At 66.9% G+C, this 56535-nt stretch carries 54 protein-coding genes and 5 pseudogenes (1 of these 59 cut by a window edge); 43 read left to right on the top strand and 16 right to left on the bottom strand.

The genetic code is table 11. The annotated features are described in order from the left end of the window. The first annotated feature begins 25 nt into the window (after nucleotides 1-25). Nucleotides 26-268 (top strand): DUF2188 domain-containing protein, encoded by a 243-nt coding sequence (locus AC07FN_RS23130; protein WP_478397486.1) that lies wholly within the window; start codon nucleotides 26-28, stop codon nucleotides 266-268. A gap of 40 nt (nucleotides 269-308) precedes the next feature. Continuing rightward, nucleotides 309-707: a ChaB family protein gene (locus AC07FN_RS23125; RefSeq protein ID WP_478397485.1), complete on the top strand. Its 399-nt coding sequence runs from the start codon at nucleotides 309-311 to the stop codon at nucleotides 705-707. A gap of 190 nt (nucleotides 708-897) precedes the next feature. Here the strand turns inward: AC07FN_RS23125 and AC07FN_RS23120 are convergent, their stop codons facing one another. Next, nucleotides 898-1398, bottom strand: a complete 501-nt coding sequence (locus AC07FN_RS23120) for a class I SAM-dependent methyltransferase (protein WP_478397484.1) — start codon at nucleotides 1396-1398, stop codon at nucleotides 898-900. Between the two features lie 636 nt (nucleotides 1399-2034). Here AC07FN_RS23120 and AC07FN_RS23115 point away from each other — a divergent pair. The 6 genes from AC07FN_RS23115 (at nucleotide 2035) to AC07FN_RS23090 (ending at nucleotide 6382) form a co-directional block, all read left to right on the top strand. Next, nucleotides 2035-2484, top strand: coding sequence for an SPW repeat protein (locus tag AC07FN_RS23115; protein WP_478397483.1), 450 nt, complete (start codon nucleotides 2035-2037; stop codon nucleotides 2482-2484). A gap of 191 nt (nucleotides 2485-2675) precedes the next feature. Beyond that, nucleotides 2676-3062: a MarR family transcriptional regulator gene (locus AC07FN_RS23110; RefSeq protein WP_478397482.1), complete on the top strand. Its 387-nt coding sequence runs from the start codon at nucleotides 2676-2678 to the stop codon at nucleotides 3060-3062. Between the two features lie 172 nt (nucleotides 3063-3234). Then, nucleotides 3235-3648 carry an STAS domain-containing protein gene (locus AC07FN_RS23105; RefSeq protein WP_478397481.1) on the top strand — a complete coding sequence of 138 codons (414 nt, stop codon included), beginning with the start codon at nucleotides 3235-3237 and terminating at the stop codon, nucleotides 3646-3648. A gap of 633 nt (nucleotides 3649-4281) precedes the next feature. Continuing rightward, on the top strand, nucleotides 4282-4530 hold the full coding sequence (locus tag AC07FN_RS23100; protein WP_478397480.1) for a DUF6480 family protein: 249 nt from the start codon (nucleotides 4282-4284) through the stop codon (nucleotides 4528-4530). Nucleotides 4531-4609: 79 nt separating this feature from the next. Further along, nucleotides 4610-4783, top strand: a complete 174-nt coding sequence (locus AC07FN_RS23095; RefSeq protein WP_478397479.1) for a hypothetical protein — start codon at nucleotides 4610-4612, stop codon at nucleotides 4781-4783. 582 nt (nucleotides 4784-5365) lie between these two features. Next, entirely contained in the window at nucleotides 5366-6382 is a 1017-nt protein-coding gene (locus AC07FN_RS23090) for a lysylphosphatidylglycerol synthase transmembrane domain-containing protein (RefSeq protein ID WP_478397478.1), read from the top strand. 206 nt (nucleotides 6383-6588) lie between these two features. Here AC07FN_RS23090 and AC07FN_RS23085 read toward each other — a convergent pair. Further along, a pseudogene (locus tag AC07FN_RS23085) lies at nucleotides 6589-6876 on the bottom strand (integrase core domain-containing protein); the annotation flags it as partial. A 119-nt stretch (nucleotides 6877-6995) separates the two neighbouring features. After that, nucleotides 6996-7352, bottom strand: a pseudogene (locus AC07FN_RS23080) (helix-turn-helix domain-containing protein); the annotation flags it as partial. Between the two features lie 302 nt (nucleotides 7353-7654). On the opposite strand from AC07FN_RS23080, the gene AC07FN_RS23075 reads away from it, so the two are divergent. Continuing rightward, nucleotides 7655-8806, top strand: coding sequence for a glycoside hydrolase family 27 protein (locus tag AC07FN_RS23075; protein WP_478397477.1), 1152 nt, complete (start codon nucleotides 7655-7657; stop codon nucleotides 8804-8806). Between the two features lie 240 nt (nucleotides 8807-9046). On the opposite strand, the gene AC07FN_RS23070 is transcribed toward AC07FN_RS23075, so the two are convergent. From AC07FN_RS23070 to tal, 5 genes are all read right to left on the bottom strand, one after another. Next, the gene (locus AC07FN_RS23070) at nucleotides 9047-9454 is read right to left on the bottom strand and encodes a hypothetical protein (protein WP_478397476.1); all 408 of its coding nucleotides are present in this window, start codon (nucleotides 9452-9454) and stop codon (nucleotides 9047-9049) included. Nucleotides 9455-9592: 138 nt separating this feature from the next. Next, nucleotides 9593-10285 (bottom strand): GTP cyclohydrolase I, encoded by a 693-nt coding sequence (folE, locus tag AC07FN_RS23065; protein ID WP_478397475.1) that lies wholly within the window; start codon nucleotides 10283-10285, stop codon nucleotides 9593-9595. 64 nt (nucleotides 10286-10349) lie between these two features. Further along, nucleotides 10350-10715, bottom strand: a complete 366-nt coding sequence (locus AC07FN_RS23060) for a DUF488 domain-containing protein (RefSeq protein ID WP_478397474.1) — start codon at nucleotides 10713-10715, stop codon at nucleotides 10350-10352. A gap of 75 nt (nucleotides 10716-10790) precedes the next feature. Next, nucleotides 10791-11009 carry a hypothetical protein gene (locus tag AC07FN_RS23055; RefSeq protein WP_478397473.1) on the bottom strand — a complete coding sequence of 73 codons (219 nt, stop codon included), beginning with the start codon at nucleotides 11007-11009 and terminating at the stop codon, nucleotides 10791-10793. 38 nt (nucleotides 11010-11047) lie between these two features. Continuing rightward, nucleotides 11048-12160 (bottom strand): transaldolase, encoded by a 1113-nt coding sequence (gene tal, locus AC07FN_RS23050; protein ID WP_478397472.1) that lies wholly within the window; start codon nucleotides 12158-12160, stop codon nucleotides 11048-11050. Between the two features lie 373 nt (nucleotides 12161-12533). Here tal and AC07FN_RS23045 point away from each other — a divergent pair, with 373 nt between their 5' ends. The 5 genes from AC07FN_RS23045 to ctaD all read left to right on the top strand — a co-directional run bounded on the left by AC07FN_RS23045 (nucleotide 12534) and on the right by ctaD (nucleotide 16574). After that, nucleotides 12534-12734: a CBS domain-containing protein gene (locus AC07FN_RS23045; RefSeq protein ID WP_478397471.1), complete on the top strand. Its 201-nt coding sequence runs from the start codon at nucleotides 12534-12536 to the stop codon at nucleotides 12732-12734. Next, entirely contained in the window at nucleotides 12718-13056 is a 339-nt protein-coding gene (locus AC07FN_RS23040; protein ID WP_478397470.1) for a CBS domain-containing protein, read from the top strand. Before AC07FN_RS23045 ends, AC07FN_RS23040 begins: the two co-directional genes overlap by 17 nt. 425 nt (nucleotides 13057-13481) lie before the next feature. Beyond that, a complete protein-coding gene (locus tag AC07FN_RS23035) occupies nucleotides 13482-13865 on the top strand; it encodes a carboxymuconolactone decarboxylase family protein (RefSeq protein ID WP_478397469.1) in 384 nt (127 codons plus the stop codon). Between the two features lie 138 nt (nucleotides 13866-14003). Next, nucleotides 14004-14342: a hypothetical protein gene (locus AC07FN_RS23030; RefSeq protein ID WP_478397468.1), complete on the top strand. Its 339-nt coding sequence runs from the start codon at nucleotides 14004-14006 to the stop codon at nucleotides 14340-14342. 528 nt (nucleotides 14343-14870) lie between these two features. Next, nucleotides 14871-16574 carry an aa3-type cytochrome oxidase subunit I gene (ctaD, locus tag AC07FN_RS23025; protein ID WP_478397467.1) on the top strand — a complete coding sequence of 568 codons (1704 nt, stop codon included), beginning with the start codon at nucleotides 14871-14873 and terminating at the stop codon, nucleotides 16572-16574. 56 nt (nucleotides 16575-16630) lie between these two features. Here the strand turns inward: ctaD and AC07FN_RS23020 are convergent, their stop codons facing one another. Next, on the bottom strand, nucleotides 16631-17029 hold the full coding sequence (locus AC07FN_RS23020; protein ID WP_478397466.1) for a carboxymuconolactone decarboxylase family protein: 399 nt from the start codon (nucleotides 17027-17029) through the stop codon (nucleotides 16631-16633). A gap of 259 nt (nucleotides 17030-17288) precedes the next feature. Between AC07FN_RS23020 and AC07FN_RS23015 the strand changes: the two genes are divergently transcribed. From AC07FN_RS23015 to AC07FN_RS23005, 3 genes and pseudogenes are all read left to right on the top strand, one after another. Beyond that, nucleotides 17289-18455, top strand: coding sequence for an ISL3 family transposase (locus tag AC07FN_RS23015; protein ID WP_478397465.1), 1167 nt, complete (start codon nucleotides 17289-17291; stop codon nucleotides 18453-18455). Between the two features lie 108 nt (nucleotides 18456-18563). Next, nucleotides 18564-18821, top strand: a pseudogene (locus tag AC07FN_RS23010) (ISL3 family transposase); the annotation flags it as partial. Nucleotides 18822-18942: 121 nt separating this feature from the next. Further along, complete coding sequence (locus AC07FN_RS23005) at nucleotides 18943-19149, top strand: hypothetical protein (RefSeq protein WP_478397490.1); 207 nt, start codon at nucleotides 18943-18945, stop codon at nucleotides 19147-19149. Between the two features lie 14 nt (nucleotides 19150-19163). On the opposite strand, the pseudogene AC07FN_RS23000 reads toward AC07FN_RS23005, so the two are convergent. Next, a pseudogene (locus tag AC07FN_RS23000) lies at nucleotides 19164-20004 on the bottom strand (IS5 family transposase). A gap of 54 nt (nucleotides 20005-20058) precedes the next feature. Continuing rightward, nucleotides 20059-20760, bottom strand: a complete 702-nt coding sequence (locus AC07FN_RS22995; RefSeq protein ID WP_478397464.1) for a GntR family transcriptional regulator — start codon at nucleotides 20758-20760, stop codon at nucleotides 20059-20061. Between the two features lie 176 nt (nucleotides 20761-20936). Between AC07FN_RS22995 and AC07FN_RS22990 the strand changes: the two genes are divergently transcribed. Genes AC07FN_RS22990 through AC07FN_RS22965 form a run of 6 tightly spaced genes read left to right on the top strand, consistent with a single transcriptional unit; the run spans nucleotide 20937 to nucleotide 29636 of the window. Next, a complete protein-coding gene (locus AC07FN_RS22990; protein WP_478397463.1) occupies nucleotides 20937-22331 on the top strand; it encodes an MmgE/PrpD family protein in 1395 nt (464 codons plus the stop codon). A 49-nt stretch (nucleotides 22332-22380) separates the two neighbouring features. Next, nucleotides 22381-23502 carry an ABC transporter ATP-binding protein gene (locus AC07FN_RS22985; protein WP_478397462.1) on the top strand — a complete coding sequence of 374 codons (1122 nt, stop codon included), beginning with the start codon at nucleotides 22381-22383 and terminating at the stop codon, nucleotides 23500-23502. Beyond that, a complete protein-coding gene (locus tag AC07FN_RS22980) occupies nucleotides 23499-25277 on the top strand; it encodes an ABC transporter permease (protein WP_478397461.1) in 1779 nt (592 codons plus the stop codon). The genes AC07FN_RS22985 and AC07FN_RS22980 overlap by 4 nt, the downstream gene beginning before the upstream one ends. Beyond that, complete coding sequence (locus AC07FN_RS22975) at nucleotides 25270-26421, top strand: ABC transporter substrate-binding protein (protein WP_478397460.1); 1152 nt, start codon at nucleotides 25270-25272, stop codon at nucleotides 26419-26421. The genes AC07FN_RS22980 and AC07FN_RS22975 overlap by 8 nt, the downstream gene beginning before the upstream one ends. A gap of 33 nt (nucleotides 26422-26454) precedes the next feature. Further along, nucleotides 26455-27636 carry an acyl-CoA dehydrogenase family protein gene (locus tag AC07FN_RS22970; protein WP_478397459.1) on the top strand — a complete coding sequence of 394 codons (1182 nt, stop codon included), beginning with the start codon at nucleotides 26455-26457 and terminating at the stop codon, nucleotides 27634-27636. Continuing rightward, on the top strand, nucleotides 27633-29636 hold the full coding sequence (locus AC07FN_RS22965; protein ID WP_478397458.1) for a 3-hydroxyacyl-CoA dehydrogenase NAD-binding domain-containing protein: 2004 nt from the start codon (nucleotides 27633-27635) through the stop codon (nucleotides 29634-29636). Before AC07FN_RS22970 ends, AC07FN_RS22965 begins: the two co-directional genes overlap by 4 nt. Before the next feature lie 28 nt (nucleotides 29637-29664). On the opposite strand, the gene AC07FN_RS22960 is transcribed toward AC07FN_RS22965, so the two are convergent. Beyond that, a complete protein-coding gene (locus tag AC07FN_RS22960) occupies nucleotides 29665-30252 on the bottom strand; it encodes an acyl-CoA thioesterase (RefSeq protein WP_478397457.1) in 588 nt (195 codons plus the stop codon). A 74-nt stretch (nucleotides 30253-30326) separates the two neighbouring features. Continuing rightward, nucleotides 30327-30560: pseudogene (locus AC07FN_RS22955) on the bottom strand (hotdog family protein); the annotation flags it as partial. 117 nt (nucleotides 30561-30677) lie between these two features. On the opposite strand from AC07FN_RS22955, the gene AC07FN_RS22950 reads away from it, so the two are divergent. From AC07FN_RS22950 to AC07FN_RS22940, 3 genes are all read left to right on the top strand, one after another. After that, on the top strand, nucleotides 30678-32807 hold the full coding sequence (locus AC07FN_RS22950; protein ID WP_478397456.1) for an acetate--CoA ligase family protein: 2130 nt from the start codon (nucleotides 30678-30680) through the stop codon (nucleotides 32805-32807). 113 nt (nucleotides 32808-32920) lie between these two features. Then, nucleotides 32921-33724: a transposase gene (locus AC07FN_RS22945; RefSeq protein WP_478397455.1), complete on the top strand. Its 804-nt coding sequence runs from the start codon at nucleotides 32921-32923 to the stop codon at nucleotides 33722-33724. 318 nt (nucleotides 33725-34042) lie between these two features. Beyond that, nucleotides 34043-34186: a hypothetical protein gene (locus tag AC07FN_RS22940; protein ID WP_478397454.1), complete on the top strand. Its 144-nt coding sequence runs from the start codon at nucleotides 34043-34045 to the stop codon at nucleotides 34184-34186. 107 nt (nucleotides 34187-34293) lie between these two features. On the opposite strand, the gene AC07FN_RS22935 is transcribed toward AC07FN_RS22940, so the two are convergent. Further along, nucleotides 34294-35736, bottom strand: a complete 1443-nt coding sequence (locus AC07FN_RS22935) for an MFS transporter (protein WP_478397453.1) — start codon at nucleotides 35734-35736, stop codon at nucleotides 34294-34296. A 134-nt stretch (nucleotides 35737-35870) separates the two neighbouring features. Beyond that, entirely contained in the window at nucleotides 35871-36656 is a 786-nt protein-coding gene (locus AC07FN_RS22930) for an IclR family transcriptional regulator (protein WP_478397452.1), read from the bottom strand. Between the two features lie 121 nt (nucleotides 36657-36777). Between AC07FN_RS22930 and AC07FN_RS22925 the strand changes: the two genes are divergently transcribed. The 14 genes from AC07FN_RS22925 (at nucleotide 36778) to folP (ending at nucleotide 53043) form a co-directional block, all read left to right on the top strand. Continuing rightward, nucleotides 36778-37137 (top strand): bifunctional 3-phenylpropionate/cinnamic acid dioxygenase ferredoxin subunit, encoded by a 360-nt coding sequence (locus AC07FN_RS22925; RefSeq protein WP_478397451.1) that lies wholly within the window; start codon nucleotides 36778-36780, stop codon nucleotides 37135-37137. Then, the gene (locus AC07FN_RS22920) at nucleotides 37137-38312 is read left to right on the top strand and encodes an NAD(P)/FAD-dependent oxidoreductase (RefSeq protein ID WP_478397450.1); all 1176 of its coding nucleotides are present in this window, start codon (nucleotides 37137-37139) and stop codon (nucleotides 38310-38312) included. The genes AC07FN_RS22925 and AC07FN_RS22920 overlap by 1 nt, the downstream gene beginning before the upstream one ends. 141 nt (nucleotides 38313-38453) lie before the next feature. Then, nucleotides 38454-39599 (top strand): aromatic ring-hydroxylating oxygenase subunit alpha, encoded by a 1146-nt coding sequence (locus AC07FN_RS22915; RefSeq protein ID WP_478397449.1) that lies wholly within the window; start codon nucleotides 38454-38456, stop codon nucleotides 39597-39599. 218 nt (nucleotides 39600-39817) lie between these two features. Next, a complete protein-coding gene (locus AC07FN_RS22910; RefSeq protein ID WP_478397448.1) occupies nucleotides 39818-40906 on the top strand; it encodes an S-(hydroxymethyl)mycothiol dehydrogenase in 1089 nt (362 codons plus the stop codon). After that, on the top strand, nucleotides 40903-41529 hold the full coding sequence (locus AC07FN_RS22905; RefSeq protein WP_478397447.1) for an MBL fold metallo-hydrolase: 627 nt from the start codon (nucleotides 40903-40905) through the stop codon (nucleotides 41527-41529). The genes AC07FN_RS22910 and AC07FN_RS22905 overlap by 4 nt, the downstream gene beginning before the upstream one ends. A gap of 119 nt (nucleotides 41530-41648) precedes the next feature. Further along, nucleotides 41649-42950, top strand: a complete 1302-nt coding sequence (locus AC07FN_RS22900) for a serine hydroxymethyltransferase (protein ID WP_478397446.1) — start codon at nucleotides 41649-41651, stop codon at nucleotides 42948-42950. Beyond that, nucleotides 42947-44185, top strand: coding sequence for a sarcosine oxidase subunit beta family protein (locus AC07FN_RS22895; RefSeq protein ID WP_478397445.1), 1239 nt, complete (start codon nucleotides 42947-42949; stop codon nucleotides 44183-44185). The genes AC07FN_RS22900 and AC07FN_RS22895 overlap by 4 nt, the downstream gene beginning before the upstream one ends. An 18-nt stretch (nucleotides 44186-44203) precedes the next feature. Beyond that, complete coding sequence (locus AC07FN_RS22890) at nucleotides 44204-44515, top strand: sarcosine oxidase subunit delta (protein ID WP_478397444.1); 312 nt, start codon at nucleotides 44204-44206, stop codon at nucleotides 44513-44515. 136 nt (nucleotides 44516-44651) lie between these two features. Further along, nucleotides 44652-47432, top strand: a complete 2781-nt coding sequence (locus AC07FN_RS22885) for a 2Fe-2S iron-sulfur cluster-binding protein (protein ID WP_478397443.1) — start codon at nucleotides 44652-44654, stop codon at nucleotides 47430-47432. Beyond that, nucleotides 47425-48021, top strand: a complete 597-nt coding sequence (locus AC07FN_RS22880; RefSeq protein WP_478397442.1) for a sarcosine oxidase subunit gamma — start codon at nucleotides 47425-47427, stop codon at nucleotides 48019-48021. The genes AC07FN_RS22885 and AC07FN_RS22880 overlap by 8 nt, the downstream gene beginning before the upstream one ends. A gap of 98 nt (nucleotides 48022-48119) precedes the next feature. Further along, a complete protein-coding gene (locus AC07FN_RS22875) occupies nucleotides 48120-50588 on the top strand; it encodes a GcvT family protein (RefSeq protein WP_478397441.1) in 2469 nt (822 codons plus the stop codon). Between the two features lie 93 nt (nucleotides 50589-50681). Beyond that, nucleotides 50682-51302, top strand: coding sequence for a cyclodeaminase/cyclohydrolase family protein (locus AC07FN_RS22870; protein ID WP_478397440.1), 621 nt, complete (start codon nucleotides 50682-50684; stop codon nucleotides 51300-51302). Continuing rightward, nucleotides 51299-52177: a bifunctional 5,10-methylenetetrahydrofolate dehydrogenase/5,10-methenyltetrahydrofolate cyclohydrolase gene (locus tag AC07FN_RS22865; RefSeq protein ID WP_478397439.1), complete on the top strand. Its 879-nt coding sequence runs from the start codon at nucleotides 51299-51301 to the stop codon at nucleotides 52175-52177. The genes AC07FN_RS22870 and AC07FN_RS22865 overlap by 4 nt, the downstream gene beginning before the upstream one ends. Before the next feature lie 65 nt (nucleotides 52178-52242). Then, nucleotides 52243-53043, top strand: coding sequence for a dihydropteroate synthase (gene folP / locus AC07FN_RS22860; RefSeq protein WP_478397438.1), 801 nt, complete (start codon nucleotides 52243-52245; stop codon nucleotides 53041-53043). 19 nt (nucleotides 53044-53062) lie between these two features. Here the strand turns inward: folP and AC07FN_RS22855 are convergent, their stop codons facing one another. Further along, nucleotides 53063-53737, bottom strand: coding sequence for a GntR family transcriptional regulator (locus tag AC07FN_RS22855; protein ID WP_478397489.1), 675 nt, complete (start codon nucleotides 53735-53737; stop codon nucleotides 53063-53065). Between the two features lie 115 nt (nucleotides 53738-53852). Here AC07FN_RS22855 and AC07FN_RS22850 point away from each other — a divergent pair, with 115 nt between their 5' ends. The 3 genes in view from AC07FN_RS22850 to AC07FN_RS22840 are tightly spaced (at most 10 nt apart) and all read left to right on the top strand, a layout consistent with a single transcriptional unit that may run on beyond the window. Then, the gene (locus AC07FN_RS22850; RefSeq protein ID WP_478397437.1) at nucleotides 53853-55226 is read left to right on the top strand and encodes an L-serine ammonia-lyase; all 1374 of its coding nucleotides are present in this window, start codon (nucleotides 53853-53855) and stop codon (nucleotides 55224-55226) included. Between the two features lie 10 nt (nucleotides 55227-55236). Further along, entirely contained in the window at nucleotides 55237-56085 is an 849-nt protein-coding gene (gene purU, locus AC07FN_RS22845) for a formyltetrahydrofolate deformylase (RefSeq protein ID WP_478397436.1), read from the top strand. Further along, nucleotides 56082-56535: the start of a bifunctional folylpolyglutamate synthase/dihydrofolate synthase gene (locus AC07FN_RS22840; protein WP_478397435.1), read on the top strand. It continues 917 nt past the right edge of the window; the window shows 454 of its 1371 coding nt (coding positions 1-454); the start codon lies at nucleotides 56082-56084; its stop codon lies beyond the right edge, outside the window. The genes purU and AC07FN_RS22840 overlap by 4 nt, the downstream gene beginning before the upstream one ends.

Raw genomic sequence — 56535 nt, 5'->3', positions numbered from 1 at the left:
CCAAGCAGAAGACGGAGCAGCCGGCATGGGCGAGCGCCACATCGTGCCGGACCGGGGTAGCGGTGGCTGGAAGGTCATCGGCGCGAGCACCGGAGCGACCGAATGCCACACCGAATGTCAAGCCGATGCGATCGATGAAGCATGCGCGCAGTTGCGGCGGGCCGGTGGTGGCACCGTGCTGATCCACGGGTTGACCGGTCGGGTTCAGATCAGGAAGACGGTAGCGCCCGGGCCGAGGCGCCACGGGGCGCCGCGGCGGCGCGCTTGATCTGGACCACGCGGACCGAGCAGAACGGAGGCGACCGGTCATGCCTGCTCGCGAAGAACTGCCCTCGACGTTGCGCCGCTCGCCGAAGGGGGCGCAGGAGACCTGGATCAAGGCGCACGACAGCGCGGTCGAGTCCTACGGGGAAGGCCGGCGCGCTCATCAAACCGCCTACTCGGCCTTGAAGCACACCTACGAGAAGGTCGGCGACCGGTGGATGCCGAAGCAGCGGAAGGGCCCGTCGGACGAGCAGGCCGAGCGCGGTGCCGGGCAGCCGGAGAAGCCCACCAGCGGTGGCGTCGACGAGAAGGCGAGCAAGAAGCACCTGTACGACAGGGCCCGGCAACTCGGCGTCTCGGGGCGCTCGAAGATGTCGAAGCGCCAGCTGGTTGATGCGCTGCGCGAGGAGAGCGGGCGCAAGACCAGGCAGGCCCGGTCCTGATGACCACCACCTCCGGCGGAGCGGCAGCAGCGCATCCGGCTCCGGCCGGTCATGGTGGTCGTCTGCGTGCGGTGGCGCCTGATCGGGGAGGGTCTATGCGCTACAGCACCTTCATTGCGGAGGTGACGCGTCGGACCGGGGCTGTGCGAGCACGAGAGCCAAACCGTTGCGCGAGCCACGCCTCCTGCGTTCACTCCGACGGCGAGTTCCGGCAATGATAGGCGCGCAGCGGCGGGAGGTTGGCCCAGTGCAGGTGGTCTTTCCGGGCGTGGGGGAAGTGCTCGCGAAGCACGTCGTCGAAGCGCCGTCCAGACTTGGTCCAGCTGTGGTGGGCGGTCAGCAGGAGAGCGAAGCAGCCGGTGGGTGTCAGCGAGGTGCCGATGCCCTGCAGGGTCCGGCGTTGGTCTGCAACCGGCATGAGCGTCCACGGCAGGGAGCTGATCACGCAGTCGACGGCCGGGAATCGGCGCTCGTCGAGCACGGCGGCCAGGTCGCCCGCGGACGCGCAGACGACTTCAACATCGTCCCCGGCATGGTCGGCCCGCATCCGCGCGGCGAGCACCGGACTGATTTCAACGGACAGCAGCCGCGTGTTCGGCTGCATTCGCCTCGCGAGTGCGTCGGTGATCGCGCCGCTGCCAGCACCGAGTTCCACGACATATCGCGCATCTTCCACACCGAGGCGGTCCACGAACTCCTCGGCGCACCGTCGCGAGGTGCTAACGACGGCGCCGGTTCGCCGTGGGTGGCGAACGTATTCCACGAGCATGGCCGAACAACTCGGGCGCTGACGCATCGTGTCCTCCCGGCGTGGAAATGCACCTCCGGCTACCCGTGGTACTTCGAGCGCAACCGGCGTTTGCGGCGGATTCGAATCGGGTAGCGTCGCACCTTTCGCCGCAATGGGGCGGAGCTCCGCTCGGTTCGATGCACGTACGAGCCTCCTCCTCCGGGCTCCCTGGGCAGCAGGTGGATGCAACGCGAGGCGGGTCGAAAAGCCCCTCACAGTGGGAGCCGAAGCAGCGTCGGTCCACGGCGAGGCATCACGAGATCGGCCCGACCTCGAAGATCATTCGTGTTGTGAAATGCACCGGAATCTTCCGCCAGTGCCCGGATGCAAGTGATCAGCCTCGGACGTGGGCTATAGGCATGATCTTGCCGCGCAGGGGCTGAGGCTGCAGTTGTCTGAGATGCATCTGGTGCGGATATGGAGAAACTGGACGAACAGGCGGTGCGTTGATCGACGTGGACAGACGTTTGCACTGGGCACGGGATGGCAACTCCCGAGAAGTAGGAGCCTTCGCGAGGCAACGAGGAGATGGGTGTCATGGTCGCCCCCGAACAACGCGGTACTCGCGCGATGACATCGGCTGAGGGCCTCAGGGAATACGACGCCGCTTTGGCATCACCTACTACTATGAGCAGCGAATCCGTACTCATGCTCACGGGTGCCTACACTGCCGTCTCGCCATGGGTGGTCGGGTTCGCCGGCGCTCAGCCGTTGCTCAGCATGAACAACCTCATTCTGGGGCTGATCGTCACGGCAATCGGTCTGGGGCTTACGGGAACGCCGGAACGCCGTGGCGGCATCAGCTGGACCGCCGCTCCTATCGGCGTGTGGCTGATCGTGGCGACGTGGGTCACCACCATTGGCCCCCCGACTGCAGGCGTGATTTGGAACAACGTCGTGGTGGGGGCGCTGTCGATCGTGTTGGGCCTGGCCGTCGCGGGCATGGTGGCGGTGCGACGTCCTGGTTTGCAGGGTAGAGCCCGGTGAGGAGATTGCTCCGTATTCAACGCTGAACGCATGATCGGTACGACACAATGGTATTGACACGAACGTGGCCGGACATGTTTGGCAGAAAAGCGGAAGACGCCGCCGGTGTGGACGACATAGGTGTCGTAGCCGAGATGGTCTTGACCGCATCAAGGTTGCTAGTTGCCGTATCAGCACGTTCGGTGGCTGCGGTGGATGAGACGATCACGTTGCCCCAGCTGCGCGTGCTCGTGCTTTTGTCCGCCCGCCGGCGTCTGAACCTCGGCGGGCTCGCCAGTTTGATGGGCGTGAACCCGTCGACCAGTACTCGTATGATCGACCGGCTCGTGGCCGCCGATCTTGTGGAGCGCCGGACCAATCCAGTGTCACGTCGCGAAGTGACGGTAACGCTGAGTCGCGCAGGAGAGGAGATCGTTCGCCTGGTCACCGCGAAGCGGCGGGCAGAGATCGCCCGGATCCTGAGCAGAATGACCGGCGAGACGAGGCGCGGTCTGGTTGAGGCGCTGAAGGCTTTCACGGAGGCCGGAGGGGAAACGCCTGCGAGGACTTCGCCGTATCAGGACCCCGGCATGGCCTGAACGTCAATGCCGGCACGACGAAGGTTCTTTTAAGACCCACAGCAAGAAGGGAGATGTGAGCCGAGGAGTTGGCTTGGCTCCGCACAGCCGCGGCAGTGCCTGTCGGGGATGTGGCTCGTGTCGGAGTAGCGAAGACCTCTCGGCCTTCGACAACAGACCTGTGGGAGGGGCGATGCACGAAGCGAAAAAAGCCAACGAGGTATCGAATCACTTGGCTTGCACGCAATGCACCAAGAAATTCGGTGTCGCGGTGTTTCGCCCGAACCGGGAGACGGTCGTGGTTAGCGTGGCTGGTGAGGTAGACGAATCGGCGGCCAGTCAGCTGCGCGAGTTGCTGAGGCATCGATTAGCTGCCTGCACACGAACAGTGGTCGCCGACCTCACCAGTGTGACGTTCTTCGACAGCGCGGGTCTGGAGGTGCTGGGCGAGGCTCAGCTGCGCGCTTCCGACCGCGGCGTGCGCTTCTTGATCGTCTGCGAACCCAAGTGCCGTATCGATTGGATGATGGCGGTGACCGGCACTACCGAACGGTTCGCACGCCACGACGCCCTTGCCGAGGCGCTCACGCCGTGTCAGCCCACATAGACCGTCGCCGTCTGTTGGCGAGCACCGCGGTATCCCTTCGGTGTTCCTTGGCAGCTATTGCGTGGAAGTTGGGGCCCGTGATGATCGGTTCCCGCAGCGGGGGCAATGGATATTGCCTACTGGCTGTCGTCGCGGCGCGCCCGGTGTTGGTCCGGGGCTTGCTTGCGGGCTCGCTCCCGCTCGAATGCCCGGGTTTGCTCAGGCCTAGCGGTTCCTTCTGCCACGGAGACTTCAGCTTCGATCAGTCGCTGTTCTCGCTCGTCGGCTAGATCGGCCCTGGGCTGCTCGTCGGAGTGCGGACCGGTGTGTGAGTTTCGGCCAGCCAACTCCACGCACGGCGCAGGCCTGCACTTGTCGATCGACGTCACGCCGGCCGACGCCATCGACGTCCACGGCCGGGACCTCACCGAATGATCCGGTGAAGTCCGTTTTCCATGGGCCTGGCGGACGATCGTTGAAGGGGCATGTGCAAGACGAACGCGGATCCGGGGACGAAGAACATTGCCAAGGACGTTCTTCTTTCTGGCCCGCCGCCGAGGTAAGTACCAGGCGATACACGTGCATCCCGAGGCGAACAGCGGAGCACCAGGAGCTTGCGGTTTTTGGCAACGACGGTGCGGGTAGCCGATAGGCATGTCCACACGAGGGTCCCACGAGCCTCCTGATCCCGATCCGGATCGCACGCCAGGCTTGGAGCAGGGCGGCTCGGTACCTCCTGGGGAAACACCACCAGAGTCGGCATCGGCCACCGAAGGCCTCTCGTACAAGACCAAGCCTTCGGCACGTCCGACCAAGTGGATCTGGCTGATCGCTATCGCTGTCGTCGTCGTGCTGGTAGCCGCGTTCTTCATTTCCTTCGGCGCGGGACTGCTCAGCTACTGACCACCAATCCGATTCGGCCTGTGCAGCAGCGGGTGACGAGCAGGGAGGTGGTCCAACATAGTCGAAGCCAGGAGTGAAGATGACCGGACGCGGAACCGGAGCGGGTGAACCCGGCGACGAACCAGACTTCGCTGAGGAACATACGAGCACGACCTTTGAAGAGGAACACACCGATCAGCCTGCTGTGAGCGGAGACGAATCGGCAAAGAGGGGAGCAGTCGAACAGGAGGAGGAACCGAAGAAGCCCTTGTGACATTGCGATGCAAAGGCCGCACGTCTGTCAATAAAGAGCCGTCTCCATAATGGGCTGGAACCAGCACCTGCTCGCGCAGAATCCGGACACCGGGCCGGTTCATTTGCGGAGAGTATCGAGAGTCGCTGGTAGGTCTTTCCGAACTGCAGCTCCTGGTGATCAAGCGGTAGTTGACTCATACGGGCGAGTCATTACCGCGGTCACGGTCGGCCGACGACGAACTTTGTTTTCATGGAGCTCTGTTGTGGGCGTACACGAAACAGCATTGCTCATGGCTGATTCGGCCGGATGGAATGCCAAGGTCAGCTCGTCATATGTCCGCTCCGGCGTTGTCCATTCCGCATGCGTGGCGATGCTTGCGCCGACACTGAATCAACACCGCGCCGAACGAGCTCATCTACGCGAGCTCACCAAGCACTCTGGGCTCGGCGTCGGCATGGGTACTCCCAGGACGTGATCTGCGGTGCAGGACAGCCGACGGCCACCCGGTTGGTTGCGGTGGGAGGGGAGGCCTCAGGTCGGTTGGCGGGTGCGGAGCATGCCGCCGTGGGGCGGGCGGGACTTCGAGCGGAGTGGGCTGCGGTGCGGAAGTTCGTGCGCAGGATAGTTCAATGGTGCGTGCTGGTCGCCGGTGTCGGCGTCCTGGTGTGGCAGCTGCCTGCGCTGGTCGGCGAGGCCGGTCGGTTGCGCACTGCCCTCGCAGGTCTGCGATGGGAGTGGGGCTTCGTCGCGGGCTTGCTCGGTCTCGGCAGCTTGGTGGCGTATGGGGAACTGCACCGGCGTCTGCTGATCGCCGGTGGAGTGCACCTGGGGGTGCGGGCCGTCCAAGCGATTCACTTCGCCGAGAACGCGCTGTCGACCACGTTGCCGGCGCTCGGAGATCCGGCCGGTTTCGCCTATGCGACCTACCAGCTGCGCCAGCGCGACGTGGGTGTCGCCTTGGCCGCGTGGTCAACGGTGCTGAGCGGGGTAGTGGCGACGATCGTGTTGATGGTGCTGGGCGTTCTCGGTTTGGGAACGGCCGGCAGCATTCCGGCGTTTCTCGCAGTCGTCCTCGTCCTGGGAATCGCCTCTGCATCGTGGGCGTGTTGGCGGGTCGTTACGCGTGCAGAACTGTTGCACCGTGGCCTGCGAGCGCTGACCAGGTTTGCTCGACGGATTCCGCTGCTCAAACGAGGAAGCTGGGCGGCGGACCCCGATGCAGCCGCACGCCGCATGTCGGAGCGGGTGCGGCTGCTCCGGCCGAGCTGGCTCCAATGGGCGGTCATTCTGGCGATCGCTGCACTGAGTTGGGTGTGCGACTTCCTGAGCTTGATGGCAGCTGTCGTCGCCCTGGGCGCCCCGGTGCCGTGGTCGGCACTCGTGATGAGTTTCCTCGTTGTGCAAGCGAGTATCGCATTGCAGATCATGCCCGGGGGTGCGGGCCTGGCAGAAGCCGGGCTGCTCGGCGTGCTGATGTCGTCGGGGATACCGGTCGCGCAAGCGATGGCCATCGTCCTGCTGTACCGCGGGATCAACTGGGTCGGCCTGGCGGTGCTGGGTTGGGTGGTCTACGCGGTTCAGATACACGGGTCGCCGCGTCAGCACGACCGGTCGTGAGCACCGCACACGCCGCCGCGTGTTGCATCGGACAAGGGCAGCAGTTGCGCTGGTTTATCCGGGGTTTCCAAGTTTTCGCTGGAGGCGGCTGACGCGCTAGGAGTCTGCGCGGGGGCCTCGATGACATCTACCATCAAGGGTGCGAGGTTCTCGGATTCGGCCTGCAGGGGCTGGGGGCCGTCGATGCGTGTGGGGTCGTTCGGTCGGAACAGGCTGGCCGGGGTCGCCATGTCCAATGATTGGTGCGGGCGCTGATAGTTGTCGCTCTCGACCCAGCCGTGGACTGCGGCCTGCGCGGCGTCGAGGGATTCGAAAGGGGCGACGTGGTCGAGGAATTCGGCCCGTAGCGTCTTGTGAAACCGTTCGATCTTGCCGGTGGTGGTCGGTGAACGGGGTTTGGTCAGGCGCTGGGTGATGCCGTTGTGCCGGCAGATCGTTTCGAACAACACCTCCACCGGCTGCGGACGGTGATGACGACCGGTGAACTGTTTTCCGTTGTCCGACAACACTTCTGAAGGTACGCCGTAGCGGCGCATCGCCGGTGTACGCCTCACACACCGACCGGCCGTTAGCGACTACGACGACCGCGGCGACCACCACGAACCGGGAGTGGTCATCGATCCCGGTCCAGCTTGCATTCCCGGCCGTCAGCCAGCGGGACGCCGCCGACGATGTCGAGTTGCCACAAATGCATCGGGGTCTGGCGTTGCCAACGCTTGTACTTCCGCTTGTGCTGCTGGGCGTGCGGGTCGATCAGCCCGTTTCGAGTCAGGACCCGATGCACCGTGGCCCGAGCTGGAGCAGGGGCAAGACCATGTAACCCGAGCTCGTAACTGATCCGCCGGGCACCCCACCGGGGATGTTCCCGCCGTAACTCGCAGATCAGCGCCTCAACCTCAGCCGTCACCCTGTTCGGGCTGGTGCGTGGTCGGCGAGAGCGATCGGCCAGGCCCGGCATGCCTTCCTGCTGAAACCGTTTCCGCTACGCGTGCAGTGACTGTCGTGTCGTCCCATAGCGAGTCGCGACCTCACCAATCGGCGATCCACCCAGCACCTCGCACACCGCGCGATACCGGAACTCCACCAACGGCTGCTGATCCACTCCGAGACAAGATCACGAACATCCCAGATGGTCAAGCGTGTCCCGAGAACGAATCTGCCTTTCGTCGAGGTCCGCACTGCGCCGTACGGCGGCTTGTCAGCGAGCCGAACCTGAGCGATCGTGTTTATTATCGTTCGAATTGGGGTGATTCTGTGCACTACCGAACAACGATGCTGCTAGTGACCACCCTCCTGCTGACCATGAACGGCACCGCGGGGGCCGCGGACGATCCCGCACCCGCTCCGCCGATGGGCTGGAATTCCTGGAACAAGTTCGGCTGCGACATCAACGAGCAGTTGATCATCGAGACCTCCGACGCGATGGTCGCCTCCGGCATGAAGGACGCCGGGTACCAGTACGTCAACATCGACGACTGCTGGATGGCGCCGGAGCGCGGCGCGGACGGACGCCTGCAACCCGACCCCGTGCGCTTTCCATCCGGCATCAAGGCGGTCGCCGACCACGTCCACGCCAAGGGCCTGAAGCTGGGCATCTACTCCTCCGCGGGAACCAAGACCTGCCAGGGTCTGCCCGCCAGCCTCGATCACGAGGAGGTCGACGCCCGGACCTTCGCCGACTGGGGCGTGGACTACCTCAAGTACGACAACTGCAACAACGAGGGCCGTCCGGCCGTCGAGCGCTACCAGAAGATGGGCGAGGCGCTGCGCGCGACCGGCCGCCCCATCGTCTACAGCATCTGCGAATGGGGCGAGAACGACCCGTGGGAGTGGGGCCGCGAGGTCGGCGGCCACCTGTGGCGCACGACCGGCGACATCAGTGACTCCTGGAACAGCATGACCGGATTGCTCGACCAGCAGGTCGGTATCGAGCAGCACTCCGGCCCGAATGGCTGGAATGACCCGGACATGCTCGAAGTCGGCAACGGCGGCATGACCGACACCGAGTACCGCGCGCACTTCTCCCTCTGGGCGCTGCTGAACGCGCCGCTGCTCGCGGGCAACGACCTGCGCACCATGGATCAATCCACAAAGGACATCCTGCTCACCCCCGAGCTGATCGCGATCAACCAGGACTGGGGCGGGAAACAGGGCTACCGGGTCCGCGACGACGGTGAAACCGAGGTGTGGGCCAAACCCGTCTCGGACGGATCGGTGGCCGTCGTGCTGTTCAACCGCACTGGCGAAGACCAGGACATCCAGGCGAAGGCGGGCGAGGTCGGACTGCCCGATGCCGCCGACTACCGGTCGCGGGACCTGTGGACGGGCGTTGAAGCCAGCATCGGCAGCGAGATCCGGGCGTCGGTTCCGTCGCACGGCGCAGTGGCGTATCGGGTGTGGCCGAACCCGGGGGAGAAGTCGTGACCAGAACGCCTATCCCCGTTCTCACCCCGCACTGCCGCCGCAGACATCTGGTGCGGTCGTTCGGGCGCGTCACGGCGTCCACCCACCGCAGCCTCGCCCACGGTTCGAACCGCTGAGCTCGAACCAGAACCGGTCCGAACCCTGAACCGTCGGCTCGTACTCCTTGAGGTTCGGCGGGGCCTCGACGTGCTCGCCGGAGACGCGGCTGTCCAGCGCACCCGGAACCGCAGCACCGATTGATCACTCCTTCGCACGGTGGGGCTCGTTGTCGAGTTCGTCGGGGGTGTCGTTCGATGTGGCGTGGCCGCGGTGTGTGCGGCGGGTCGCGAGCAGCGCCCAGCCGAGCCCAGCCAGCAACAGCAGCACGACTCCGACCACCACCAGCTGGTCGGAGATGAGCGCCGATACGTGCTGTACCCAGGTTTGCGCGGCGAACTGCGCGTCGATGCCGACGATCCCACCGAGGGATCCGGTGCCGTCGGTGGCGAGGAACAGCGCGCCGAGTGTGATGAAGACCAGCCCGGAGAGCAGCGTGGTGCTGTGCACGCGGAGCGGGCCGAGCTTCAGCTCCCGGCCGCGCAGCCACCGGCGTCGCCCGAGGTCGAAGCGATCCCACAGAGCGGCGATCAGGAACAACGGCACCGCCATGCCCAGTGCGTAGATGGCCAGCAGCAGGCCTCGGCTGGTATCGAGCCCGGCAGCACGACCGCGCCGGGTTCCTGGAACGCCAGGCCAACGCGTCGATGACTCGACCGAGGCCGCCGGTCTACGCGCTTGCGCCATGGTTCAGCCTCGTTGGCTGCACAGGGTGAAAAATTCGCTGCGCAACTGTGCGTCGGTGTCGTAGTTGCCGCGCCAGTAGGTGGTCCGGGTACTGGATTCTCTTTCACGGACGCCGCGCATCTGCATGCACAGGTGCACCGCCTCCAGATGCACGGCGACCCCGTGCGGGGACAGGATCGATTCCAGGGAGTCGGCGAGTTGATGGCCGATGCGTTCCTGGACCGAGAACCTGCGGGCGAACAGCCTGAGCAGTCTGGTCAGTTTGGACAGCCCGAGGATGTGCTCGTGGGCAATGTAACCGACGTAGGCTGTGCCGAAGAACGGCAAGCTGTGGTGCTCGCAGAGGGAAAAGAACGGAATCGGTCCCTCAACCACTTGGCTGATGCGGCAGTCCGGGCCGCCGCGGCACTCGGTGGGGAAAGCGGTGACCAGCTTGTCGTCGCCCTCGTAGCCGCTCGTGGCATCGAAAAGAGCCTGCAAGTACCGGCGTGGCGTCTCGCTTGTGGACGGTGACCTGACCGGCATGCCCAACGCGGTGAAGATCTCTTCCATATAGCCTTCGAACTGCCGCCACTGCTGCGAGGTGATCTGCCTGGGCGAGACGGATGCCCACCGCTCCTCCTCAACTTCAAGGCCCTCGCCGGCCAATCCCGCAACGGGCGGAGGTGCGCCTGGCTGCTGATTCCCGTCGCTCACTGGCATCACCTTCTCGATACGTTCGGCGCGGACACGCGCCTTCACGGCGTGGCAGCAGTGTCGGTCAGCTGCTCAACATCTCGACGAGTACCGCCGCCTCGCTGATGTCGGCGTGTTTGGTGCCGGTGAGCAGGGTGAGCCGTTGGCGTTCGGCCAGATCCCGCAGGTGCTGGACCGCGTCGGCTCGCTCTGGTTCATCGAGTTCGGCTCGGTAGCGGCGGCGGAACTCCTCGAATTTTTCTGGATCGTGGCTGTACCACTTGCGCAGTTCCGTTGACGGCGCGACGTCTTTGCACCATTCGTCAAGGTCGGCTTTGGCTTTGCTCAGGCCACGCGGCCAGATGCGGTCGACGAGTACGCGGGTGCCATCCTGATCAGCTGGCTCGTCGTAAACTCTGCGTACCTGAACATCAAGCTTGTGCTTCGCCATCGTTCATCTCCTTGGTGTCAGCCTGGACGCCGGTCCTGCACGGATGACATTTCGAGTGTCATGACGAAGTCAGCGCTAGGCTCGACTGACCCAATTTTGGTGGCACCTTCTGTTTGCGTCATCGGCCAGGAAAGCACGAACCGGCATGCCGAGATCGGCGGCGTACGTGCTGCTTGCGTTGGCGACCTCGGTGAGCGGGACGTTGAAGTTGGCGAGTCTGGCCGGGTCGACCTGCGTGCCGGATCGGATGAGTTGTTGGATGGTGTCGGTGACGTCCCAGATGTTGACCTTCATTCCCGCCGGCATGCTGACGTCATGGATTGCGCTCCCTTCTACGCCGCGTGCGGTGCGGCGAGAGTTTGGGCTAGTTGCGCACCCAGCTGGTCCCAGCTGGCGTCGAATGCCGCCACGCCCTGGTCTTCCAATTTCGCAACGACGTCGTTGTAGTCGATGCCGAGTTCGGCGAGGCCGTTGAACACGCGTTGGGCGTCGTCGTAGGCATCATGAATGCTGTCAGTCGGCACGTTCGCGTGATTGGCGACGGCGTTGAGGGTGGCCTCGGGCATGGTGTTGACCACCCGGGGCGCTACTAAGTCAGTGACGTACCGGGTGTCGGAGTAGGAAGGGTCTTTCACTCCGGTGGAGGCCCACAGCGGGCGTTGAGGCCGGGCTCCAGCGCGTTGCAAGGCGTTCCATCGGTCACTGGTGAAGGCTGTTTCGTAGTGGTAGTAGGCCAGACGAGCGTTGGCAATCGCGGCCTTGCCTCGCAAGGCGGCGGCTTTCTCGGTGCCGATCTGGTCCAGGCGCTGGTCGATCTCGGTGTCCACTCGGGACACGAAGAACGAGGCGACCGAGCCGATGTGCGACAGGTCGTGCCCGTTGTCGCGAGCGTGTTCGAGACCCGTCATGAACGCATCGACCACCTCGGCGTAACGCGTCAGCGAGAAAATCAGCGTGACGTTGATGCTCAGGCCCTCAGCCAGGCACGCGCTAATCGCCGGAAGGCCCTGCTTGGCCGCCGGGATCTTCACGAACAAGTTGGGTCGGTCCACCAACCACCACAACGCCTTCGCCTCGGCGATGGTGCGGTTGGTGTCGTGCGCGATGCGTGGGTCGACCTCGATCGACACCCGGCCATCCACGCCGCCGGTGGCCGTATACACCGGCCGCAGCACATCACACGCCCACCGCACGTCGTAGGTAGTCAGCTCGCGCAACGCAGCGTCGGGCCCGATTTGCCGCAACGCCAACTGCTGGATTTGTTCAGCATAGGTATCGCTGCCGGTGATGGCCTTGGCGAAGATCGTAGGATTGGTGGTCACGCCGACGACATGCCAGTCGCGGACCAGCGCCTCCAAACCGCCGCTGGCCAGCCGGCCACGACTGAGGTCGTCCAGCCATATTGACACCCCAGCTTCGGTGAGAGTGGTCAACGGGTCGGTCATCGGAACCCTCCCGCGTGGTTTCGGCCCGAACGTCAAGCGGAACACCACCAGGTAGATCAGCGGTTCGCGGCCGTGCCACCCAAAGCCTGCGCGATATCCACAAAGGTGGTTCAAGCCACTACGCATGGCCTTTCCCGCTGCGCGGGGTGCTGAAACGCCATCGGCGTGGCAGCACCGACGAACTCGCAGCACGGCCCAGGGCCGTCCGGACCGCGTACCTGGTCGCGTATCTGAACGACCGGTCCGACACTGGGCACACCAGGTCAGGGAGGGACTGACCGACAACGACGAGGGGGCACGTCATGAAAGCCGCCGACATCATGACGCGACCGGTTGTGTCCGTGAGGGACGGGGCACCCTCCGGGAAGCGATCGTGCTGTTGACCGAGAACGGCGTCGGCGCCCTGCCGGTTATCGACACCGACGACCTGGTCGTGGGTGTCGTTGGGGAATCGGACCTGCTGCGCGACCACGTAGCGGGCGCCTCGTCCTCTGCAGACTGGGACTCAACCGCCGCGGTAGGCGAGGTGATGCACCCGCCCGGCTCGAGTGGCGGAAATGAGCACCGGAATTGACCAACTCGCCAGTATGATGCTCTCGCACAATTTGCATAGTGTGCCCATTGTCGACCATGGGAAGCTTGTCGGGATCGTGGCGCGCCGCGATCTGCTTCGGACACTGGTCCGTGACGACGACGTGATCGCCAGCCAGGTCCGTTACTTGCTGGACAGCTATACCGGCGACCCTGGGAGCTGGACCGTGCGGATCGAACAGGGCCAAGCGACTCTCTCCAACGTACGCGCGGATCACACGGGCCGCAGGGTCGCTACAGCACTGGCCCGCACGGTGATCGGCGTCCAGGGGGTGCGGATCGGGGGCATCAACTCCGCAACGTGACTCTTGCCTGCGCTGTCTGATGGGCGCGGCGGAAAAGGCTACCGCGTAAGTCCCTTCCCTGACTGGTTCGCAACCGCGTGCGGTGTCGGAAGCCGGTTTGATCACGATCCAGCGCCTGCAGCCCCGGAAGGGTTGCCGCCAGTAGATCATCACCGCGCCGTTCAGGGAGCAGGTCGCGTCGTGCTCGCGCTGTTCCGGCCGTCGTCCCGGTACGGCGACCGGGCGAATCGTCAGCCATCTTCCCAGCCCATCCCCACAGGTCTCGTCCAATGGAGGCCAGTCGAACATAACCCCGTGAGGATGAACCAGCACGTCGTGCACGGTGCGGGATATCCCTCGCAGCCGGGTACCCCCCACGGTGCCGGACCGCATCCAGCCGTATCCCTCGCTGGGGTACGCGGTAGTCGGCAGAAGGAGGAAGGGCAATGGCGGAGGCTTTCTACCACCCGGCCACACCGGAGTTGGGTGAGCGCCGCAAGGAGCTAGCACCCGAGATCCACGAGGCATTCGATCGCTTCAGTCATGCGGTGTTCGAATCCGGGGCGCTGTCGGAGAAAACCAAGCAACTGCTGGCCGTCGCGGTCGCCCACGTCACCCAGTGCCCGTACTGCATAACGGGTCACACGCAGCTCGCCCGTAGCAAAGGAGCCAGCCCCGAAGAAATCATGGAAGCGATCTGGGTGGCGGCGGAGATGCGCGCAGGCGGTGCCTACGCGCACGCGACGATCGCTCTGCAAGCCATCGGGGAGACAGCGCCGCACGGTGACACGCAAGGCAGCGACACCATCGGACGACCACCCACGGCATGAGTCACGCCGCCGGGCAGGGAGTCGAATGCTCCCATACTCCGCGCACCGCCAGAAGAGTTGTCAGGCTGAACGGTCTATGGCCACTGTCAGTAGCACGACCGAGTCCTCCAGGACACTGACGCTGTGGCGAGAGTCTGGATGATCAACAAATCGCCCGTCCTGCAGTCCCCGGAGGTCTCGCTGCTGGACAACCGAATGCGACCGCACACCACCTGCAACGTGGCCTGGCCGGGGTTCGAGTGTTCGCCGAGTTCGCTACCGTCGGTCAAAGCGATCACCGTGCTGCCGCAGGGTTCGATGGTGCCCGCCATAGACAGCTTTCGCGGCGTGTCGCCCGTGTTCGCGAGCCCGCTCGAGCTGCACGCGTGCCAATGCTGTCAGCGCGACTTTCCCCATAGCTGGAAGCATGCGACCGCAGCAACCGCCGCATCCGGCCATGCGGTGCCGGCGTCCGCCGTCAAGGTGGGAACCCCGTGAAATGAGTAGACCGCCGGGCGCGCAGAACCTGAGCAAGCTGTGTCAATCCCCCCTTTCCATGAACCCAAAACGAACGACCACGATAGCGGTTGCTCTCGTTGAATCCAGGTGTTGCTCGCCCAAACAGGGGCGAGAGGCCATTGGACTCTCCATTCGCCGGCTACCGCGTTGGCATGGTTCATGGCACCCGGCTCGGAATGACCAGCGGCTCGTAGGCCGACGTTCACCGGTGGGCACACCACGCCCAATCGGCCGACACTGCCTTCACAGCCGAACTCAACACGTCTCGCAATCCCGACGACCTCCGACGGCATCGAGGCGATCAGTCCGCCTGAGGTCGCGGGTATCCACGCCCGACAGGACAACCTCGCCGCCGAGTACGAGGATCGAGCTGGGCTTACGTCGGTGCCTGGAGCTGGACGTCCGACCTGAAACCAAGCAACTGGACGATTACCGTGTGGACTTCCCTGGCCGTAGTTCCTGAGGGGCGTGGTGGGGGTCTCCTTCACGGTGGGTCCGGAGGTACGTATGGCACGCGTAGAACGGCGATCCGCCCCGGTTCCGACCAGGGCCTACACCGCCAAGCACCGCCCGAAGGGGCACTACGTGTACTGGCTGCACACCACCGACCCCAAGCAGATCGGGATCCTGTACCTGATCACGTCGTTCGCGTTCTTCATGGCTGGCGGCGTCATGGCGATGCTGCTCCGGGGCGAACTGGCGGCGCCGGGCCTGCAGTTCCTGTCGCAGGAGCAATACAACCAGCTGTTCACCATGCACGGCACGGTGATGCTGCTGCTGTTCGCGACACCGATCCTGTTCGGCTTCGCCAACTGCATCCTGCCGCTGCAGATCGGAGCGCCGGATGTAGCGTTCCCGAGGCTCAACGCCCTCTCGTACTGGCTGTTCCTGTTCGGCGGGCTGATCGTGCTCAGCGGGTTCGTGCTGCCCGGCGGCGCCGCAGACTTCGGTTGGACTGCCTACACGCCGCTGTCCCGGTCGATCTTCAGCCAAGGCCCCGGCGGTGACATGTGGGCGGCCGGGTTGATCGTCAGCGGACTGGGAACCATCCTCGGCGCGGTCAACATGATCACGACCGTCGTGTGCCTGCGGGCACCGGGCATGACGATGTTCCGGATGCCGATCTTCACCTGGAACATCTTCGTCACCAGTATCATGATCTTGATCGCGTTCCCGATCCTGACCGCCGCGCTGTTCGGGTTGCTGATCGACCGGCACCTCGGCGGCCACGCGTTCGACCCGGCCAACGGCGGCGCGATCCTCTACCAGCACCTGTTCTGGTTCTTCGGCCATCCGGAGGTCTACATCGTGGCGTTGCCGTTCTTTGGCATAGTTACCGAGGTCTTCCCGGTGTTCAGCCGCAAACCGCTGTTCGGCTACGCCGGTATGGTGTTCGCCACCTTCACAATCGCCGGACTTTCGGTGATCGTGTGGGCGCACCACATGTTCGCCACCGGCGCGGTGCTGCTGCCGTTCTTCTCGTTTACTTCGTACCTGATCGCGATCCCGACGGGGATTAAGTTCTTCAACTGGATCGGCACCATGTGGCGCGGGCAGCTGACCTTCGAGACCCCGATGCTTTTCTCCGTGGGGTTCGCGGTCACGTTCCTCTTCGGCGGCCTGACCGGGGTCCTGCTGGCCTCACCGCCGCTGGACTTCCAGGTCACCGACACCTACTTCGTGGTGGCGCACTTCCACTACGTGCTGTTCGGCACGATCGTGTTCGCGGTGTTCGGCGGTATTTACTTCTGGTTCCCGAAGATCACCGGGCGGATGATGGACGACCGGCTCGGCCATCTGCACTTCTGGCTCACGTTCATCGGGTTCCACATCACGTTCCTGGTGCAGCACTGGCTGGGTAACGAGGGCATGCCGCGGCGCTACGCCGACTACCTGGAAACTGACGGTTTCACCACGCTCAACATGGTTTCGACGATCGGCGCCTTCCTCCTGGGCGCTTCGATGCTGCCGTTCCTGTACAACGTGTTCACCAGCGCTCGGTATGGGGTGCTGGTCGACATTGACGACCCCTGGGGGTTCGGGAACTCGCTGGAATGGGCCACCTCCTGCCCACCCCCGCGGCACAACTTCACCGAGCTACCGCGCATCCGGTCCGAACGTCCCGCATTCGAACTGCACTACCCCCACATGCGCGAACGCATGAAACTGGAAGCCCACGTACAGGCCACGCACCGCTACGGCCATGACTAGTCCGCGGGGAACACACCGTCCTTACTGCGCAGCAGATTCTCGCTCTCGTGCGAGTCCTATCCGGGCAGCGGCTGATGGGTGGCGACGGCCAGCCGGTTCCACACATTAATCGTGGCGATTGCCATCAGCGGCGCTACCACCTGCCTCTCGTCGAATAGCCGGCTGACCTCGTCCCAGACCGGGTCGGGCACGCCTGCCTCGCCGATGCGGGTGACGGCCTCGGTGAGCGCCAGGACGGCGCGTTCCTGCTCGGTGAACAACTCGGGTGCCTCACGCCACGCTGCGAGCACGTCCAGCCTGCGCTGCTGCTCGCCGGCCGCGCGGGCCTCGTGATTGTGCATGTCGAGGCAGAAGGCGCAGCCGTTGAGTTGCGAGGCGCGGATCTTCACTAGCTCGCCCAGCCGCCGGTCCAGCCCGCTGCGGTCGACGTAGCGTTTCGCGGAGGCCGATGACATCGAAGCGCTCGCGGTCCGCACTCCATCGTTGGTGCTGGAACTGCTTAACGCGGGTGGGAGTCCGCGCGACGTCGTTACGCGGTAGGCTTCCTGAGGTGCGGCACCACCGCAGCCCGGCTCTCGCTGTGCTGACTCTGACAGCACCGCCCCGGGTGTCAACGGCGGCCGAATGTGGGCTCTGGCACGGTTTCCGTGATGGACCCGGGCGCTGCGCGTTCGCCAGGTAGTTGATCACGTGGGCCGGTGTGCTGATCTTGGAGTGCTTGGGGTCCTGTTCCCGCATCTGGCCGAGTTACGGATTGACGATGTGCACGCCGCCGGACCGGTGGTGCGGATCGAGGCGAGCACGCTCACCGGCCGCGTGGCGTGTCCTGGCTGCGGAAGTCTGTCCGATCGGGCGCACAGCCGCTATGAACGGCGGTTGTCCGACACCGCGCTCTCGGGCCGGGAGGTGGTGATTCGGCTGCGAGTCCGCCGGTTGTTCTGCGATAACCCCGAGTGTGCCAAGAAGACCTTCGCTGAAGCGGTGCCGGAGTTGGCGGCTCGCTATGGCCGGCGCACCACGGCGCTGGAGCGGGTGTTGTGCGCAGTCGCGCTGGCGTTGGGTGGTCGCGCCGGGGCGCGGTTGACCCAGCGCCTAGCCGCCGCGGTCAGCCGGATGACGTTGTTGCGCCTGGTTCGTGCCTTGCCCGATCCCGAACGATCGACTCCTCGGGTGCTGGGCGTAGACGACTTCGCTTTACGCCGTGGGCACCACTACGGCACGATCCTGATCGATATCGAGTCCCGCCGCCCAGTCGACGTGCTGACCGACCGCACCGCCGAAACACTGACCGCGTGGTTACAAGACCATCCTGGTGTGGAGATCGTCTGTCGAGACCGCACCGGCGCCTACGCCGAGGGCGCCCGCGCCGGCGCACCGGACGCGCTGCAAGTGGCTGATCGATGGCACGTGTGGAACAACCTCGCTGGCGCCGTCGAGAAAGCCGTGGCCAAACACCAGAAATGCTTGCAGGCAGCGGTTGATGTCTCCACTGACTCCGAAACCGATAATTCTGCCACTGATTCGGATGTTCATGGTCAGCACACCGAGGACGATCCAGCTCTCGTGCCGGGAATGTCGGTGCAGCCCGCTGACAGGACCGATCGGATTGCCTATCGCACGCGGGAGCGCTACGCGGCGGTCCACACACTGCTGGAGCAGGGCGTGGGGATCCGGGCGATCGCTACCCGACTTGGGTTGGCGCGGGGCACGGTGCGCCGCTTCGCCCGCGCCGAGACGGTCGAGGAGCTGCTGACCCGTAACGGGACCGGACGACGCGCCAGCCTGCTGGACGAGTTCAAGCCCTACCTGCACCAGCGCTGGAACGCCGGCTGCACCAACGCCACACGCCTGTTTCACGAGATCAAACAACGCGGGTACTGAGGCGGCCGGAAGATCGTGCTCGAGTACCTGCACCCATTCCGCGCAGCCGGACACGTCCCCGAGCCACCCGGTAAACCCCCGTCGGTCCGGCGAGCCGTGGGCTGGATCATGAGGGATCCCGCCAACCTAGAGCCAGACAACCAACGTCAGCTCGATGCGATTCTGGCCACCAGCCCACCACTCGCGGCGCTGACCAGCCATGTCCGCGCCTTCGCGACCATGATGTGCGGCCTGCGCGGCCACGAACTTGAGAAATGGATGCACTCCGTCGACACCGACGACCAACCGGCGCTGCACTCCTTCGTTCGCGGACTCCGCCGCGACCAGGACGCGGTCACCGCCGGACTGACCCTGCCCTACAACAGCGGCCCGGTCGAAGGACACGTCAACCGAATCAAAACGATCAAGAGACAGATGTTCGGTCGCGCCAAGACCGACCTGCTCGGCCATTCGGCTGGCCGGCACCATCGTCGTCGGCACCGGTGGTGTGGCCGCGTTGCTGCTGGCGGCGCGCCGTCAGCGCACCACCGAGTTGGACCTGTTGCAAAAGGAGCAGGCTCAGCGGTTGCAAGAACTCCGCACGAACGGCCTGGTGATCGTCTACTTCGGTCCGAACTGGACGATCGAACAAGCCCAGCCAACAACCGGCTCAGCAGCGCCGCATCTCAACGGCGCGCAGCTGCCGATCCTCTAAAGAGGGCATCTGATCTAGATTTGGGCGGTGATGTTCGATTTGGGTCGTTCGATTCGCCAGGTTCGGGTGGATTCATCGGCCAGGGTGCGGCTCATTATGTTAGTGGACCATCGTGCGCGAACGCTGGGGCAGTGCCTCGTAGTCGCGTACGAGCCGGCGGTGCAGCATCAGCCAACCTAGCGTGCGCTCTACCACCCATCGACGGGGTAACACGTGGAATCCCTTGGCGGTAGGGCGTTTGACGACTTCAACTTGGACGCCCTGCTGGGCTCCGTGGCGGATGACCGTGTTGTTGTAGCCGCCATCCACCCATGGCATGGACACGCTCGGATGTGCAATGGCGATTTGATCCAGGACCGCCTGCCTGCCAACGGAATCCTGTACCGATGCCGCAGTTACCACCAGCAGCAGACCCAACGCATCGGTAGCGATGTGCCGCTTACGGCCCTTGATTTTCTTGCCCGCATCGATTCCTTGACTGGATTCACTGACATTGCACGAGGTTTTCACGCTCTGCGAGTCGATAATCGCTGCTGTCGGAGCCGCCGCACGACCTCTTGCCACGCGGACCCGATCACGCGGCAAGTCATGCAACGCCTCGGTCGTGCCATCGGCCTCCCACTTGGCGTAGTAGTCATAGACCGTCTTGTAGGGCGGGAAGTCGTGCGGTAAGTACTCCCAGGCGATCCCGGTTCGGCACACATACATGATCGCGTTCACGATCTCCCGCAAGTCATGTACCCGCGCCGTGGTTCCCGGCCCGCGCCGTGCGGCACGCCATGCCGTCAAGGTCGGCTCGATCAACGCCCACTGGGCATCGGACAGGTCGCTGCGATACGCACGCCGGGAAATCACAAGTTGATCAAGGGAGCCAAGATCAGATGCCCTCTTAGCTGGCGGCGGCCGGGATCAAATGCTGGTTACGTCTTCGCGGTCCTGTCCGCCGGCGGCGCGCAGATCCGGGTTCGCTGCGCGAATGGCGGCGGCGTGCTGGACGTGTTCGGCGGCCAGCCTGGCGGCCGAGTTGGCGTCGCCTTCCCGGATGGCCTTCAGGATGGCGTCGTGGTCGCGCTGCAGCGCCTCGGCGGCGTCTTTGCTTCCCCAGATGGTCGCGGGTGGGGTGAAGCGGACCCACAGCGTTTCGACGTACTGCAGGACCAGCGGCGATGCCTGCTCGTAAATCGTGAAGTGGAACTGCTTGTTCAGGCGGGACAGCTCGGCGGGAGCGGCTCCGTCCCGGAGTGCACGGTCGATCTCGGCGTGCTGCTGCTCGATCTCCTGCAGCTTGTCGGGAGTCATCCGCTCGACAGCCATCTCCGAGGCGACGGATTCCACGGCGGCTCGCAGTCGGTAGAGGTCCGCGGCGGTCTCCGGGGTCATCTCGCGGACCGAGGCGCCCTTGTGGGTGGAGTAGACGATCATGCCGTCGGCTTCCAGGATGCGCAGTGCTTCCCGGACCGGCGTCGGACTGACCCCGTATCGCTTGGCCAGCACCGTCTGCTTGATCAGCTCTCCGGGGCGGATCGTGCCTGCGGCGACGTCTTCGCGGATCCGGTCGGCGACCCAGGCCGTGCGGCTCTGAGGTGGGGAATCCGCATTACCGATGCTCATGTGTCGCCCTTCTGCCCGTCCGGTGGTGACCAGGAGTCAACAGTCAACAGTCTATTGCCTATCGACTAACCCAAGGTAGTTGGGCACGGCAGTCCATGGACAACACTCTATAGAGTATGTAGCTTCTGTGCAGCCGCCAACGAGGGCGGCCCGATCACGTCGAGCGGGAGAAGTGCATGTACGCACACACGGGACTGACCCGGCACGTCGCGAAGTGGATCGTCGAGCAGCAGGCGCGGCCGTTGCCCGCCGACCTCGACCACCACCTGCGCCGGATGACCCTCGACGCGGTGGCGGGCATGGTCGCCAGCTCGGTCGGACCGGTGTCGGGGGCCGTTGCGCGGCACGCCGCCGCGCTCTATCCCGGCGATGTGGCGACCGCGATCGGGCACGGTACGTCGTCGGTGCTGGGCGCGGCGCTGGTGAACGGCACCAACGGGCATGGCATCGAATCCGATGAGGGCTACACCCCCGGCAGCATGCACCCCACCTCGGTGGTACTGCCGACGGTGTTCGCCCTCGGCCAGAGCCTCGGTGCCGATACCGGACGCGTGCGGGTTGCGGCTGCGATCGGCATGGAGCTTGCCTGCCGGATCGCAGCAGCCGGTCACCCGGCCACCCGCAATCGCCATTTCCACAACACCCCGCTGGGCGGTGTTTTTGGTGCCACAGCCGCGGCGGCAGTGTTGCGTGGGTTGTCGGAGTCCGAGACCGCGCACGCCCTCGGCATCGCTGGCTCGCACGCGGGTGGACTTTTCGAGTTCCTCGGCGATTCGGCCGAAGTGAAGCGATTCCACCCGGGCAAGGCCGCGCGAGACGGAATTGCCGCAGCCGATCTGGCCGTCGCCGGACTCACTGGTCCGACCACGGTCCTGGAAGGCGCGGACGGGTACTTCGCCGCCTACGCCGGACCGGTCGGGGAGGCGTGGTTCCCCGACCGCGTCACCGACGGGCTGGGGGAGGAGTGGGTCCTGCAGAAGACCTACGTCAAGCCCTACCCGTGCTGCCGGCATCTGCACGGTGCCATCGACGGCGCGCTGGAACTACGCCGCGAGCACGCGATCGACCCAGCCGACATCGTTGCGGTGCGGGTCGAGACATTCCCGATCGCTGCCCGGCACACCGGGACCGATCTGGACACGATCTTGCAGGCCCAGCTGAGCCTGCCCTACACGGTTGCGGTCGCCTTCACCCGGGGCGCGGTGACGCTGACCGACTTCGAGTCCGCAGCCCGCGCCGACTCAGCCGTTCGATGCCTCATGGACCGCGTCACGGTGGCCGTGGATCCGGAAGCAGATGCCGCCTATCCGCGGTCCGGCCGCCCAGCACGAATCACTCTCGAACTCGCCAGCGGGCACACTCACACCACATGGGTGCAGCACCCCTACGGCGAGCCGGCGAACCCGCTTTCCGATGAGGCGCTCGAGACCAAGGTCCGCGGGTTGTGCGAACCAGTGGTCGGCGCAGCCGCCACCACTGACCTCATTACTGCCGTCCAGGCCTTCGACGGACTGGACTACCTGACCGATATCGACCGCGCGATCCGCGCCAGCGCGACCGTCGCCGGCTGAACCAGCACGTTCTCACGACTGACCGCACCACGTTGCAAGGAGCCATCCAATGAAGGTTGGTGTCGAAGCGCTGGAGCTCACCTACGGGGAGCACCGAGCCGTGAAAAATCTTGACCTGACGATCCCCGATGGGAATTCAGTTGTCCTGTTGGGACAGTCAGGGTGCGGGAAGACGAGCACCATGCGGTGCATCGCCGGTCTCGAATCCCCTTCCGGCGGCCGGATCACCATCGGTGACCGGACGGTGTACGACGGATCGAGTGGGACATCGGTCCCGTCGCACAAGCGCAACGTCGGCATGGTCTTCCAGTCCTACGCCGTTTGGCCGCACATGACCGTGCTCGACAACGTCGCATTCCCGCTGAAGATGAAGGGAGTCGGTCGGGCCGAGGCCCGCCGCAAAGCCGTAGACGTGCTCGACATCGTCGGCCTGGGCCACCTGGGCGAGCGCGGGGCCAGCATGCTCTCCGGCGGCCAGATGCAGCGGGTCGCGCTTGCCCGTTCGATGGCCATGGAGCCCGCGGTGCTGCTGCTGGACGAGCCGCTGTCCAACCTCGACGCGCGGCTGCGCGACGAGCTGCGGGTGGAGCTGCGGCGGATCCAGGTCGAGCGCGGCCTGACCAGTCTCTACGTCACCCACGACCAGCAGGAGGCGCTCTCGCTGGCCGACCGGATCGCCATCATGCAGGGCGGCCGGATCACCCAGCTCGGGACGCCGGAAGAGATCTACGCCGTTCCGGCCAGCGCGTCCATCGCGAGCTTTCTCGGCGTCACCAACGTTTTCGAGGTCGAACGAGCCGAGCAGAACCGGGTACTGCTGTCCGGATACAGTCAGGAGCTCGTGGTCGACGAGGTCGAGCCCGGCGCCGTCGGACCGCGCTTCGCCTGCATCCGGCCCGAGCACGTCCGCGTCGACCCGGGCACACCCGAGGAGACCGATCCGCCGTCGGTGAACCGGATGCACGGCACCGTCGAAGTCGCGGTCTTCCAGGGCGCCTCGATCAGGTGCACCGTGCGCACCGGCTCAGGTCTGGCGGTGGAGGCGATTTGCCCGCCACCCACGACCGGGACGCTCACCGCCGGGACCGAGGTCTCGATCCGCGTCGAGGCGCGCGCCGTCCGGCTGCTCCCGGAGCACGTCGCCGGCGTGCAGGAGGTCGTCGCGGCATGACCACCACACCGACCAGACCTGCCCCTGCGTCGGCCGCACCGGGTGCCGGCGCACCGCGCCGCCGACGCCGCAACCCGGTCCCGCTTCGCACCCGAATCCTCGGGCTCCCGCTGCTGGCGTTCGTCTCCTTCCTCGTCCTGGTCCCGGCCGCGCTGATCGTGGTGGCCGCATTCGCCACCGATGTGCCCCGGCCGGGCAACTCGGGGCTTGCGTTCACGCTGGAGAACCTGCGAGTCCTCGCGGCCGAGGGAGTGCTTGCCGCGGCGCTGAATTCGCTGATCATCGCGGTCGGCGCCACGGTGCTGGCACTGGTGATCGGAGGGGCCCTGGCGTTCGTGGCCGCTCGGACCGACGCCCGGGCCCGCGGTTTCCTCTACCTGATCGGCCTGATGCCGATGTTCCTGCCGTCCTACGTGGGCGCACTGGCCTGGTCGATCCTCGCCAGCCCCGGAGCCGGGCTGATCAACGTCGCGTTCCGCGACGCCGGTGCGACGGGGCCGATCGTGAACATCTACTCGATCGTCGGGGTCATCGTGGTGATGGCGATGTACTACGCCCCGTACGCCTTCCTGATGATCCACAGCTCGATGTCGCTGATGAACCCCGACCTCGAGGACGCGGCCGGGGTGCACGGCAGTCCGACCTGGCGCACCATCCGTTCGGTCACCGTGCCGCTCTCGCTCCCGGCGATCCTGGGATCCGGCCTGCTGATCTTCGTGCTGGTCTTCGAGAACTTCCCGGTCTCCCAGGTGCTAGCCACCCCGGGCGGGATCGACACGCTGCCGACTTTCATCTACAAGCTGATGAATACCACGCCGTCGCGCGGCAACGAGGCCGCAGTGATCGCGAACGTGCTCGTCGCGGTGGTGTTAGCGGTCACCTGGATGCAGCGCCGCTACTTGGCCAACCGTTCGTTCACCACGGTTTCGGGCAAGGGCGTCAAGGCCCGCACGATTGCACTGGGACGTTGGCGTACGCCGGTGCTGGTCATCGCAGTCGGCTACTTCGTGCTGTCGATCGTGCTGCCCTTGCTCGCTCTGCTGCTGTCGGCGGTCCGGAGTTCTCCGTACATGAGCTCGTTCAGTTCGCTCGCCGAGCCGGGTGCGCTCGACGTGAGTTCTTTCGCCGCAGCGCTGACGTCCGACGGTTTCCTCGGGGCGGCCACCAACAGCGTGGTGGTCGCGGTCGCCGCTGCGGTCACCGGCACCGGGCTCGCCTTCGTGGTCGGCTATGTGGTGTACCGCACGAAGTCCTGGGGCCGCGGTGCGTTGGAGAACGTGTCGATGGTTCCGCTGGCCATCCCGCACGTCGTGCTCGGTATCGGTTTGCTCTGGACCTGGCTGGTCATGCCCCTGCCGGTCTACGGCACGCTCTGGGTGCTGATCATCGGTTTCGTAGCAGTCCAAATGCCGCAGGGATTCCGGGGTATCGCCGCCTCGATCCGGGCCACTGACCGGGATCTGGAGGACAGCGCCGTGATGCTCGGGGCTCGTCGAAGCAGGGCGATCGCCGTGATCACCCTGCCACTGCTGCGGGTTTCGGTGCTCTCCACGTTCCTGCTCCTGCTCATGCTGAGCATGCGTGAGCTGACTGTGCCGCTGTTCCTCTACACCTCCGACACCGAGATCCTCTCGATCGCCATCTACGACCAGTTCGAGAACGGCGGTGCACTCAGCGAAGCCTCGGCCACCGCGCTCATCTACTGCGCGATCATGTTCCTGCTCAGCTACCTGCCGCGTCGGTTCGGCGCGGGTTCGGGAGGCCACGGTGCCTGAGACGATGAAAACCCCCCGTCCTCGGGCGCGTAGTGCGGCGCTTCTGGCCCTGGTAGCCGTGGTGAGCCTGGTGGTGTCGGCGTGCGGCGGCTCGGTGCACAACACGCCAGCCGCCCGCGCGGCCAAGCTCCTTGCCGCTGCGCAGGTGGACACCACCGATGGCCTGACCATCGACGGGGAAAAGATCGCTGACAAAGCGCTCTACGACGCAGCCAAGGGCAAGAAGGTCGTGCTGTACTCGGCCGCGGGCAAGGAGGCCGAGGACCTCACCATCGCCCGGTTCACCGCGGAGACCGGTATCCCCGTCGAGCTGACCCGGCTGCCGAACAACAAGCTCGCCGAGCGAGCGCTGTCCGAGCACGGCGCCGGTCGCCTCGGGGCAGACGTGATCCGGCTGACCGACCCGCGCACCGCACGCGATTTCGGCGAGGCCGGGGTGTACGTGCCTTACCGGACACCGTTCCACGACAAGCTGGTCGCCGCGGGCGCCACAGTGGACGCGAAATGGTTCCCGGCCTACTACTTCGTCAACGCAATGGCCTACAACTCCGCCATCCACACCGAGAACCCGCCGGACGGCTGGGAGGACCTCGCCGACCCGCGGTACGAAGGGCAGCTCGGGATCGTCGCGATCACCACTGGTGGGACCCTGAGCGCGCTCACCCGGTTCCAGATCGAGCAGTTCGGCCCGGAATACCTCGACCGCCTGGCTGCCCAGCAGCCTCGGGTGTTCAACTCCACGTCGACCGAAGTGGATGCCTTGGCTCGCGGTGAAATCTCGGTCGCGACCGTCAGCGTCAACAACGCCTTCGGCGCGCAGGACCACGGTGCACCCATCCGCTTGGTCATCCCAAAGGAGGGGGTTTCGGCTTCGGAAGGACCGCTCGGGCTCACGTCGAAGGGCGCGGACAACCCTGCGGCCCAGGTGTTCGCCAACTGGTCGCTGTCCAAGGCCGGCCAGAAGTTCGTCGGCTCCCAGGGCTTCGTGCCGGTCCGCACCGACATCGGTCCGGTCCGCACTGGCGAGTACGAGTTGCCCGCAGCCAACTCACCGCGCTTCCACTTGCTCGACGAGGAGGGCTTCGCCCGGCACGCGAAGGCCGACGAAGCGCTGTGGAAGCTGAAGTTCGACTTCATCGGCTGAAACACCTGCCCCACGAATACGAGAGGCATCAGCATGACTTCGACCCTCGACCGTTCGAGCGATGGAGCGGGCGCTGACGACCTGGCCCGCAGCGACCTGCTCGAGTCGGTCAACTCGTTCGCCGCGCGGCACCTCGCTCCCGGCGCGCTGGAGCGGGCGCACGACCCGCACTACCCGTGGGACATCGCCGCCAAGCTGGGCGAGCAGGGCCTGCTGGGCCTGACGATCGCCGAGGAGGACGGCGGACAGGGAGCTGGCCTGTCCGCTGCGGTCGCAGTGATCCAGGCTGTCGCACAGCACTGCCCGAAGAGCGCCGACATCCTGCAGGCCGGGAACTTCGGTGCGATCCGCACGTTCGCCGAATTCGGCTCTCCTGAGCAGAAGGCCGCATACCTGCCCGACCTATTCGCTGGACGCGGCCTGATCTCACTCGGTATGAGCGAACCCGAAGCAGGATCGGCAGCCACCGAACTCGCCACCAGTGCTGTCGAGGACGGCGACGACCTCGTCGTCAACGGCACCAAGATCTGGGGCACGCACAGCGTCGACGCCACGTTGTTCCTGGTCTACGTCCGCTTCGGCCCTGGCACCCGCAACATCGGGTCGGTGCTGATCGAGCGTGGTGACCCCGGTTTCACGGTCGGCGAACCGTCGGCCTACATGAGCGGTGAGACCTGGGCCCAGCTCTACTTCGACGACTGCCGCATCCCGAAGTCGCGGATCCTGCTCGGCCCGGGCGGGTTCAAGAAGCAGATGAGCGGCTTCAACGTCGAGCGCATCGGCAACGCCTCCCGCTCACTGGCGCTAGGCAGGCTCGCGTTCAACCTTGCCCGCGAGCACGTCTCCAATCGAACCCAGTTCGGCCGCACCCTCAACGAGTTCCAGGGCGTGCAGTGGATCTTCGCCGAGGCGGCTGTCGCGTTGGACTCCGCGGATGCGTTGCTCGCCCGTGCGGTGGCCAACGCCGAGGACGGGCTCCCTTCGGCTTATGAGACGACCGTGGCGAAGTACGCCGCCAATACGGCTGGGTTCAAGGCGGCTGACGCGGCGATGCAGATGATGGGCGCACTGGGCTACAGCACCGAGTCGCTCGTCGAGTACTGCCAGCGCCGTACCCGCGGCTGGATGATCGCCGGCGGATCGTTGGAAATGATGAAGAACAGGATCGCGGAGGAGATCTTCGGCCGCCGGTTCTCGCAGCGGGCAGCGTCGTGAGCACCGACCTGCGACCGGTCCGGGTCGAGCACGACGGCGATGTGGCCGTCGTCGTGCTCGACAACCCGCCGGTGAACGCCAGCACAGCTGCCCTCCGGTCCGGACTGCTGGACGCGTTGGGGGAGACCGCGGCCGACGAGACGCTGACCGGTGTCGTTCTGATCGGTGCGGGCAAGCACCTGATGTCCGGGTCGGATCTGCGCGAGTTCTCCGCCGACGTGGTGCCGGAACCGCAGCTGCCCGAGGTCATCGCCGCGATCGAGTCGCACCCGCTACCCGTGGTCGCGGCGCTGTCCGGTTCCACCCTGGGCGGCGGGCTGGAACTCGCCCTGGCGTGCGACCGGCGAATCGCGCTTGCGGGCGGCCAGGTCGGACTGCCCGAGGTAGGCCTCGGGATGATCCCGGGAGCGGGCGGGATCGTCCGCGGCGTGCGGCTGCTGGAACCATCGCGTCTGCTCGAGCTGGTGGTTGAGGCCAAGCCGATCCCGGTCGAGCAGGCCGTTGAGCTCGGTCTGGTCGACGAAGTCGTCACCGGCAAGCTGCGTGGTACCGCGGTGGCCGCGGCCCGGACCGAGTCCAAGCGAGTGCTCAGCACCTTGCCGCCGCGGACCGGGAAGCCGGGCTTGCTCGAAGAAACCGCCCGTCGGCTGATCACTCGGCGCGGCGCGGAACCGGCGGTCGTCGCCGCGGCAGGCGCGGTCCTGGCCGCAACCGCACTACCCGCGACGGCAGCACTGCGGCATGAGCGGGCGGAATTCACCCGACTCCGACGCGGCCCCGATGCTGCAGCCCGACGTCACCTGTTCTTCGCCCGGACCACAGCCGCCCGTGCTGGACGACCGGAAGTCGAGCGTCCAATCCGGACTGTTGGTGTGGTCGGGGCCGGCACGATGGGCGCAGCTATCGCTCGGGCGTTCACCTCAGCTGGTGTTGACGTGGCCCTCGTCGATCGTGAACGGGCAGCGCTGGAGCGAGCCTCCAGTCAGGTGGCGCGCGCTGGCGACGATGCCGTCGCCAGGCTGCGTACCGGGAACGAGCTCGAGCTGATGTCGGATGCGGACCTGGTGGTGGAGGCCGTCGTCGAGGACCACGATGCGAAGGCCGCGGTGCTCGGCGAGGTCTCCACGGTCGTCCGAGCAGGGGTACCGCTAGCGACCAACACGTCCTACCTCGACATCGACGCGCTGGCCGCGACAGCCGGCGCTGATCCGGAGCGAGTGCTGGGCATGCACTTCTTGGCGCCTGCACACCGCACTCGCGTGCTGGAGGTCGTGCGCGGACGTTCGACCTCGGCCGACGTGCTGGATCACGTGCTGTCGGCAGCACGGCTGCTTGGCAAGCTCCCGGTGATCGTCGGAGTCTGCGACGGATTCGTCGGCAACCGGATCTTCTCCGCGTACCGGCACCAGTGCGAACTGCTCGTGGAGGAAGGAGCGACGCCGCGGCAGGTGGATGACGCGCTGCTCGGAATCGGCGTCGCGATGGGCCCGTTCGCGGTGGCTGACATGTCCGGACTGGACGTCGCCTGGCACGCGCGGCGGCGCCGGGACGCCGACCGGGACCCGCGCGAACGGTACTCGGACCTGGCCGACCGGTTCGTGGAGAAGGGGAGGCTCGGGCAGAAAACCGGCGCTGGCTGGTACCGCTACACCCACGGAGACCGCACGCCTCACGACGACCCGGGCACCGACGTGTTGATCGCCGATACCCGCGCCGCCAACAGGATCACCCCTCGCGCGATCGGTCCTGAGGAGATCGTCGAGAGGGTGCTCACCGCGACCGCGAATGAGGCGGCACTGGTGCTCGCCGAGGGCGTAGCCGCCAGACCCGGTGACATCGACGTCCTGATGACCCGGGGCTACGGCTTCCCGGAACGCCTCGGAGGGCCGTGCCACTGGGCAACCACCCAGCCGCCCGCGCAGTACGAGGCAGCCGTCCAGCGATTGGGTTCGGCCGTCGGTTGGGGATTCCAGCCTGGTGACCCGGCCTTGTTGCGCTGACCGGGCACCGGGGCCGCCGGGTTTTCGTTCAGCCGAGCAGCACGGCGTGCTGGGCGACCGACGCCACTGCGCGGCCGTTCCGATCGAAGAGTGTGCCGCGGGCCAGTCCGCCGTCCTCCCCAGCGGCCGGGCAGTCCTGCACGTAGAGGAACCAATCGCCCGGCTCCGGCTCGGCGTGGAACCACATCGCGTGGTCCGCGCTGGCCGCGGGCCGGTGCAGGTCCGCCTGCTCGCCGCGGGCCCGGGCGACCACCGGCAGCAGCGAGCGGTCCGAGGCGAAGGCCAACACCGCGCGCCGCAGGTGGCTGTCGGCCTCCGGTATCGGGTCGGCACGAAGCCACAGGCAGCGCGGCGCGAACGGATCGTCCAACGGGGCATCCACCGGGCGCACGTCCAGCGGACGGGAGGCGGTGCGCCAGTCGCCATGCGGCGGCAGGCGCACCCCGTCCGCGGGCAGGCCGGCGGCCCGGCGCTGCGAGAGCGTGGGGAGCGATTCGGGATCCGGAACTCGCGGTGGCCGAACCGCGGCGGTGGAACCGCTCGGTACGCCGGGGCCCAGCGCCACGAGCCCGGTGACCAGTTCGCGTCCCGACTGCTCGGCGCCGACAGCGAGCACGGTCCGGGTGCGGCCCTGCGGATGGTGCGGACCGGGTAAGTGATCGGCTCGCCCGGCCGTCCTGGGCGGAGGAAGTAGATGTGCAAGGACTCGACGAACCGGTCGGCAGGGGCGTGCTCACCGGCCGCCAGCACGAGCTGGGCGAGCAATTGCCCGCCGAACACGCGTTGGTCGAACGCGGCTGCGGGGGAGCCGACCAGGTATCCGCCTTCCCAGCGCAGCTTGATCCGGTCGGCGAGCGGGGTCCGGTTCACCACTCCGGGCAGCGAGGTTTCGTCGCCCTGGGGGCCTTCGGCGGTGCATTCCATATCGATGTGGTCCAAACCGCAGACATTACAATACATACTCTATAGAGTATTGAATGACTCTGGAAGTGACGCCGGTCGGCCCGGTGGAACACCCCGAACCCAGCCGAGGAGTGCAAGATGACTCAGAACCCCTCCCCGTCGCAGACCGATCGCGCTCCCAGCGCGGCCACGCTGTCCGCTCCGTTGCTGCACCCCGCATCGGTCGCGATCGTGGGGGCCTCCGATGACCCGAAGAAGACGACGGGCCGGCCCCAGCGCTTCCTCGCGGCCGCCGGGTACGAGGGCACCGCCTGGTTCGTCAACCCGCGTCGGGAGACGGTCCAGGGAGAAAGGGCGTATCCGAGCCTGTCCGCGCTACCCGGGGTTCCTGACCACGTCTACGTGATGACGGGTGCCGAAGCCGCCGTCGACACCGTGGCCGAGGCTGCCCGCCTCGGCGTTCCCGTGGTGACTGTGCTGTCCTCCGGTTTCGCGGAGGAGGGTGAGGAAGGCAAGGCACGCGAGGACCGGCTGCGCGCCGCCGCCGCGCAGGGCCCAACCCGGGTCGTCGGCCCGTCCAGTCTTGGCGTGGTCAACCCGCGCGACGGCGTCATGCTCACCGGCAACGCGGCATTCGGCGAACCGAACACGCCGACCGGCGGGATCTTCGTCGCCTCGCAGTCGGGCAGCGTGATCGGCGCACTCGTGTCGCGGGCTCGCGGCAGGGGGATCGGGTTCGCCGGCCTCGTGTCCACCGGCGGCGAGGCTGATCTGTCGCTGGGCGAGATCTGCTCCGCGACTCTGGACGATCCGGCGATCACCTCCTACGCGCTGTTCCTGGAATCCCTGCGGCATGCCGGTGATCTGGCCGAATTCGCCGCTGCGGCGCACCGCGCGGGCAAACCGGTCGCGGTCTACAAGCTGGGCCGCTCCGATGAAGCAGCGGCGCTCACCGTGTCGCACACCGGTGCCTTGGCCGGGGAGGACAGCGAAGCGGAGGCCTTCTTCCGGGCGTGCGGTTTCGCCCGGGTCTCCACCTTCGAGGGCCTGTGCGAGGCACCGCCACTGCTGGAGCGGATCCCGGCGGATGGTCCCACCCGCCCGCGCGTCGGTGTCGTCACCACCACCGGCGGCGGCGCGGCGATCATGGTGGACCAGCTGGCGCTGCGCGGTCTGTCCGTGCGCGGACCGAGCCACGAGCTCGTCGACAGGATGGCTGCCGCGGGTGCACCGGTCCCGCACAGCCTCATCGCCGACCTCGGTCTGGCCGGCGCGAAGCACGACATCGTCTCCGCAGCGCTGCGAGAGCTGCAGGACTCAGGCGAGTTCGACGTGATCCTGTTCGTCATCGGCTCCTCGGCACGACTCAACCCCGAGCTCGCCGTGCAGGCGCTGGCCGAACGCGGCGGGCACACCGTGCCGGTCGTCGGGTTCGCGCTGCCGGAGGCGCCGGACGCGGCGAACCTGCTCGCCTCTTCAGGGGTCCCGGCTTTCCGCACCCCCGAGTCCTGTGCGGACGCGATCGCCGCCGCGTTCTCCCGCCGGTCTGCCACCATCGACCCAAAGCGGATCGTCGGTTTGCCCGAGGAAGCCCCGCGGCTTCTCGACGAGCAGACCTCGGCCGAGCTGCTCGCCGGCGTCGGCGTGCCGACCTTGCCGTCGGTGGCCCTCAAGACCGCTTCGATCGACGAGGAGATCTCCCTGCCGTTCGGCTACCCGGTCGTGGTCAAGGCACTCTCGGACCAGCTCGCGCACAAGACCGATGCCGGCGGTGTCGCTCTCGACGTCTCCGACGTTGACGCGCTGCGTGCCGCAGTGCGCGGGATCGTCTCAGATGTCGCTGAGAAGGCCGGGATCGTCATCGATCGGGTGCTGGTGCAGCCGATGGCGGACAAGGGCGTCGGCGAGGTGCTGGTTGGTTACCGGCGCAGTCCGGACGTGGGCCCGGTCGTGGTGCTCTCCACTGGCGGCGTGCAGGCTGAGCTGTACCAGGACAGCGCCATCCGACTGGCCCCGGTCGACCACGCTACCGCGAAGGAGATGATCGACGAGGTCACCGGTCTGGTCGTCCTCAAAGGACACCGCGGCGCACCAGCCGGCGACGTCCAGGCCATGGCCCACGTGGTGGTCGCGCTTTCCCGTCTCGCGACCGACCAGCCGTCTGTGCTGGAAGCGGAAGCGAACCCGGTTGTTGTGCACACCGCAGGCGTAGTCGCGCTCGACGCGCTGGTCCGCCGGATCGATGACCAGGGTCACGGGAAATCGTGATGCGATGAGCTGCCAGCCGCTGTGGCCACTGGTCGACGGGCGGACCCGGTGGCCACAGCGTCAGCGTTGGCGCCCAGAGTGATCGTGGCGATCCGGGTGGTGGCGGGAGCAGGATGCCTGCGCCGTCCGCTCACGACGCGGACGCGATCTCGGTCGGGATCGCGGCGCTGATCGCAACCGGCCTGCGGTCGACCAGCATCGACGAGGCGATCGCCGCGCTGCGCGCAGTGGTCGAACACCGCGACGACCTGGTCAAGCAGCGCACGCAGACGATCAACCGCCTGCATGTGTTGCTCACCAAACTCATCCCCGCGGGCGCACCCACCCAACTGACGGCCCAGATCGCAGCTGAGCTGCTGCGCACAGTTCGGCCACGCGACATCGCGGGACGCACTCTGCGACGTCTCGCTGCCGACTTGGTAGCCGAGGTCCGTCGTCTCGACCGGCGAATCACTACCGCCGACACCGACATCGCCACCACGGTCGAGCACACCGGCACGACGCTCACCCGGCTCTACGGCATCGGGACCGGGCTCGCCGGCAAGATCCTGGCCCGGGTCGGCAGCGTGCACCGGTTCCGTTCCGCGGCGGCGTTCGCTTCCTATACCGGTACCGCGCCGATTGAGGTGTCCTCCGGCGACGTGAAACGGCACCGGCTTTCCCGCGCTGGGGATCGTCAACTCAACCATGCCCTGCACAGGATGGCGTTGAGTCAGATACGCCACGACACCGAAGGCCGCGCCTACTATCGACGCAAGCGCGCGGCGGGAAAGAGCCATAAGGAAGCTATGCGGTGCTTGAAAAGGAGACTTTCCGACACCGTCTACCGCCAACTTCTCCACGACGCCGAGCGGACGTTGGCGGCGGGCCCGGCAGGACACTCGGGGGCGGCTCTATCGTCCAGCGCGGCTGACTGACACCCCGCACATCAGCACTTCGGACAAGTCACTTACCAGGCCCGCCACTACCAACCATACAAGACCAACTTGACACAGAGAGGCGCCGTTTCCGCTACAGCCCCCGGTGCCGCGGCCGCCGTACCGGTGGTGGACGTGCTGACCGAGCTCGGGGTGGTGTGACCATGCTGCTGACACTGATCGAGGCCGAGAACGGTGCCCTCACCGCAGGTTCGGCGGGCGTGGTGGCGCGGGCGCACGCGTTGGCCGGTGAGCTGGGCGTGCCGGTCGGCGCGGGCTTGCGGGATCAGCGGTTCGACCCAGCACTGGGGAGGCTGCATGGACGCCAAGACCATCCTGGCGATCAACACCGATCCCCAAGCCCCCATGGTCACCCGCGCCGCCTACGCGGTGATCGGCGATGCGCACGAGGTTCTCCCCGCCGTGATCGAGGAAATCGAACGACGCACTCGGACCGGCTAGGTGTCGCCGCATGCGGTGATTTAGTCACGGTGACGAAATTGGCCAGATCTTTGTGCTTCTCCCGACTCCCGGAGGAGGATTTCTTCGGGAGTCGGGGCCGGGGTTCGTCATTTCCGCCAGCGCTTTGGCGGATTCTCCATCGGCACGCCGTCCTCGGAGAGCGGCGGAGCGGGAAGGTCGGCGCTCGAGGTGAGTGGTGCCGCTCCGGTCAGGGGCCTTCCCGCCGGCTCCTTGAGGAAGAGGGTGCTCACGAGTCCGATCGCTCCTGCTGCGATGAGGTAGTAGCCAGGCCAGTCGAGGTTTCCCGTCGTGGTCACCGCGATTCCGATGACTGTGGGTGCGGTTCCGGCGAAGGCTGACACGAAGACGTTGAAGATGATGGCGAGGCTGCCGTACCGGATGAAGGTGGGGAAGAGCGTGGGCAGGGTGGACGGGGTCACTGCTGCGAAGCAGAGCAGGGCGAAACCCATGATCAGCAAGCCGCCGACCTGACCGGCGAGGCCCGTCCGCAGCAACCACACCGAAGGCAGGCCGAACAGGACGAGCACCGCGCTGCCGGTGAGCAGGATCGGTTTCCTCCCGATCCGGTCGCTGAGCTTGCCGACGAAGACGATGACGATCAGCATGGCCAGCATGACGGCCGCCTGGAGCACGGTCGCCAACACCCCGCTGCTTCCGTTCTGGCCGTGTGCCGGCAGGGTGGCCGTCAGGTAGGTCGGCACGTAGTTCGTCAGCACGTAGTTGGTGACGTTCCAGGCCACGATCAGTCCACCGGCGATCAGTACCGCCGAGCGGTAGTGCTTCACCAAGATCTGGAACACGCGCCGGAGCGCCATGGTGGCCATGGCCGGCGAGCGCTCCATCTGCTGCCGGAACGCCGGGGTCTCCTCGAGGTCGATCCGGAGGTAGAGCCCCGTGACGCCCAGCGGGAGGGCGAGCATGAAGGGGAGCCGCCAACCCCACGCCAGCAGGTCGTCCTCCGGCAGTGCGGCCACCAGGATCGAGGTGATACCGGCGCCGAGCATGTACCCGATGAGCGTGCCGAATTCCAGCAGGCTTCCGAGGGAGCCGCGCCGCCGGTCCGGGGCGTACTCGGCGACGAGTGTCAGGGCTCCGACGTACTCGCCGCCCACCGAGAAGCCTTGCAGCATCCGGATGAACAGCACGATCAGCGGCGCTGCGATGCCGATCGTGCCGTAGCTGGGAACGAGCCCGAGCAGCGTGGTCGCGACCGTCATGAGGAGGACCGTGGCGGACAGAACTCTGGTGCGGCCGAAGCGGTCCCCCAGCGGTCCCAGGATGATTCCGCCGAGCGGGCGGACCAGGAACGCAGCGGCGAAGGTGCCCAGGGTGAACACCGGTGCCCACTCGCCGGCATCGGGGAAGAACACTCGGTCGAGGGCGATGGCCGCGAGATAGGAATAGATGCCGAAGTCGTACCACGTGGCGATGTTGCTCAAGGTCGCGGCCGTTGTCGCCCGACGAATCGTCTGCGCGTCCTCGATGGCCAACTCGCCGCCCGGCCCCCGGGGCACGGGCGCGCCGTTCACGCTGCCGCTCCACTCAGCAGGACGCGCGATCGGAACGTTCGGCGGGGTTGACGCATGATCACCTTTGGTTCACACGACTGATATATCTGTGCAAGCTAATAGATGTGTCATGGGTGGTCAAGGTTTTCTGCCGGCTACGGGCCTGCGAGGTGCTGCAGGCGTTCGAGGATCTCCTCGGCCGCCTGGCTGAGAACCCGTGCGACTGCGGGGAAATCGGCCGCGCGGAGGTGCTCGCTGTCGGCTGAGACGCTCAGCGCTCCGGCCATGCGCCCGCCAGGGCCCCGCACCGGGACGGCGACGGAGTGGAGCTCGGCCTCGAACTCCCCGCGCGCGGTTGCCCAACCGCGGTCGCGCACCCGGTTGAGGTCGGCGGTCAGGGCACCGCGCGAGGTGATGGTTCTTTCGGTGAAGCGGGGCAGCGGTTGCCGCAGGGCTTCTTCGAGATCCTCGAAGCCGAAGTTCGCCAACAGCACTTTTCCGCTCGCGGTCGCGTGCAGCGGTAGCCGGATTCCGATCCAGTTGCGCTCCGTGCTCGGTTCCTGGGTGATGGTGGTCGTGCCTCCGCCCTCGAGGACGCTGAGGCTCACGGTCCCGCGCAGTTCGGACGCCAGCCGGATGCAGATGGGCTTGCCCTCCCTGGCGATGTCCAGCTGCGCCGCGGTGGCACCGGCGAGCCGGACGATGCCGAAGCCGAGCTGGAACTTCCCGCGAGAACCCACTTGTTCGACGAACCGGAACTTCTCCATGGTCGTCATCAAGCGGGACACGGTCGACTTGTGCACCCCCAGTTCGCGCGCCAGCTCGGTGGCGCCGGATGGTCCGCGCTGGGCCAGCAGGACGAGCATGGACAGGGCTCGGTCCACGGCCTGGGTGGCGGTCCGGGGCTCGGCGGCCGCTGCGGTCTTGCCGTTGTTGTGCATCCTGCAACTCCGAACTCGGCGCGGGTTGATTTGGGATCGGTTAATTGACGGGAAACGATAAGTGCCGGATGCTCTGTTGCGAATCGCACGTCGTGTTCCGCAATGAGCAACAGGAGCAACGATGATCTTAGTTGGCGCGGTGGCCGATATTCCGGTCGGGGAGTCTGTACGCGTGCAGGGCAGCGTGGCAATCGCGGTCTTCAACGCGGACGGCACCTTCTACGCGATTGACGACACGTGCACCCACCAGGATGCGTCGCTGTCGGATGGTTGGCTCGAGGATTGCGCGGTCGAGTGCCCCTTGCACGCCGCCTGCTTCGACCTCCGCACCGGAAAGCCCAGCGGACCGCCTGCGCGGAAGCCCGTGCGAACGCACGAGGTGGTCATCGCCGACGGGCAGGTCTTCGTTAGCGAAACGGTCGAAGTCGGTGCGGATGCCGGCGCGGACGTTGCTGGATTGCTCGGCGAAGGGGTCCGTTGATGCAGACGATCGCTGTTGTCGGTGCGTCCCTCGCCGGGCTGACCGCTACCCGATCCCTGCGCGATCAGGGATTCGAGGGGCGCATCGTCGTGGTCGGCGACGAGGTCCACGCGCCTTACGACCGCCCGCCCCTGTCGAAGGAGTTCTTAGCCGGAACGGTTTCGGAAGACGATCTGAAACTGGCGACGCCTGAGGACGACGAGCTGCTCGCGGACTGGCGCCTCGGGCGCACGGCGACTGCTCTCGACACCGGTGATCGGGCGGTGGTGCTCGACGACGGTGAGCGGATCGTGGCCGACGGCGTGGTGCTGGCGACTGGCGCCCGGGCCCGGAACCTCCCCTGGGAGCTGCCGAAGGGCGTGCACACGCTTCGCACGCTCGACGACGCAGTGGCCCTGCGCGAGGAGCTGGTCGCGGGAGCCCGCCTGGTCGTGATCGGGGCGGGGTTCATCGGCTCCGAGATCGCCTCGACGGCGGTGGGCCTGGGTGTTGAAGTCGATGTCGTCGAAGCAGCGCCCGTGCCGCTGCTGAAGCCGCTCGGCGTGGAGATGGGCGGGATCTGCGCCGGTTTGCACGCCACGAAGGGAGTGCGGCTGCACACCGGTGCCACGCTCGCCGAACTCGTCGGTGGTGAGCGGGTGACGGCCGTCCGCTTGTCCGACGGTCGTGAACTGCCCGCAGACGTGGTGGTCGTTGGGATCGGCGCGGAACCGTGCGTGGAATGGCTGAGCGGGTCGGGCGTCGAGCTCGACGACGGTGTTGTGACCGACGCGCAAGGCGCGACGAACGTCCCCGGCGTCGTCGCGGTGGGCGACTGCGCCAATTCCCACCGCAACTTCCTCGGCGCAACGCGCCGCATGGAGCACTGGACCAACGCCCTGCAGCAGCCGGTCGCCGGAGTGTCCGCCCTCCTTGGCCGGGACTACGCCCCGCCGACGCACCACGAGGTGCCGTACTTCTGGTCGGACCAGTACGGCCACAAGATCCAGTTCGCCGGCCGCCGCACTGAGGGTTCCACGATCGAAGTGCTCGAGGGGAGCCTCGAATCGCTCGACTTCCTCGTGCTCTACCGGGATCAGGACGGGAACCCGGAAGGGGTTCTCGGGATCGATCGCGCCCGCTCGTTCGGGAGGTGGCGCCGCCAGCTGGCGGGATTCCTGCCAGCGGTGCGCTGATCGCACTCGCGCAGTCCACTCGTTTCGCCAGCGCTGTGGTCCTCGGGCGCGGATCGGGCTCGCCTGTTCCTCGAGCCCTCCACGCCCCAGAACCGCGCCGACTGTTCATCGCCGCACTGCAGCAGAAGGAAAGGATCGTTCGTGAGCTCCGTCGAAGCCCACGGCCAGCAGAAGCCGGAATCCGCATCCAGCCTGATCCCGACCCTGCCGGGATCGCATTACACCGACGAAGCGGTCTTCGAGATCGAGAAGTCCCGGATCTTCCAGAGCAACTGGTTCGCCGCGGCCCGCAGCAGCGACATCCCCTCGCCGGGCAGCTTCCGCAATGTCGACGTCGGAGGGGAGAGCGTGCTGATCGTGCGCGGTCGCGACGGTGCGTTGAGAGCCTTCCTCAACGTCTGCCGGCACCGCGGTGCGCGCTTGTGCACCGAGGAGACCGGATCGGTTCGCAAGTCTTTGCAGTGTCCGTACCACGCGTGGACTTACGGCCTCGACGGTTCGCTGATCGCGGCACCGAACCTGACTTCCATGAAGGACGTCAACCGCGACGAGTACGGCCTCATCGGCGTCGCCTTGGAGGAGTGGCTCGGAACCGTCTGGGTCTGCCTCGCCGACGAGCCGCCGTCCTTCGAGGACGCGGTGCAGGGAGCGGTCACGGCCAGGATGGGCGATCCTTCCGCCATCGACGGTTGGGGCATCGACCAACTCGTGGTCGGTCGCCGGATCACCTACGACGTGAAGGCGAACTGGAAGCTCATCGTCGAGAACTTCATGGAGTGCTACCACTGCGCGACCATCCATCCCGAGCTGACTGAAGTGCTGCCCGAGTTCGCCGATGGCTACGCGGCGCAGTACTTCGTGGGACACGGGGCGGAGTTCGGCGAGGAGATCGCCGGGTTCACCGTGGACGGCCAGGGTGGATTCGAAACCCTCGCCGGCGTTGATGAGGACCACGATCGACGATACTACGCGATCACGATCAACCCGCAGGTCTTCATCAACCTCGTCCCGGACCACGTGATCTTCCACCGCATGTACCCGGTGGCGGTGGACCGGACGATCGTCGAGTGCGACTGGCTCTACACGCGGGAGGTCATCGACAGCGGTGCCGATCTCTCGAGTTCGGTGGAGCTGTTCCACCGGGTCAACCAGCAGGACTTTGACGCGTGCGAGCGTTGCCAGCCGGCGATGTCGTCGCGGGCGTACGCCTCGGGTGGCGTGCTGGTCCCAAGCGAGCACCACATCGGTGAGTTCCGGGATTGGGTGACGTCCGCGATCTCGGACTGAGGCTTGCCGGAATCCGGGGAAACCCGGTGCACGTCCCTGCGCCGTGAAATGGCCGCACCGCGCTCTGGGCTGATATACCAACCGCATGTCACAGTTGGCGTCGCAATAGCGTTCTCGCCCCCAGTTCGGGGGCTCATATCCGGAATCCTGGTCTGCGCTCGACCACCGGCGGGTGCGTCGGTGGTCGAGCAACAAGCGCGAAGAAGGAGAAAGGCTTTATGCCACAAGAGGTCCGCGGAGTCGTCTCGCTCGCGCAGGGCAAGCCCGTCACGGTTGAGACGATCGTGATCCCCGACCCCGGCCCCGGTGAGGCCGTCGTGCAGGTGCAGGCGTGCGGGGTGTGCCACACGGACCTGCACTACCGCGAGGGCGGGATCAACGACGAGTTCCCGTTCCTGCTGGGGCACGAGGCCGCGGGCATCGTGGAATCGGTCGGCGAGGGCGTCGTCAACGTCGTCCCAGGCGATTACGTGATCCTGAACTGGCGTGCGGTCTGCGGGCAGTGCCGTGCCTGCAGCAAGGGCAAGCCGCAGTACTGCTTCAACACGCACAACGCGACGCAGAAGATGACGCTGGCGTCGGGGCAGGAACTGAGCCCGGCACTGGGGATCGGTGCATTCGCGGAGAAGACCCTCGTGGCTGCGGGACAATGCACCAAGGTCGATCCACGGGTCAAGCCGCAGGTGGCGGGATTGCTCGGATGCGGGGTGATGGCGGGGATCGGTGCGGCGATCAACACCGGGGGAGTGGGCCGCGGTGATTCGGTCGCGGTGATCGGCTGCGGAGGTGTTGGTGATGCGGCCATCGCGGGGGCTGAGCTCGCGGGAGCGAGCACGATCGTGGCGGTGGACCGCGATCCGCGGAAGCTCGACCAGGCCCGGGAATTCGGTGCCACGCACTTCGTCGACGCCCGGGAGACCGATGTCGTCGAAGCCATCCGGAGTCACACCGGGGGATTCGGAGCCGACGTGGTGGTCGACGCCGTCGGGCGCCCGGAGACCTGGAAGCAGGCGTTCGAGGCCCGCGACCTGGCCGGCACTGTCGTGCTCGTCGGCGTTCCGACACCGGACATGATGGCGCCGGAGCTGCCGCTGATCGAGTACTTCGGACGCGGCGGTGCGCTGAAGTCCTCGTGGTACGGCGACTGCCTGCCCTCGCGCGATTTCCCGGCCCTGGTCGACTTGCACCTGCAGGGCAGGCTGCCGCTGGAGAAGTTCGTGACCGAGGAGATCTCCCTCGACGCCGTCGAGGACGCCTTCGAGAAGATGCACCGCGGTGACGTGCTGCGTTCGGTGGTGGTCCTGTGAGTCCCATCGAGCACCTGGTCACCTCGGGCACCTTCTCCCTCGACGGGGGCACCTGGGAGGTCGACAACAACGTCTGGCTCATCGGCGACGAGCGCGAGGTCCTCGTCATCGACCCCGCGCACGACGCCGAAGCGGTCGCCGAGCGGATCGGCGATCGCCGGGTGACGGCGATCGTGTGCACCCACGCCCACGACGACCACATCGGCCAGGCGCCGGTCCTGTCCGACAGCTTCGGTGCGCCGATCCTGCTCGACCCGGCCGAAGCTCCGCTGTGGAAGCTGACCCACCCGGACCGGCAACCGGACCGGGAGCTGTCGGATCGGCAGGTCATCGCGGTGGCCGGTATCGAGTTGTGCGTCCTGTCGACGCCGGGGCATTCGCCGGGCTCGATCTGCCTCCACGCCCCCGAGCTGAAGACCATCTTCACCGGGGACACCCTGTTCCAGGGCGGACCCGGTGCCACCGGGCGGTCCTACTCCAGCTTCGACACGATCATCAGCTCCATCAGCCGCAACCTGCTTGCCCTGCCTGGTGAAACCACCGTCCACACCGGACATGGTGACTCGACCACCATGGTTTCCGAGGCGCCGCACCTGGAGGAGTGGATAGCCCGGGGGTACTGACCGCCGGATTTCCGCGAGAAGTCGTCCTCGGGCTGTTGACCGAGCGTGCGACGGCCCTTAATTTGACATGTAACTGATATATCAATCACCGCTCACAGATACACCGGGAGGTCGGCCGCATGTCCGTAACGGTTGATCGTCAAGGGGCGCCGAGCGCCGAGAGCGTGCTCGGTCTGCCACTGGCGGAAGCGGATCCGGAGGTCCATGCGGCCGTCAACCGCGAGCTGATCCGGCAGCGGGGCACGCTGGAAATGATCGCGAGCGAGAACTTCGCGCCGCTGAGCGTGATGCAGGCGCAGGGCTCGGTGCTGACCAACAAGTACGCCGAAGGATATCCGGGGCGCCGCTACTACGGCGGCTGCGAGAACGTCGACGAGATCGAGCAGTTGGCGATCGACCGGGCCAAGACGCTGTTCGGGGCCGAGTACGCGAATGTTCAGCCGCACTCCGGCGCCCAGGCGAACGCGGCGGTCATGGCCGCGTTGCTGCAGCCGGGCGACACGTTCCTCGGTTTGGACCTCGCGCACGGCGGACACCTGACGCACGGAATGCGCCTCACCTTCTCCGGGAAGTACTTCGATGCCGTGGCGTACCACGTGCGCGAAGACGACCACCTCATCGACATGGACGAGGTGGAGCGGTTGGCGAAGGAACGCCGACCGAAGTTGATCGTGGCGGGCTGGTCGGCTTATCCGCGACACCTGGACTTCGCGGAGTTCCGGCGCATCGCCGATGCGGTCGGCGCCTACCTTATGGTGGACATGGCGCACTTCGCCGGGCTGGTGCCCGCAGGGCTGCACCCGTCCCCGATCCCGCATGCACACGTGGTCACCTCGACCACGCACAAGACGCTTGGCGGTCCGCGCGGCGGGGTCGTGCTCGCGCAAGGGGACCTGGCGAAGAAGCTCAACTCCAGCGTGTTCCCCGGCCTGCAGGGCGGTCCGCTCGAGCACGTGATCGCGGGCAAGGCGGTGGCGTTCAAGCTCGCCGGGGAACCCGCTTTCCGCGAGCGGCAGGAGCGCACTCTCGCCGGCGCGAAGATCCTGGCCGACCGGCTGTTGCTGGAGGAGAACGTCGGAGTGGTGTCCGGCGGCACCGACGTCCACCTGGTCCTGGTCGATCTCCGCAACTCCGAGATGGACGGAAAGCAGGCCGAGGACCGACTGCACCGGGTCGGCATCACGGTGAACCGCAACGCTGTCCCGTTCGACCCGCGCCCGCCGATGGTCTCCTCCGGCGTCCGCATCGGCACTCCGGCGCTGGCCGCGCGCGGCTTCGACGAAGAGGACTTCCACGAAGTCGCGGACATCATCGCGCTGGCGCTGCGCACCGAGACGCCGGAAGCCGGCCTCGACGCCCTCACCGAGCGCGTCGCGAACCTCGCCCAGAGCCGTCCTCTGTACCCGGAGCTGCAGGCATGAACACGAACACCACACCTCCCGGCGCGGAGCTGCCCGAACACCCGGACTTCCTCTGGCGCAACCCGGAGCCGAAGAAGTCCTACGACGTGGTCATCATCGGTGGTGGCGGGCACGGTCTGGCGACCGCGCACTACCTGGCGAAGAACCACGGCATCACCAACGTCGCCGTGCTGGAGAAGGGGTGGCTCGCGGGTGGCAACATGGCCCGCAACACGACGCTGATCCGGTCCAACTACCTGTGGGACGAATCCGCTGCGATCTACGAGCACTCCCTGAAGCTCTGGGAGGGACTGGAGGACGACCTCGGCTACCCGATCCTGTTCTCCCAGCGCGGTGTCCTCAACCTCGCCCACACCGAGCAGGACATCCGGGACTCGATCCGCCGAGTCGAGGCCAACAAGCTCAACGGGATCGACGCGGAGTGGCTGGGCCCGGAAGAGGTCAAGCAGGTCTGCCCGATCGTCAACGTCTCCTCGGACATCCGGTACCCGGTGCAAGGCGCCACGTACCAACCCCGGGCCGGGATCGCCAAGCACGACTACGTCGCCTGGGGCTTCGCGCGCAGTGCGGATGAGGCCGGGATCGACCTGATCCAGGACTGCGAGGTCACCGGGTTCACTGTGGACGGTGAACGGGTGACCGGTGTGCGCACCACCCGCGGTGACATCGCCTGCGGTGCCGTCGCGCTCTGCGCGGCGGGGCACACTTCGGTTCTGCTGGACAAGCTCGGCGTCCGCAGCCCGTTGCAGTCGCACCCGCTGCAGGCACTGGTGTCGGAGCTGCTGGAACCGGTGCACCCGACCATCGTGATGTCCAACGCGGTGCACGTGTACGTCTCGCAGGCGCACAAGGGCGAGCTCGTGATGGGCGCAGGCGTGGACTCCTACAACGGTTACGGGCAGCGCGGAGCATTCCACATCATCGAGCGGCAGATGGCGGCAGCGGTCGAGCTGTTCCCGATCTTCGCCCGCGCGCACCTGCTCCGCACCTGGGCCGGGATCGTCGACGTCACCCCGGACGCGAGCCCGATCGTCGGTCACACCCCGTTCGAGAACGTCTACGTCAACTCCGGTTGGGGAACCGGAGGGTTCAAGGCCACGCCCGGTATCGGCTGGTGCTATGCGCACACGATCGCGCACGGCGAGCCGCACCCGTACGTCGCCCCGTTCAGCCTCGACCGCTTCACGACCGGAGCGCTCGTCGACGAACACGGCGCCGCAGCCGTCGCCCACTGAAACCGAGGACACCTAGCCATGCAACTGATCCACTGCCCTTGGTGCGGCCCCCGCGAGGAGGTCGAGTTCCACTACGGCGGCCAAGCCGACATCTCCTACCCGGAGAACCCAGCCGATCTCTCGGACCAGGAGTGGGCCGAGTTCGTCTTCTACCGCGACAACCAGAAGGGGCCGTTCCCCGAGCGGTGGAGCCACAGCACCGGCTGCCGACGTTGGTTCAACGCCGTGCGGGACACCCGCACGTACGAGTTCCTCGCCATCTACAAGGTCGGTGAACCTGTGCCCAGCGTTCCCGGCGCGGAACCCACGAAGCCAGAGGTGCGGTCATGAGGAGCCTTGTGTCAACCCCAGTCCTCCTCAACCGCACCTCAGGGGACCGTGATGCAAACCAGCCACTAGAAACCGCACAACGGGAGATCGGTCTGGACGCAACCACCACTGTGAATCGCGGAGAGGCGGGACAGCCATGAGCCGGATCGAGGGGTACGGCCGCATCGACCGCGGTCGCACACTCACCTTCACCTTCGATGGCCGCACCTACACCGGTCACCCGGGCGACACCTTGGCCTCCGCCCTGCTGGCCAACGACGTCCACCGCATCGGCACCAGCGTGAAGCTGGGACGGCCGCGCGGGATCGGCGCCGCGTGGACCGAGGACGCAACCGGACTGGTGCAGATCGAGGAGCCCTTCCCGGAGCCGATGTTGCAGGCCGCCACGATCGAGCTGACGGATGGGCTCGTCGCTCGCGGCGTCAACGGCCAGGGGCGCCTCGCCGAGGAGCCCGACCCAGCGCGCTACGACCGCAAGCACACGCACGTCGACACCCTGGTGATCGGCGCCGGCCCGGCCGGGCTGCTGGCTGCGCGCAGCGCTGCCCGCGCCGGGGAGAGCGTCGTCCTGGTCGACGATCGTGCCACCGCAGGCGGCAGCCTGACCGGTGCTGAGCGGATCGACGGGTTCCCGGCGCTGGAGTTCGTGGCGGAGGTCGTCGCCGAGCTGGCCGCGAATCCGGAGGTGCTGCACCTGCAGCGCACGACGGCGTTCGGCCAGTACGACGACGGGTTCGTGCTCGCACTGGAGCGCCGCACCGACCACCTCGGCACCGACGCGTCGTCGAACCGCAGCCGACAACGCGTGCATCGCATCCGCGCGCTGAAGGTGGTCGTCGCGGCCGGCGCGCACGAGCGTCCGATCGTGTTCGAGAACAACGACCTCCCCGGAATCATGCTCGCGTCGGCGGCGCGGGACTACCTGCACCGCTACGGCGTGCTCGCTGGGCAAAAGGTCGTCGTGTTCACCAGCGACGACTCCGCCTACTCCGCGGCGATCGACCTCTCCGGCGCCGGTGCGGACGTGACGATCCTCGACGCCAGGGACGAACTGCCGCCGGAGTGGGCGGCGCGTGCGGTGGAACGGGGTGTCGAGGTTTCGGCGTCCACAGTGGTCGTCGGCGCTGAAGGCGAGGAGCACGTCAGCGCGGTGGTCGCGCGCAACGCCGACGGCGAGGTGCGAATCCCCGCCGACCTGCTGCTGGTCTCGGGTGGTTGGAACCCGGCGGTGCACCTGTTCAGCCACGTCAAGGGCGCGTTGGCCTACGACGCCTCGCTCGGTTCTTTCCGGCCGTCCGGGAGCTTGCCCGGGATCACGGTGATCGGTGCTGCCAACGGCACCCTCGACCAGGCCGGCGTCGTGCAGGACGGGGCCGGTGCGGAGGCGCCGGCAGTCGACCCGGAGCCTGCCCGCACGCCGACGAAGGTGATCTGGCGCACCGACGGCGACCCGGACAGGCAGTTCGTCGACATCCAGCGCGACGCCACGGTGAGCGACATCGGCCGCGCGGTCGGCGCCGGGTTGCACTCGGTCGAGCACGTCAAGCGCTACACCACGATCGGCACCGCGCACGACCAGGGCAAGACCTCCGGCGTGATCGCTTCCGGCATCACCGCTGAACTGCTGGGCCGTCCGATCGAGGAGCTGGGCACCACGACCTTCCGGCCGCCGTACACACCGGTCGCCTTCGCGGCTCTGGCAGGGCGTGAACGCGGGAACCTGTTCGACCCCGAGCGGATCACCGCCGTGCACCCCTGGCACGTCGACGCCGGTGCGGCGTTCGAAGACGTGGGTCAGTGGAAGCGAGCCCGCTACTACCCGGAGCCCGGCGAGGACATGGACACCGCTGTGCTGCGGGAGTGCGCGGCGACGCGGGCCGGCGTCGGCATCCTCGACGGCTCCACGCTGGGCAAGATCGATGTCCAGGGTCCGGATTCCGGTGTCTTCCTCGACCGGATCTACACGAACATGATGAGCACCCTCAAGGTCGGCCGGGTGCGCTACGGCGTCATGTGCGGCAACGACGGCATGATCATCGACGACGGCACGGTGCTGCGCATCGAGGAGAACCGCTTCCTGGTCACCACGACCACGGGCGGAGCGGCGATGGTCCTGGACTGGATGGAGGAGTGGCTCCAGACGGAGTGGCCCGAGCTGCGGGTGCACCTCGCGTCGGTCACCGAGCAGTGGGCGGTCTTCCCGGTCGTCGGGCCGCGTTCGCGCGAGGTGGTCGGCGAGGTGTTCCCCGAACTGGACGTGTCGAACGACGAGTTTCCGTTCATGTCGTGGAAGGACACGACTCTCGACGGCGTTCCGGTCCGAGTTGCCCGGATCTCGTTCTCCGGTGAGCTGGCCTACGAGGTCAACGTCAACTCCTGGTACGGACTTTCGCTGTGGAAGCGGTTGCTGGAGGCCGGGAAGCGCTTCGGCATCACACCGTACGGAACCGAGACGATGCACGTGCTGCGCGCCGAGAAGGGCTACCCGATCATCGGGCAGGACACCGACGGCACGGTCACCCCTCAGGACCTCGGCATGAACTGGGTGGTGTCGAAGAAGAAGGAAGACTTCATCGGCAAGCGCTCGTTCTCCCGGGCCGAGAACCACAACCCTTTGCGGAAGCAGCTCGTCTCGCTGCTCCCGACGGATCGGCTCACCAAGCTGCGCGAGGGCTCGCAGATCGTGGAACGCCGAGAGGACGGGACCCTTCCCGAGCCGCCGGTCCCGATGCTCGGCCACATCACGTCCAGTTACCACAGCGCTGAGCTCGGGCGGCCGTTCGCCCTGGCGCTGGTGAAGAACGGTCGCGCCCGCATCGGCGACCTCGTGCACGTCCCGGTGGACGGCGCGCTGGTCGAGGCGGAGATCGGCGAAACCGTGCTGGTGGACCCGGAAGGAGCACGCCGAGATGGCTGAAACGCTGTGCGCGACGCACCCCCTGGAAGCCTGGAAGCACGCGTTGGCGGCGCTGAGCTGGGCGATCGACGGACTGGTGGTCAAACCCGAGGAACTCGTGTCCGCGACGGACCTGCGCATCGATGCCGCCGGCCCGGGTGCCGCGGCAGTGGAGCACGCGTTGGGCTCGGCGCTGCCCGTCGAACCCAACACCTGGACCTCCACACCCGAGGGCCAGATCGTCTGGCTGGGCCCGGACGAATGGCTCGTGACGAGCACGGTCTCCCGCCCGCACGAGCTGGAGGATTCGCTCGTCAAGGTCGTGTCCGCCCACGACGGCGCGGCCGTAGACGTGTCCGCGCAGCGCACGTCGATCCGGTTGAGCGGTGCGCTGGCACGCGAACTGCTGTCGTTCGGGTGCTCGATCGACCTGCGGCCCGCAGCGTTCCCGAAGGGATCGAGCGCGCAGACCAGCATCGGCCAGACCGGGGTGCTGATCCTCGCCCTGGGCGACGGTGACGACTTCCGGATCTTCGTCCGGCCGTCATTCGCGGGGTACCTCGCGGACTGGTTGCTCGACACGGCCGAGGAATTCCGCACCACCGAGTAGCACGAGGTCGGCCGCGATCGTGGGCGCGGCCGACCTCCCCACCCCCAAGCATCCTCCGCGCGGTCACCGCAGACCGTCCAGTTAAGGAGAGCCCCGCCATGAGCACCACCCCTCGTGTCGTCATCATCGGCGCCGGGATCGTCGGCGCCAATCTGGCTGACGAGCTCACCGAGCGCGGCTGGACCGACGTCACCGTCCTCGACCAGGGACCGCTGCCCCTCACCGGTGGTTCGACCTCGCACGCACCCGGCGTCGTCTTCCAGACCAGCCCCTCCAAGACCATGACCGAGTTCGCGACCTACACCGTCGAGAAGTTCAAGAACATCGAGGTGGATGGCGACCGGTGCTTCAACCAGGTCGGCGGACTCGAGATCGCGACCACCCCGGAACGGCTCGCGGACCTGCACCGCAAGCACGGCTGGGCGACTTCCTGGGGTGTCCCCAGCGAGGTCGTCGGGCCGGAGCGGTGCGCGGAGCTGCACCCGCTGCTCGACCGCGAGCGCGTTCTCGGCGGTCTCCACACGCCCACCGACGGACTCGCCAACTCACCCCGAGCTGTCACCGCCCTCATCCGCCGCGCTGAGGCCCGCGGAGCGGTGTTCCGCGGTTCGACCTGCGTGACGGAGGTCCTGCAGCAGAACGGCCGCGTCACCGGGGTGCGCACGGGCGGCGACGAGGAGATCGCCGCGGACATCGTGGTCTCCTGCGCCGGTTTCTGGGGCAAGGCCGTCGGCGAGCTGGTCGGCATGAAAGTGCCGCTGCTCCCGCTGGCCCACCAGTTCGCGCGCACCGGGCAGATCGCCGAGCTCGTCGGGCGCAACGACGAGCAGACCGAGGCGAGCCTGCCGGCCCTTCGCCACCAGGACCGCGATCTCTACTTCCGGGAGTACAACGACTGCCTAGGCATCGGCAGCTACGCCCACCGTCCGATGCCCGCGCGGCTGTCGGAGCTGCCCGACGGCGACGACGTCAGCGAGGCGGCGATGCCCTCGATGCTGCCGTTCACCGAGGAGGACTTCGCTGCCTCGTGGGAGCACAGCAAGGAGCTGCTCCCGTCGTTGCGAAATGCGAAGATCGACTCCGGCTTCAACGGGATCTTCTCCTTCACCCCCGACGGCGGGCCGCTGGTCGGCGAGTCCCCGGACGTGGCCGGGTTCTGGGTCGCCGAAGCCGTGTGGGTGACCCACTCCGCCGGTGTCGCCCGCGCCGTCGCGCAGCTGCTGGTGAACGGCCGCAGCGAGACCGAGCTCCACGGGTGCGACGTCAACCGGTTCGACGAGATCCAAACGACCGACGCCTACGTCGAAGAGACCTCGCAGCAGAACTTCGTGGAGATCTACGACGTCCGGCACCCGTTGCAGCCGAAGTTCTCGCCGCGGGACCTGCGGGTGAGTCCGTTCCACGCGCGGCAGAAGGAGCTGGGAGCGTTCTTCCTGGAGTCGCACGCGTGGGAACGGCCGCACTGGTACGAGGCCAACGCGCGTCTGGTGAAGGAGCTGCCGACCGAGTGGCAGCCGCCGTCGCGCGACGCGTGGTCGGCGATGTTCCACTCGCCGATCGCGGCGGCCGAGGCGTGGAAGACCCGCACCGCGGTCGCCATGTACGACATGACCTCGCTCAAACGCATCGAGGTCAGCGGGCCCGGGGCGGTCGAGTTCCTGCAGCGGCTGACCACCGGCAAGATGGACAAGTCGGTCGGCTCGGTGACCTACGCCCTGATGCTCGACGAGGCCGGCGGCGTTCGCTCCGACGTCACCGTGGCCAGGCTCGGCGCGCAGCTGTTCCAGGTCGGGGCCAACGGCAATCTCGACCTGGACTACTTCCGGCGGGAAGCCCCGGACGACGGCAGCGTCCAGATCCGCGACATCACCGGTGGTACGTGCTGCGTCGGTGTGTGGGGGCCGTTGGCCCGGGATCTGGTGCAGCCGTTGAGCGGCGATGACTTCTCCCACGAGGCGCTGAAGTACTTCCGCCTCAAGCACGCGCACATCGCCGGTATCCCGGTCACCGCGATGCGACTGTCCTATGTGGGCGAGCTCGGCTGGGAGATCTACACCAGCGCGGAGTACGGTCAGCGGCTTTGGGACGCGTTGTGGGAAGCCGGGCAACCGCTGGGCGTCATCGCCGCGGGACGGGCCGCCTTCAACAGCCTCCGCCTCGAGAAGGGCTACCGGTCGTGGGGCAGCGACATGACCACCGAGCACAACCCGTACGAGACCGGGCTCGGGTTCGCCCTGAACAAGAAGAAGACCGGTTACGTCGGCTACGACGCGGTCGCCGACCTCAGCGCTGAAACCGTCACCCGCCGCCTTTCGTGCTTGACCATCGACGACGGTCGCAGCGTGGTGATGGGCAGCGAACCGGTCTTCGTCGACGGCGAGGCTGCCGGCTACGTGACGTCGGCGGCCTTCGGCCACACGATCGGCAAGCCGATCGCCTACGCGTGGCTGCCCGCATCGGCCACGCCGGGGACTTCGGTGGAGATCCAGTACTTCGACCGGAAGGTGCGCGCCACCGTCGCCGTCGAACCGCTGGTCGACCCGGAGATGACCCGCATTCGCCGCTGATCCGAGAGCCGGGGTGCGCGGTCTTGGCGGTCGGTGACCGCGCACCCCACCCCCGTCCGCGGGTTCAGCCCGCCGAGCAGGAAGACCGATGCCATGCGCAAGGACACCCTCGAAAGTTTCCTGGGCTCGCTCGCGGCCCGGGTAGCAGCCCCGGGCGGTGGGGCGAGCGCCGGGCTGCACGTTGCCCAGGCCGCCGCGCTGATCGGGATGGTCGCCCGTTACAGCGACGGCGAGAAGTACTCCGAGCACGCCGCGACGATCGCAGCCGTGCGGCACGACGCCGACGACCTCCGAGAGCTCGCACTGGCGTTGGCCGAAGACGATGCCTCCGCTTTCGGAGCGGTCGGGGCGGCCTATGCGCTCCCGCGGTCCACCGATGAGCAGAAGGACGTCCGGTCGCGTGCGATCGCGGCGGCCCTGATCGAGGCCGGCCGGGTGCCCGCGAGAGTGGTTGCGGTCGCCGAGCAGGTCGTCGGTCTGGCCGAGCAGCTGCTGCCGGTTGGAAATCGCAACGTCATCAGCGACATCGCTGCTGCTGCGGAAGCCGCCCGCGCCGCAGCGACCACCGCGCGCGTGAACGTGGAGGTCAACCTCAACGGGATCAGCGGCGCCGAGGAGCGCGCCGAGCTGATCGCCGCCATCGCCGAAGTCGACGACATCGCCGCGCGCGCGGACAAGGTCACCGCCGCAGTACGGGAGGTAATCGGACGATGACCGGACAACTCGTTTCCGATGAGCCGACCACGGCAGCGCTCAGCGGGGTGGCGCTCGCCAGGGAGATCCGCGCCGGGGTGACAGCGGCAGCGGAGTCACTCGCAGCGGCCGGCACACCGCCGCGCTTGGCGACCGTCGTGGCCACGGACGACGAATCCACCGCCTGGTACGTCCGCTCGATCGCGAACGCCGCGTCCAAGACGGGAATCCGGTGCGACATCGTCGATCTCGGCCCCGAAGCGACACCCGAGCAGATCCGCAGCCGGCTCACCGCGTTGAGCGCGGACACGTCGGTGCACGGAATAATGCTGCAGACCCCGCTGCCCAGCGAAGCGTCCGTCGAGGACCTGGCGGCGTTGATCGACCCGGACAAGGACGTGGACGGCGCCAATCCGGTGTCGCTGGGACGGCTCAGCGCTGGCATGCCCGCTTTCGTCCCGGCAACCGCCGCAGCGGTGCTGGAACTGCTGGACCACTACGAGGTTCCGCTGGCCGGGCGTCGGGCCGTCGTCGTCGGACGCTCCAATGTGGTCGGCAAACCAGCAGCCCAGCTGCTGCTGCAGCGCGATGCGACCGTGACCGTGTGCCACCGCCACACCCGTGATCTCGCCGCGCACACCCGTCCCGCTGAGATCCTCGTGGTGGCCGTCGGCCGGGTCGGCTTGATCGGTGCCGAGCACGTCAACCCCGGTGCCGTCGTGATCGATGTGGGAACCAATCCGACCGCTGACGGCGGTTTGGTCGGTGACGTGGACGAGGTGGAAGTGGCTGGTTCGGTGGCCGGGTTGACCCCGGTGCCCGGCGGAGTCGGGCCGGTGACGACAGCGCTGCTGCTGCGGCACACGGTCGAGTCGGCTTCCCGGATCGCAGCATGACCGGCCCGCTGGCAACTGCCGTCGACTCAAGGGTTCTCGCAGCTGCTGTCGGGAAGTTGCTGCGAATGCTCCGCGGTCCGCGCAAGCTGGTGTGCGGAATCCTCAACGTCACACCGGATTCGTTCTCCGACGGCGGTGCCTACTGGCACAGCGGCGCTGCCGTGTGGCGCGGACTCCGCTTGATCGAAGAGGGCGCTGACATCCTCGACGTCGGCGGTGAATCCACGCGGCCGGGCGCCTGCCCGCCGAGCGTCGCCGAGGAGCTCGACCGCGTGGTGGGCGTCATCGAGCAGTTGGCGCGGCGGACGGACGCTCCGCTGTCGATCGACACCTCGCGACCGGAGGTGATGCGGGAAGCGGTCGCTGCTGGTGCCACGTTGATCAACGACGTGCGTGCGCTCCGCCATCCCGGTGCGGTCGAGGCGGCGGCGGAGTTAGGGGTGCCGGTGTGCCTGTCGCACATGCTCCGGCCACCGAGCCTGATGCAGCGGGACCCGCGCTACCACGACGTGCTCGTCGAGGTGGCCGGGTTCCTCCGGGAGCGGATCGAGGTCTGCGTGAGTGCGGGCATCCCGCGCGAGCACATCGTGATCGACCCGGGGTTCGGATTCGGCAAGACCCTCGAGCACAACCTGACCTTGCTGCGGTCGCTGAGCTCGTTCACCGAACTCGGTGCACCTGTGATGGCCGGTTTGTCGCGCAAGGCGATGCTCGGCCAGATCACCGGGCGGTCGGTCGGGGACCGGGAGGCGGCCTCGGTCACCGCCGCCGTGCTGGCAGCGCAACGCGGAGCGAAGGTGCTCCGGGTTCACGACGTGGCGGCCACGGTCGACGCGCTCGGGGTGCTCGGCGCTGTCGAGGGCTGAGGCGCAGGTGATCGGGCGGTCAGATGATCGCCCGGATCGCCTTCTCGAATCCGGTGACGTGGTCCCTGGCGATCTTCTCGGCCTTCCGGCTCTCACCGTCCGCGACCGCTCGCAGCAGGCCGACGTGCTCGTCGACGTGCCGGTCGAAATGCGTGATCCGCTCCAAGAACACGCAGAAGATCCGCGTGGCGAGGTTGTTGTAGCGCACCAGCGTGTCTTCCAGGTGGGGATTGCCTGCTGCGCGGTAGATCGAGCGGTGCACCCGCAGGTCCCACTGCATCAGCTCGTGGCGCGACATGCGCATCACGTCGTTGTCCTGGATGGCGTCGGCCAGCTCGGTCAGCTTGGTGCGCATGACTGCCGGCGCGTTCTCGGAGGCGCGACGGGCGGCCAGCGGCTCGAGGTGCGTGCGGATGTCGGAGATGTAGGCGAGGTCGGTGATGTCGACACCGGTGGCGAAGGTGCCGCGGCGTGGGTAGGAGACCACCAGCCGATCTACCTCGAGGCGCTTGAGCGCTTCGCGGACGGGGGTGCGGCCGATGCCGAGGGCCTCGCTCAGGGCGAGGTCGTCGATCGGTGCCATCGGCGGGATGTCCAGCATGATCAGCTGGTCCTGGATGGCGGCGTACGCGCGCTCGGCCAGCGAGGCGGGTGCCGGTTCGAGCTCGTGCGGGGCAGTGGTCACGATGGCAATCTTAGGGCTGAAATCCGCATGGACATATATAGCCCATTTCTTAGGTGTACCTCTTGCATGTGACTGATATATTAACCCAATATCTCATGGTATCGACGCGACCAGGGAGCCGCCGATGACCATCTCCGTGTTCGACCTGTTCAAGGTCGGGATCGGGCCCTCGAGCTCGCACACGGTCGGCCCGATGCGTGCCGCCTACCTGTTCGCCACGCGGCTCCGCGAATCCGGGATGCTGGACCAGGTAACGCGCGTGCGGTGCGAACTCTTCGGGTCGCTCGGTGCCACGGGGCACGGCCACGGAAGCGTCAAGGCGGTAGTGCTCGGACTGGCCGGCGAGCAACCGCACCTGGTCGACCCGGTGGCCGCCGACCCCGCGGTCCAGCAGGTGCGCGAGGAGCGTCGGATCAAACTCGCTGGAAAGCAGGAGATCGCGTTCTCCGTCGACGACGACGTGGTCCTGCACCGCCGCAAGCGGCTCGACTTCCACAGCAACGGCATGGTATTCGCGGCCTACGGTGCAGACGGAAGCGAGCTCGACCGGCGCGAGTACTACTCGGTCGGCGGCGGATTCGTGCTCGACGAGGACGAGACGGGACGACCGGTGCTCGTCGAGGACGCCACGCCGGTTCGGTACGCGTTCACCACCGGCGACGAGCTGCTCGCCCTGACGAAGATGACCGGGCTGGGCATCAGCGACATCATGCTCGCGAACGAGCTGTCCTGGCGGTCGGAAGAGGAGATTCGCGCCGGGCTCTTGCACATCTGGTCGGTGATGCGCGAGTGCGTCGATCGCGGCACGCACACCCAGGGAACACTGCCCGGCGGGCTCAAGGTCCGCCGTCGTGCCGCGAAGCTGCGGGCACAGCTGGAGATCAATGCGAATGAAGCGGACTCGCTGCACGCGATGGAGTGGGTCACGCTGTTCGCGCTCGCGGTCAACGAGGAGAACGCTGCAGGCGGCCGCGTGGTCACTGCCCCGACCAACGGAGCAGCCGGGATCGTGCCGGCAGTGCTGCACTACGGCCAGAAGTTCCTGCCCGACTTCAACGACGACGACGTCGTGCGGTTCTTGCTGACCGCGGGCGCCATCGGTGTGCTGTTCAAGGAGAACGCGTCCATCTCCGGTGCCGAAGTCGGTTGCCAGGGCGAGGTCGGTTCGGCGTGCTCGATGGCCGCCGCCGGGCTCGCCGAGATCATCGGCGGTACCCCGGAACAAGTGGAGAACGCAGCCGAAATCGGTATCGAGCACAACCTGGGCCTGACCTGCGACCCGGTCGGCGGGCTGGTGCAGATCCCCTGCATCGAGCGCAACGCCGTGGCATCGGTCAAAGCGATCACCGCGGCCAGGATGGCGGTGCGCGGCGACGGCGCGCACCACGTGTCGCTGGACAAGGCGATCAAGACCATGCGCGAGACGGGCGCCGACATGAAGGACAAGTACAAGGAGACAGCCCGCGGCGGGCTGGCTCTCAACATCGTGGAGTGCTGAGGAGATCCGCGTGAGTGACACCTTCACCCTCACCTTGAACTGCCCGAACCGCACCGGCATCGTGCGCGCGGTGAGCGGCTACCTGTTCGAGCACGGATGCGACATCGGTGAGCACCAGCAGTTCGACGACGCCGTGCGGGACCGGCTGTTCATGCGCACCCAGGTCACGGCGCCCGAGGGCACCGACCTGGAGAAGTTGTCGCGCGAGTTCGCGCCGGTGGCCGCCGAATTCCAGATGACCTACGAGTTCAGCGCCAACACGAACGCGCGGATCCTGGTCATGGTCTCGAAACTGGGCCACTGCCTGAACGACCTGATCTTCCGCTGGCGGGCCGGAAGCCTCGGCGCTGACATCGTCGCAGTGGTGTCCAACCACCAGGACCTGCGACCGATGGCGGAGGCAGCGGGGTTGCCGTTCGTGCACGTCCCGGTCACCCCGGAGACGAAGGAAGCCGCCGAGGCGCGCCTGTTGGGCCTGGTGGACGAGTACGACGCCGACCTGGTCGTGCTGGCGCGGTACATGCAAATCCTCTCCGATGAGACCAGCAAGGCGCTGCACGGCCGTGCCATCAACATCCACCACTCGTTCCTACCCGGCTTCAAGGGCGCCAAGCCCTATCACCAGGCATACGACCGCGGCGTCAAACTCGTCGGAGCCACCGCGCACTACGTCACCTCAGACCTGGACGAGGGGCCGATCATCGAGCAGGAGGTCATTCGGATCGACCACACCTACGACCCTCGTGCGCTGCAAACCGTGGGACGCGACGCCGAGGCGCTCGCACTGTCCCGCGCGGTGCGCTGGCACTGCGAGCGCCGGGTACTCCTCAACGGCCAAAGTACGGTCGTTTTCCCATGACCATCGTGCCCGACCGGACTGCCCCGACGACGGCGTCGAGCGAGTCGGGGCAGTCCAGCGCGTACCGAGATGCACTGCGCTACCTCTACGCGGAGCTGACGCCCGGACGCACTGCGAAGGCGATCCACGGCACCGGCCTCGACAGGCCACGGGCGCTTCTCGCCCGGCTCGGTCACCCGCAGAACGCGGTCAAGGCCGTGCACGTCGCCGGCACGGCAGGCAAGGGTTCGGTCTGCGCGTTCATCGCTTCCATCCTCACGGCGCACGGATTTCGAGTTGGGGCGCACCTGTCGCCGCATGCCTACTGCCTGCTGGAGCGCTTCCAGGTCAACGGGAAACCGGTCGGAGCCGAACGGTTGGTCACCGAACTGGATCGCGTCCGGCCCGCGATCGCTGATGTCGAGCGGGCAGGGTTCGGTCGCCCGACCTTCTTCGAGGTGACGAATGCGA

This window comes from Saccharopolyspora sp. NPDC045941, assembly GCF_056431445.1.
Note: the sequence above shows the minus strand (reverse complement) of the source record. Positions and strands in the feature narration are given on the sequence as shown.

Bases quoted from the DNA above. Each gene is read 5' to 3' on its own strand.
- AC07FN_RS23060 (WP_478397474.1), bottom strand. From the start codon at position 10,715: ATGGCGAAGCACAAGCTTGATGTTCAGGTACGCAGAGTTTACGACGAG.
- AC07FN_RS22875 (WP_478397441.1), top strand. From the start codon at position 48,120: ATGAGCACCACCCCTCGTGTCGTCATCATCGGCGCCGGGATCGTCGGC.
- AC07FN_RS22895 (WP_478397445.1), top strand. From the start codon at position 42,947: ATGAACACGAACACCACACCTCCCGGCGCGGAGCTGCCCGAACACCCG.
- AC07FN_RS22930 (WP_478397452.1), bottom strand. From the start codon at position 36,656: ATGCACAACAACGGCAAGACCGCAGCGGCCGCCGAGCCCCGGACCGCC.
- AC07FN_RS23125 (WP_478397485.1), top strand. From the start codon at position 309: ATGCCTGCTCGCGAAGAACTGCCCTCGACGTTGCGCCGCTCGCCGAAG.
- AC07FN_RS22920 (WP_478397450.1), top strand. From the start codon at position 37,137: ATGCAGACGATCGCTGTTGTCGGTGCGTCCCTCGCCGGGCTGACCGCT.
- AC07FN_RS23040 (WP_478397470.1), top strand. From the start codon at position 12,718: ATGAGCACCGGAATTGACCAACTCGCCAGTATGATGCTCTCGCACAAT.
- AC07FN_RS22880 (WP_478397442.1), top strand. From the start codon at position 47,425: ATGGCTGAAACGCTGTGCGCGACGCACCCCCTGGAAGCCTGGAAGCAC.
- AC07FN_RS22865 (WP_478397439.1), top strand. From the start codon at position 51,299: ATGACCGGACAACTCGTTTCCGATGAGCCGACCACGGCAGCGCTCAGC.
- AC07FN_RS23075 (WP_478397477.1), top strand. From the start codon at position 7,655: ATGCTGCTAGTGACCACCCTCCTGCTGACCATGAACGGCACCGCGGGG.
- AC07FN_RS22900 (WP_478397446.1), top strand. From the start codon at position 41,649: ATGTCCGTAACGGTTGATCGTCAAGGGGCGCCGAGCGCCGAGAGCGTG.
- AC07FN_RS23030 (WP_478397468.1), top strand. From the start codon at position 14,004: ATGATCAACAAATCGCCCGTCCTGCAGTCCCCGGAGGTCTCGCTGCTG.
- AC07FN_RS23070 (WP_478397476.1), bottom strand. From the start codon at position 9,454: ATGGCGGTGCCGTTGTTCCTGATCGCCGCTCTGTGGGATCGCTTCGAC.
- AC07FN_RS23130 (WP_478397486.1), top strand. From the start codon at position 26: ATGGGCGAGCGCCACATCGTGCCGGACCGGGGTAGCGGTGGCTGGAAG.
- AC07FN_RS23100 (WP_478397480.1), top strand. From the start codon at position 4,282: ATGTCCACACGAGGGTCCCACGAGCCTCCTGATCCCGATCCGGATCGC.
- AC07FN_RS22885 (WP_478397443.1), top strand. From the start codon at position 44,652: ATGAGCCGGATCGAGGGGTACGGCCGCATCGACCGCGGTCGCACACTC.
- AC07FN_RS22945 (WP_478397455.1), top strand. From the start codon at position 32,921: ATGCCTGCGCCGTCCGCTCACGACGCGGACGCGATCTCGGTCGGGATC.
- AC07FN_RS22970 (WP_478397459.1), top strand. From the start codon at position 26,455: ATGACTTCGACCCTCGACCGTTCGAGCGATGGAGCGGGCGCTGACGAC.
- tal (WP_478397472.1), bottom strand. From the start codon at position 12,160: ATGACCGACCCGTTGACCACTCTCACCGAAGCTGGGGTGTCAATATGG.
- folP (WP_478397438.1), top strand. From the start codon at position 52,243: ATGCTCCGCGGTCCGCGCAAGCTGGTGTGCGGAATCCTCAACGTCACA.
- AC07FN_RS23055 (WP_478397473.1), bottom strand. From the start codon at position 11,009: ATGAAGGTCAACATCTGGGACGTCACCGACACCATCCAACAACTCATC.
- AC07FN_RS22850 (WP_478397437.1), top strand. From the start codon at position 53,853: ATGACCATCTCCGTGTTCGACCTGTTCAAGGTCGGGATCGGGCCCTCG.
- AC07FN_RS23035 (WP_478397469.1), top strand. From the start codon at position 13,482: ATGGCGGAGGCTTTCTACCACCCGGCCACACCGGAGTTGGGTGAGCGC.
- AC07FN_RS23095 (WP_478397479.1), top strand. From the start codon at position 4,610: ATGACCGGACGCGGAACCGGAGCGGGTGAACCCGGCGACGAACCAGAC.
- AC07FN_RS22990 (WP_478397463.1), top strand. From the start codon at position 20,937: ATGTACGCACACACGGGACTGACCCGGCACGTCGCGAAGTGGATCGTC.
- ctaD (WP_478397467.1), top strand. From the start codon at position 14,871: ATGGCACGCGTAGAACGGCGATCCGCCCCGGTTCCGACCAGGGCCTAC.
- AC07FN_RS22940 (WP_478397454.1), top strand. From the start codon at position 34,043: ATGGACGCCAAGACCATCCTGGCGATCAACACCGATCCCCAAGCCCCC.
- AC07FN_RS22995 (WP_478397464.1), bottom strand. From the start codon at position 20,760: ATGAGCATCGGTAATGCGGATTCCCCACCTCAGAGCCGCACGGCCTGG.
- AC07FN_RS22890 (WP_478397444.1), top strand. From the start codon at position 44,204: ATGCAACTGATCCACTGCCCTTGGTGCGGCCCCCGCGAGGAGGTCGAG.
- AC07FN_RS23115 (WP_478397483.1), top strand. From the start codon at position 2,035: ATGGTCGCCCCCGAACAACGCGGTACTCGCGCGATGACATCGGCTGAG.
- AC07FN_RS23020 (WP_478397466.1), bottom strand. From the start codon at position 17,029: ATGTCATCGGCCTCCGCGAAACGCTACGTCGACCGCAGCGGGCTGGAC.
- AC07FN_RS22925 (WP_478397451.1), top strand. From the start codon at position 36,778: ATGATCTTAGTTGGCGCGGTGGCCGATATTCCGGTCGGGGAGTCTGTA.
- AC07FN_RS22910 (WP_478397448.1), top strand. From the start codon at position 39,818: ATGCCACAAGAGGTCCGCGGAGTCGTCTCGCTCGCGCAGGGCAAGCCC.
- AC07FN_RS22985 (WP_478397462.1), top strand. From the start codon at position 22,381: ATGAAGGTTGGTGTCGAAGCGCTGGAGCTCACCTACGGGGAGCACCGA.
- AC07FN_RS22870 (WP_478397440.1), top strand. From the start codon at position 50,682: ATGCGCAAGGACACCCTCGAAAGTTTCCTGGGCTCGCTCGCGGCCCGG.
- AC07FN_RS22950 (WP_478397456.1), top strand. From the start codon at position 30,678: ATGACTCAGAACCCCTCCCCGTCGCAGACCGATCGCGCTCCCAGCGCG.
- AC07FN_RS23105 (WP_478397481.1), top strand. From the start codon at position 3,235: ATGCACGAAGCGAAAAAAGCCAACGAGGTATCGAATCACTTGGCTTGC.
- AC07FN_RS22980 (WP_478397461.1), top strand. From the start codon at position 23,499: ATGACCACCACACCGACCAGACCTGCCCCTGCGTCGGCCGCACCGGGT.